This window comes from Streptomyces sp. NPDC088766, from assembly GCF_044750845.1.
GTDB lineage: Bacteria > Actinomycetota > Actinomycetes > Streptomycetales > Streptomycetaceae > Streptomyces.
On record NZ_JBIVKQ010000038.1, the window covers coordinates 1 to 52,275 of the forward strand.

The window sequence follows — 52,275 nt, forward strand, 5'->3', positions numbered from 1 at the left end:
AGTGGCGTCGTCTGCCCGAAGGGCAGGCCCGGCGGCGTCCGGTGCGTGCGATCGCAAGGCGGAGGGTCGCCCCGATACTGGTTGTACCGGGGTGATTCCGACAACGCGGCTGGGGGTGCCCCCTCCGGGGGAGTGCGTGCCAGGCGTCGCCGGGCTGGGGGCACCCCCTCCGGGGGAGGGACTTTCGAAACACGCCCTGGGACCGGCACCGGCGGAAGGGGACTCCACCCGCAGCGGCGGGGTCCCCTCCCTGTCCCACCCGCCCCCCGGCGCCCGCACCGGCCCCGTTCCCGTAGGACTGCCTCGCGCGCTCACCGCTCACATCCCCGGCTCCCGAACCCTCTCCCTTCGCCGCCGACCACCCGCTCGCCCGCAGCTCCCCTCCGCCTCCACCCCCTGCATCCCCGAAGGGCCCCGTGCCCCGAAGGGCCCTCACCCGCGTGGCCCCCGAGAAGGGGCCCTTGTGGGCGGGGGACCGCCAGGATGCGGCCATGGGTATACGCATGCTTCACCGCCGGAAGGCCTCCGCACGCGTTCACGCCACGGCCACCGCCGGGAAAAGGCGAGTCGGCCCCGACGCGACGCCCTCGGGGCGACCGTTTCCCGCCCTCGCGCCCGGCGCCGGGACGCCCCGCGTCCCCGGGACCCCTCTCAAGGCGCTGCGCGAGGCGGCCGTACGCCTGCGGCGCCGGGGCCTCGCCCTGCTCGTCCGCCCGGACGGCGCCTGGCGTCCCGGGACCGGGACGGTCCGCGGCTACCTGGCCCTCGGCCTCGCCGCCCTGCGCCGGCTCCCCGGGCCGCGCGCGGGCCGCCGTATCCCGGTCTTCGTCGTGAGTGCGGCACCCGGCGCCGACCGTTGCGGCGGGCGCTGATCCAGGCCGGCGAGTGTTCACCGCCGCTCACCCGACGCCCACCTCGTCCCTCTCCCGCTCCCGCGAAGGCCGCCCCGGTCCGCGCCGCGACCGCACCCCCGCGGCGTACAGCACGACCCCCAGCAGCAGCCCGGCCCCCGCCCCGAAGCACAGGGTCGGGATCAGCTCGTAGGGCTTGCTGTCCGGTCCCCACCGGTCCCACCAGCGCAGCGCCCGGCGGGCCGCCGCGGTCAGGGCGCAGCCGCCGATCACGGCCGCCGCCCACCAGCGGTCGCGCGCCGACAGCACCGGCACCCCGAGCGGCTCGGCCGCAGGGGTCCGGCGCAGCGCGCGCATGACGAACGCGGCGATCACGGCCGCCGCGACCGCCGAACCGCCGTACTGGAGATACCAGTACAACGGTGAGCCCGCGACCGTCTCGCCGAGGACCGGGAACACCCGCATGCCCCACCGGTCGAGGTGGGTGAAGGCGTCCCAGACGACGTGCGTCAGCGCGCCGAGGACCGCGGACACGTACCACCACGCCACCGTCGACGGCCTGACACGCGCGCGTGGCGCCCCGCAGCGCGTCAGGACGGCGGTACGGCCCTGGCGTGCCCGTGGCAGCAGCGCCACGAGCGGCTCGCGCACCAGCAGCCACAACCCCACCAGCGCCCAGGCCGTCAGCACGTCGACGGTGAGGACACCGGGGAAGGAATGCGTGACGTCCCCGAACTCCATCGCCCCGGACCGGACACTGGCCGCGTAGTAGGTCATGTCGGGAGCGAACGACCCCGCGACGAGGACGGCGGGCACCAGGCGCCCGCGGCCGGTCCCGTCGGCGCGCACGGCGGGCAGCACGGCCGCCGCATGACTCAGCGTGAACGGCAACCAGGCTCCCCGGCAAGGATGTTGCCGGGCCCACCGGCCCGGACGTCGACGACCCGACCAGTATGCGGGACGCCTCCGGCGCCCCACGGCACATGGCCGGGCGGTGAACACCGGGTTCGAACGGGTGCCGGTCGCAAAGAAGTTGTCGTAGGGTCGCCTGGGCCGCCGCCGTGCGAATGGCGGTCGGACAACCGAACAGATCAGCGCAAACCGCCCGTGACCGCAACCTTCGCGGCCGACGGGTCGTCCCCCGAGGGACGAGTGAGGCAAGGCGTCCCACGGGACGGGCGAGACGGACGAGGACGGGCGCTCGAGTGTCCACGGGAGGGGTTCACTTCATGTCGGCGCATTTCGGCAGCAGGCTGCGCAAGGGCGCGGTCAACACCACCGTGGCCGCGTTGGCGGTCGCGGCTCTGGCCGCCTCCCAGGCACCCGACGTCACGGCCGGCGGTGCGGGCGGACGGACCGCCGCGAACACCCCGTCCGCCGACGGCGGCCCGGCCACCGGGACCGACGAGAGCGCCACCGGCAACTCGCCGTACTACACGGACCTGCCGCCGCTGAAGAGCCCCGCCCCGGCGCCCGGCCAGAGCACCGGCACCACCCCGGTCGGCACCGGGGAGGCGGAGGCCGGCATCCCCGCGACCGTCCTGGACGCCTACAAGAAGGCCGCGTCGGCCCTCGCCGAGTCCAAGCCCGGCTGCAACATGCCCTGGGAACTCCTCGCCGCCATCGGCAAGGTGGAGTCCGGCCACGCCCGCGGCGGCAGCGTCGACGCCGACGGCACCACCCGCTCGGCCATCCTCGGCCCGGTCCTCGACGGCAACGGCTTCGCCAATATCAGCGACACCGACAACGGCGCCTTCGACCGCGACACCACGCACGACCGCGCCGTCGGCCCCATGCAGTTCATCCCCTCCACCTGGGAGTGGGCCGGCCGCGACGGCAACGGCGACGGCCGCAAGGACCCCAACAACGTCTACGACGCCGCGCTCGCCGCCGGTCACTACCTGTGCCGCTACAGCTGGGACATGTCCACCGACGCCGGCCTGCGCAGCGCGATCCTGAGCTACAACAACTCGACGGACTACTACAACACCGTCGTGTCGTGGCTGGAGTACTACCGCAAGGGCACGCACGAGGTTCCGGACGGCACCGGCACCCTGCCGGACAACCGCAGCGACGCGAACAGCGGCGGCGGCACGACCACCTCGCCGTCCCCGTCCCCCACGCCGCCCAGGACGACCCCGCCCCCCACCGAGCCCCCTGCGGCCACGCCCCCCGCCACCGAGCCCCCGGCGACCACGCCGCCGGCCACCACGCCCCCCGCGCCGACGACACCGACCGACACGGTGCACCACCTGGAGGACGCGGGCACGGCGCGGCTCACCGCCATGGCGGGCGACGCGTTCGGCGACCGGATCAGCACCCGCACCGAGACCAAGGCCGGTACGGCCGTCGCCAAGGTCCGGGTCCGCTTCACGATCGTCGGCGACACCGACACCACCTTCGCGGGGGGCGAGAGCGTCGCCACGGTCATCACCGACAGCCGGGGCATCGCCACGGCGCCCGCCCTCCAGGCGGGGGAGGAGACCGGCACCTTCACGGTCCGCGCCGTCGTCGTGGGCCGCACGGTCGCGGCCATGAGCTACTCGGCCACGGTCACCGCGCGGGCCGCCGACACCCTGGCCCGCACCGGCTCGACCGCCCTGACCTGCGTCGCGGGCGGCGAGTTCGCCGACCGGGTCGAGGTGAAGGCCACCTACAAGGGCGCCCCGGCGGACAAGGTCGCGGCCACCGCCACGCTCGTGAAGGCGGCCGACGACCCGACCGCGAACGACAAGGGCCCCTACTTCAAGGACGCGGCCGGCAACCCCGTCCGCACCCTGACGGACCTCCGCACGGACGCGAACGGCCTGCTGACGCTCCCCAAGCTGTACGCGGACGACACCGCCGGCACCTACCTGCTGCGCGTCACCACCGAGGGCGGCGCCACCCTCACGGTCGAACTGACCGTCACGGCGGCACCGTCGTCCACGCCGGCCCCGTCGGACACCCCCTCGGAAACCCCTTCGGGCACCCCCTCCGAGAGCACCTCCCCGAGCCCCTCCGGGTCGACGACGGCCGGCTGAGGGCCCCCGCACCAGCGGCGGCGCCCCGCACCACGCGAGCGGGGCGCCGCCGGTGGTGCGCGACCCGTGCTCACCCCGCCCGCCCGCTGCCACGGTGCCCGGCCTGGCGAACCGTCGGCTCCGGTGCGCCCGGCGCCGCCCGCCGGTGCACCGCCGTCCGCAGATTCCGGGTCGCACCCGTCCGCGGCGCACCTGTCCGCGGCGCACCTGTCCGCGGCGAGGAGATCCAGCGGGAGGAACCGCCCGGCGGCCCCCTCCTCGGCGGCCGCGACTAGGTGACGGCGTTCGCCGGCCACGTGAAGACGCGCGAGGACCACATCGAGCACACCCGGCCCGGTCGCCGCCGACCGCACCCTGGTCCCGCTGACGACGTCCTGCCTGCCCGGGGGCTTCCCCGGGGGCCTCCTCGTCCTCGGCGTCCCGCTGCTCGTCCTGTCGCCGTACCCCGAGGCCCGCGGCCGGCGCCCCGCCGACCCGGAGCCGGTCCCCGTGGCCGGTCCCGAACCGGTCACCGCCCGAGCCGCGCGTTGGTGTGCCGGGTGGGCTCGGCACCGGCCGGGTCCTCCGGCCACGGATGCTTGGGATACCGGCCCCGCAGCTCCGCCCGCACGCCCCGGTATCCGTCCTTCCAGAAGGAGGCGAGGTCGGCGGTCACGGCCGCGGGCCGCCCGGCGGGGGAGAGCAGGTGCACCAGCAGCGGCACCCCCGCCACCCGCGGTGTCTCCTGGAGCCCGAACATCTCCTGGAGCTTCACCGCCAGCACCGGCTGTCCGGGGTCGGCGTAGTCGATCCGGATTCCCGACCCGCTCGGCACCGTGATCCGCTCCGGCGCCAGCTCGTCCAGCCGTGCCGCCTCCCCGGACGCCCAGGGCAGCAGCCGCGCGAGCGCCGCCCCGGCATCGATCCGCGCCAGATCACCCCGGCGCCGGGCCCGGCTCAGTTCGGGCTCCAGCCACTCGTCCACACGCGCGTGCAGCGCCGTGTCGGAGACGTCCGGCCACGGCTCCCCGAGATGCGTCCTGAGGAACGCCAGGCGCTGCCGCAGCCCCCGCGCCTGAGGCGACCACCGCAGCAGCCCCCACCCCTCCTGCCGCAGTCCTTCGAGCAGCACCTCCCGTACGAGCCCGGCGGCGGCCTCCCGCAGCGGCCGCGCCACCAGCTCCACGGCCCCGAGCCGCTCCACCCGCCGGGCCACGACGTCCCCCTCCGCCCAGTGGACCTCCTCGCGTACGTCGAGCAGGGCGCCCGCCGCGAACCGGGCGACCTCCTCGTCGACGACCGCCGCGAGCTGCACCCGTGCGTGCCCCTTGCCGACGGGCCGGTCGGCGACGGCGACCGCGATCCACGGCGCGCCGCGCAGCCCCGACCCGTCGCGGACCTCGGCCCGCGTCCCGGACACCATCAGGTACGAGCCGCCGTCCGCCCTGGCGACCCGCTCGGGAAAGGCGAGCGCGGCCACGACACCGACGCGGCCGTCCTCGCCGGCCGGCACCGACGGCCCCCCGGCGGCGCTCGCCGTCGCCACGGGCCCTCCCGCCGGGCCGGCCGGCTCCGTCGCCACGCGCCCCTGCGCCGGGCCGGCGAACCCCGTCGCCACGGCCCGCAGCCGCCGTACCTCCGCCCGCCAGCGCCCCGCGTACGCGTCACCCCCGCGCCGGGCCGCGCGCAGCGCACCCGCGAGATCGTCGCCGTACTCCCGCGGAGCCTCCTCGCTCAGCAGGGCGACCACCTCCGCGGCCCGCTCCGCCCCCACCAGTGCGGCCCCGTCGAGCAGCGCCCGCCCCAGCCGCGGGTGCAGCCCCGCCCGCGTCAGCCGTACCCCGCGCTCCGTGGCACGGCCCGCCGCGTCCACCGCCCCGACCGCCCGCAGCAGCCGGCCCGCCGCCGCCATCGCCCCAGCCGGCGGCGGATCCAGCAGCGCGAGCCCGGACGCCCCGGGATCACCCCAGCAGGCCGCCTGGAGCGCGAACGCCGTCAGATCGGCCACCTTGATCTCCGGTGCCGGGAAGCGCGGCAGACGGGCGTTCTCCGCCTCCGCCCAGCAGCGGTACACGACGCCCGGCGCCTCACGCCCGGCCCGCCCGGCCCGCTGCCGTCCCGCCGCGACGGACGCCCGCACCGTCGCCAGCGCGCTCAGCCCGCGCGCGTGGTCCACCCGCGGCTCGCGCGCCAGGCCCGAGTCCACCACCACCCGCACACCCGGCACCGTCAGCGACGACTCGGCGACGGACGTGGCCAGCACGACCCGGCGACGCTCCCCGGGAGCCAGCACCGCGTCCTGCACCGCCGCGGGCGCCCGCCCGTGCACCTGGAGCACGTCCACCCCGCCCAGGTCCGCGAGCCGTCCCGCGACCCGCGCGATCTCGCCGACCCCGGGCAGGAAACACAGCACGTCCCCCGGCCGCTCCGCCAGTGCCCGCCGCACCACCGACGCCACGTGCGCGAGCAGCGCGGGGTCCACCGACATGCCGTGCGGCGGCCGTACCGGCCGGGCCGGAGGCGCCCACACCACCTCGACGCCGTACGACGATCCGTGGGCCTCGACCACCGGCGCGCCCCCCAGCAGCCGGGACCAGCCCTCCGTGTCGGTCGTCGCCGACGCGGCGACCAGCCCCAGCTCGGGGCGGAGCGTCTCGCGCACGTCCCACAGGAAGGCGGCCGCCGTGTCCGCGTCCAGATGCCGCTCGTGGCACTCGTCCAGCACCACCACGTCGACCCCGGTCAGCTCCTGGTCGCGCTGCAGGCGCTGGAGCAGCACACCGGTGGTGACGACCTCCACGCGCGTGTGCCGCCCGACGACGCGCTCGCCGCGCACGGTGTACCCGACGCTCCCGCCGGTCCGCTCGCCGAGCAGCCACGCCATCCGGCGGGCCGCCGCGCGCGCCGCGATCCGCCGCGGCTCCGCCACCACCACCCGCCGGACCGGCCCCCCGCCCACCAGCCCGGCCAGCGCGAGCGGCACCAGCGTCGTCTTCCCGGTGCCGGGCGGCGCCGCCAGCACGGCGGTCCCCCGCCCGGCCAGGGCGTCGTGCAGGGCGGGCAGGGCGGCCCGCACGGGCAGCGCGTCCAGGGCGTCGTCACGGATCACGCCACCCAGTGTCGTACGCCCGGGGGAAGCGCCCCCGCACGCACGCACGCGCGTGCGGGCCGGCGCGAGGCATGCGGGCCAGGGCCTCCCGTTCGGATCATGCCGGGCTTGCGGGCCCTGGCACCGTTCGCCCGCTCTCGGCTTCGCCCGAGCGGGAGGTGCCTCCACCGCCGCGTTGTCGTCGGTTGCCGAGGCTCGGCCACGGCGCCCTCCTCCGCCCTGCGGTGCCCCCCACTGCCCGAAAGGCGTGGGAGGTGTCCCCGGCACCGGACCCCGCTCCCTGATCCGGCCTGATCCGGACGAAAGACCCTAGTCCCGCTCGCAGACGAAGATCGCCGTGCCCGGGATCAGACCGCCGCGCAGCGGGGACCAGCCGCCCCACTCCGCCGTGTTCCAGGCCGGCCACTCCGGCTCGACCAGGTCCACCAGCCGGAAGCCCCCCGCCACGACGTCACGGACCCGGTCGCCGATCGTCCGGTGGTGCTCGACGTACACCGCCCGGCCCTCGTCGTCCTGCTCGACGTAGGGCGTGCGGTCGAAGTACGACGAGGCGACGGACAGGCCCTCGGGGCCCGGCTCGTCGGGGAAGGCCCAGCGGATCGGATGGGTCACCGAGAAGACGAAGCGCCCGCCCGGCCGCAGCACCCGGCGCACCTCCTTCAGGACCAGCACCGGGTCGGCGACGAAGGGCAGCGCCCCGTACGCGGAGCAGGCCAGGTCGAAGGAGCCGTCCGCGAACGGCAGGACGGCCGCGTCGGCGCACACCAGCGGGAACGCCGCGCCGATCCGCAGTGCGTGCTGGAGCTGGCGGTGGGAGACGTCCAGGGCGACCGGACGGGCCCCCTGGGCGGCCAGCCAGCGCGCGCACTGGGCCGCGCCGGCGCCGATCTCCAGGACCGCCTTCCCCTTCAGGTCCTCCGGCGGGCCGAGCAGCTCGGCCTCCACCTCGTCCAGGCCCTCGGGACCCCACACGAAGCGGTCGTCGCCGAGGAACGTGCCGTGCTCGATCTGGTACTCGTCCGCGTTGCGGTCCCACCAGCCGCGATTGGCACGCGCGCTCTCCGCGACACCGGCCTCGCGGCGGGTGGCTTCCGGCTCGAACGCCGGCTCGGACGATACGGGCTCTTGGATGATCGGCTCCCTCGTCGTACTCTTCCGTCCAACCCGACTCGGGATGCGCCCCCGCGGTGTCACCGGGAGGGCTTCCTGCGGCCTGCGTGGCCTCGGAAGAGAGGTCGTGTGCCGGGATTGCGGCGATCCGCCCCGGGTGTGCGCCTTCGCGCATTGACCCTGCCCGGCTGCCCCCGTATGCTACAAGTTGCGCTGCGGGCCTGCGCACCTCAGACGTAGCAGGTCGTGCTCGCATCTGTATGTATGTCCCCTCGGTTGTCGAGGCGCCATAACCGTTTCGGTGGGCGCTTCCTTGGCTGTCCGGCCTTCTGCAGAGCGAAACGGGCTCCCGGCGTAAGCAGTACCTACGACTCTCTGTCCGTACCGGAGCCCTTTCCCACATGACGAGCAGCACCGAGACCACCGCCACCACCCCGCAGGTTGCGGTCAACGACATCGGTAACGAGGAAGCCTTCCTCGCCGCGATCGACGAGACGATCAAGTACTTCAACGACGGCGACATCGTCGACGGCGTCATCGTGAAGGTCGACCGGGACGAGGTCCTGCTCGACATCGGTTACAAGACCGAAGGTGTCATCCCGAGCCGCGAGCTCTCGATCAAGCACGACGTCGACCCGAACGACGTGGTCGCCGTCGGCGACGAGATCGAGGCCCTCGTCCTCCAGAAGGAGGACAAGGAAGGCCGCCTGATCCTCTCGAAGAAGCGCGCCCAGTACGAGCGCGCCTGGGGCACCATCGAGAAGATCAAGGAAGAGGACGGCATCGTCACCGGTACCGTCATCGAGGTCGTCAAGGGTGGTCTCATCCTCGACATCGGCCTCCGTGGCTTCCTGCCGGCTTCCCTCGTCGAGATGCGCCGTGTCCGCGACCTCCAGCCCTACGTGGGCAAGGAGCTCGAGGCCAAGATCATCGAGCTGGACAAGAACCGCAACAACGTGGTCCTGTCCCGCCGTGCCTGGCTGGAGCAGACCCAGTCCGAGGTTCGCCAGACGTTCCTCACCACCCTTCAGAAGGGTCAGGTCCGCTCCGGCGTCGTGTCCTCGATCGTCAACTTCGGTGCCTTCGTGGACCTGGGTGGCGTCGACGGTCTCGTGCACGTCTCCGAGCTCTCCTGGAAGCACATCGACCACCCCTCCGAGGTTGTCGAGGTCGGCCAGGAAGTCACCGTCGAGGTCCTCGACGTGGACATGGACCGCGAGCGTGTCTCCCTGTCGCTGAAGGCGACCCAGGAAGACCCGTGGCAGCAGTTCGCCCGCACCCACCAGATCGGCCAGGTCGTGCCCGGCAAGGTCACGAAGCTGGTTCCGTTCGGTGCGTTCGTCCGCGTGGACGAGGGCATCGAGGGTCTGGTCCACATCTCCGAGCTGGCCGAGCGCCACGTGGAGATCCCGGAGCAGGTCGTCCAGGTCAACGACGAGATCTTCGTCAAGGTCATCGACATCGACCTCGAGCGTCGCCGCATCAGCCTCTCGCTGAAGCAGGCCAACGAGGCCTTCGGCTCGGACCCGGCCTCGGTCGAGTTCGACCCGACGCTCTACGGCATGGCCGCGTCGTACGACGACCAGGGCAACTACATCTACCCCGAGGGCTTCGACCCCGAGACCAACGACTGGCTCGAGGGCTACGAGACCCAGCGCGAGGCGTGGGAGCACCAGTACGCCGAGGCGCAGACCCGCTTCGAGCAGCACCAGCAGCAGGTCATCAAGTCCCGCGAGGCCGACGCCGCGGCTGCCGCCGAGGGTGGCGAGGCCGCCGCTCCGGCCGCGTCCGGTGGCGGTGGCGGTTCGTACTCCTCCGAGGGTGCGGACACCTCCGGTGCCCTCGCTTCGGACGAGGCGCTCGCCGCGCTCCGCGAGAAGCTGGCCGGTGGGCAGAGCTGACGCCCGCTGAGCAGTAGCTCATGACCGAGGGCCCGCACCTTTCGAGGTGCGGGCCCTCGGTGCTGTTCCCGGGCGGCGGCCGGTGCGCCCTCCCGGCGAGGCACCCGCGAGGAAACGTACGGGACACCCGAGGAGCCGACGGGCCGTAACCCGGCGGTGCGACGCTCTTCCCGGGCATCGGACGGTGCCGCCGGCGGACGGTCGTGCCGGTCGCCGCCGCGAGGCCCGCGTCCCCACCCGTCCACCCCGTACGCCGTGCCGTGCCGTGACCGCCCGCCACGCGCGCGTGCCCGCTTCCCCGGCCCGACCGGCCCGACCTGCCCGGCCTGCCCGATCGGCCCGCGCGGGCCGCACGACGCCGACCGATCAAGGGCGTGGGCCGGGAATGCCCCTGCTCTCCGGGGCGTTGTGCAGTACGAACACGAGGAGGAGCGGTCCAAGTGCTTGATCCGCAGGGTTTGTACGCATGGGAGCCGAAGGGGCTGGCCGTCGTCGACATGGCGCTCGCCCAGGAGTCGGCCGGACTTGTCATGCTCTACCACTTCGACGGATACATCGACGCGGGTGAGACCGGCGACCAGATCGTCGACCGGCTTCTCGACTCGCTGCCCCACCAGGTCGTCGCCCGCTTCGACCACGACCGACTGGTGGACTACCGCGCCCGCCGCCCGCTGCTGACCTTCCAGCGCGACCGGTGGACGGACTACGAGGAACCCGGCATCGAGGTCAGGCTCGTCCAGGACGCCACCGGAGCGCCCTTCCTGCTGCTGTCCGGCCCCGAGCCGGACGTCGAGTGGGAGCGCTTCGCCGCGGCCGTGAAGCAGATCGTGGAGCGCCTCGGCGTCCGCCTGTCGGTGAACTTCCACGGCATCCCCATGGGCGTGCCGCACACCCGCCCGGTGGGCCTCACCCCGCACGGCAACCGCACCGACCTCGTCCCCGGCCAGCGCAGCCCCTTCGAAGAGGCCCAGGTCCCGGGCAGCGCCGAGGCCCTCGTCGAGTACCGCCTCATGGAGGCCGGACACGACATCCTGGGCGTCGCCGCGCACGTCCCGCACTACATCGCGCGCTCCGCCTACCCGGACGCCGCCCTGACCGTCCTGGAAGCCATCACCTCCGCCACCGGACTCGTCCTGCCGAGCATCGCGCACGCCCTTCGCACCGACGCGCACCGCACGCAGACCGAGATCGACCGCCAGATCCAGGAGGGCGACGAGGAGCTGACGGCCCTCGTCCAGGGCCTGGAGCACCAGTACGACGCCGCCGCGGGCGCCGAGACCCGCGGCAACATGCTCGCCGAGCCGGTCGACATCCCGTCCGCCGACGAGATCGGGCGGGAGTTCGAGAAGTTCCTGGCCGAGCGGGAGGGCGAGGGCTGAGAGCCCTCCCGGGGTCTGCCGCGCGCCCCGCCGGCGGCAGGCCCTAAGCTTCCCGTCATGCTGAAGGTGGGCCTGACCGGCGGGATCGGCGCCGGCAAGAGCGAGGTGTCCCGGCTGCTCGTCGAGTGCGGCGCCGTACTGATCGACGCGGACCGCATCGCGCGCGAGGTCGTCGCGCCGGGAACGCCCGGCCTCGCGAAGGTCGTCGAGACCTTCGGCGAGGGCGTCCTCGCCGCGGACGGCGCCCTCGACCGGCCCAGGCTCGGCTCGCTCGTCTTCGCCGACCCCGACAAGCTCGCCGCGCTCAACGCGATCGTGCACCCGCTGGTCGGCGCCCGGTCCCGCGACCTGGAGACCGCCGCCCCCCAGGACGCCGTCGTCGTCCACGACGTCCCCCTCCTCACCGAGAACGGGCTCGCCCCCCTCTACGACGTGGTCGTGGTCGTCGACGCCGACCCCGCCACCCAGCTCGACCGGCTCGTGCGGCTGCGCGGAATGACCGAGGACGACGCCCGCGCGCGGATGGCGGCGCAGGCGACCCGCGAGCAGCGGCGGGGGATCGCCGACATCGTCATCGACAACGACGTACCCCTGCCCGACCTGGAGCGACGCGTCAAGGACGTGTGGGCCGACCTGGTCCGCCGGGCGCGGACGGCGGAGCGGGACGGCGAAGGGCCCCGCGAGCGGTCCGGTGAGCGGCCCGAGGAATAGCGGCCCGCGCCGCGCGCGTTGAACGCCATGAGTGAGGGAAGGAATTTTCCGTGCCCGAAACCAGCGGTTCGACCGGACGTACTCCGGAGACGCACGTCATCGACTTCCGTGCCGCCGAGCAACTGCTCGCCGCACGGGATCCGCGGGGCGCGGTGAAACTGCTCGACGGTGTCATCGCCGCGTACCCCGAGAACACCGCCGCCCGGCTGCTGCGCGCGCGAGCCTTCTTCGCCGCCGCACAACTGCGACCCGCCGAACTGGAGTTCACGATCGTCCTGGAGCGCGAGCCGGACAACGCGTTCGCCCACTTCGCGCTCGCCCGCACCTACGAGCGGCAGGGCCGTGCCGACCAGGCGAAGAGGCACTTCCGCCTGGCCGCCGCACTGGACCCGAACCCGCAGTACCTGAAAGCGGCACGGTTCGAGTCCTAGTGTCCTGCCGCCCCCTTCCCCCTGCCCCGCGGGCGGACGCCGGGAAGGGGCCGACAGGGCCTGGCGGCGGCCGGCTCCCGGGAGGCCGCCGCCTCAGGGACGACGTTGCTCCGGCGGACGGTACGGCGGGATGTCCGGGCCCGGCTGGAAGTGGGATCCCTCGCGCAGATGCTTGGTGATCACCGACATGTCGACGATGATCACGAGCCACAGCACCCCGCAGGCGACCGCCCACCCGGGACGTCCCACGAGCGCGAACGCGACTGTCCCGAAGATCGCCCAGAGCAGCCCCCACGCACTCAGCCACAGCCGCATCCTCAGTGCACTGCGCGCTGTCACCGGCTCACTGCCCGTACGCATCGGATCATCGCTCCTTCCTGCAACGTACTCCCCGGGCCGGACGTTCTCCAGGGAGACCGGAGACCGGAGACCGGAGACCGAGAGCCGGTGCCGGGGGTCGGTCGTGGGGGCCTGAGGAGGCACGTCCACCGTCGGCCGGGCCTTCGTCGAAAAGACTTCCTTCACTCGAACGAATGAACCTGAGGAGTGGTGGAACGGCCCTGCGGAAACGGGTCGTTGGGAGGGCATGAGGCGTGAAATGCGAGAGGGGCACGAGGGGACGGGCCCCGGTGCCATCACCCCGGACGGCTGCGCGGTCGAGCTGTACAGCCGCCTCCCGGTGGGCGAGGAACCCGACGTCGTCACCGCCGCCGTAGCCGCGGGCGCGCGCATCCTGGAGCTGGGCTGCGGCGTCGGCCGCATGACCCACCCGCTCCTGAAGCGCGGGTTCACGATCACGGCGGTGGACGAGTCCGCCGAGATGCTCGACCGCGTCCGAGGGGCTCGCACCGTGTGCGGCCCCATCGAGGACCTGGACCTGCGCGAGACCTTCGACGTGGTGATGCTCGCGTCGTTCCTCGTCCACGCCGGGGACGAGGAGGTCCGGCGCGGCATGCTGCGCACCTGCGCACGGCACGTGACACAGGACGGGTGCGTGCTGATCCAGCGGGAGGGCGAGAGCTACCACACCGACCTGCCCAGGGAACGGGTCCATCCGAGCGGCTTCACCTTACGGATCCTGTCGTCGGAACCCGTCGGCGACGGCGTCAACTCGGTGCGCGCGGAGTACGTGTTCCCGGACGCGACATGGACCCAGACGTTCCGTGCCCGGCCCCTGAGCGAGGAAGAGTTCGAGGAGGCACTGGCCGAGGCGGGACTGAGGGTGGACCGGTACCTGACGGAGGACCGGGTCTGGGTGCGGGCGGTGAGGCGATGAAGTCCGGCCCAGAGCGTCCGGCGCAGAGCGATGAGTTCACGCCGGGGGAACGGTCTGTCCCTCCGACAGCACCACGGACCGCTTTCCCCAGGAGAAGACCTCCATGCCCGAGACCACGGAACCGCTCCCCTCCGCCGCTTCCACCCCCTCCGCCCCGTTCGAGTCGACGACCGCCGGGCGCAGGCGCGCCCGCATCGCACTGCGCGGGCTGGAGGTGCTGCTCGCTCTCTTCTACGGGATCGCCAGCGCACTGCCGAAGCTGATCGCCCATCCGTCGGCGGCCGAGGGCTTCGACAAGCTGGGCTGGGGCGACACCGGCATGTACGCCATCGGTGTCCTCGAACTGGCCGGCGCGATCGCCCTGCTGGTCCCGGCGCTCCGGTCGGTGGCCGCGGTCTGCCTGGGAGCGCTCATGGTGGGCGCGTTCATCGTGACGATCGTGGCCATGGACGGGCAGAACGCGGCGACACCCCTCATCCTGCTCGTCCCGCTGGCCCTGATCGCCTGGGCCCGACGCGACTCCGTGCAGGACCTGCTGCGGCTGGTGCGGCGCACGCGGTGACCGGACCGGGCCGTCCGGTCCGGTGGCCCCGGCGCCCCCGCCCTACCGTGGACCCATGGACCCCGACGAACCGCTGGACCCCGCCTCCCTCCCCGCCCTGGACCGGCGGGTCACTGGGTGCCGGGCCTGCCCCAGGCTCGTCGAGTGGCGGGAGGAGGTGGCTCGCACGAAGCGGGCTGCCTTCGCCGACCGGACCTACTGGGGGCGGCCGGTGCCGGGGTTCGGTCCGGCCGACGCGCGGTTGCTGATCGTGGGGCTGGCTCCGGCCGCACACGGAGGGAACCGTACGGGTCGGATGTTCACGGGCGACCGTTCCGGGGACGTGCTGTACCAGGCGCTGTACGACGTGGGGCTCGCCTCGCAGCCGGCCTCCGTGTCCGCCGACGACGGCCTCGCCCTGCACGGCGTGCGGATCACCTCCCCGGTGCACTGCGCGCCGCCCGCCAACAAGCCGACCCCGCGGGAGCGGGACACCTGCCGGCCGTGGCTCGTCCAGGAACTGCGGCTGCTGCGGCCGACGCTGCGGGCGGCCGTCGTGCTGGGGGCATTCGGCTGGCAGGCCGCGCTGCCCGCGTTCGCCGAGGCGGGATGGGCTGTTCCCCGGCCCCGGCCGGCCTTCGCGCACGGGGCCCGGGTACCGCTCGACGGCCTGGACCTCTTCGGCTGCTTCCACGTCAGCCAGCGCAACACCTTCACCGGGCGCCTCACTCCGGAGATGCTGCGGGAGGTACTGCACACGGCGGCGACGGCGGCGGGACTGAGCTGACCGGCCCGGTGCCGTCGGCCTGCTCCTGCCGACTTGCCACTGCCGGTCAGGCCCGATCGGCCTGCCGCCGCCGCCGCTGCCGGGCCGGGCCGGGCCGGGCCGGCAGGTCCAGCTCTGTCGGCCCGAACCTGCCTGCCGCTGCCGGTGGTCGGACCCGGTGGGTCTGCCCCTGCCGGTCTGCCCCTGCCAGGTCCTGCTGGCCTTGCCGCCCTGTCCGATCCTGCCGCCCTGCCGGACTGTGCCCGACCCTGCCGGGCCATGCCGCTCCTGCCGCCCTGCTGGACCGTGCCCCGTCCTGCCGATGCGGGTCGGGCGGGCGGGCCGCAGCTGTCGGCGCCCCCCGATGTCCTCGGGCCGCGGGCGGCGCCGGCCGCACGGAGGCCGGCTGTCCCGCTCGCGGCGGTCGGCCGTGCCCGGACGGCGGACGCCGAAGCGCTCGTCCTGCGCTGCGCCTCGGACGGCCCTCGCCCCTACCGGCGATCGCCCGCGCCGCCGATAACCGCTGGACGGCCGCGGGCCGCGGACGCCAGCCTTGCTCCCATGCGCACCAAAAACCTGGGCCGTTTCACGGCGGCGGACTTCTAGCGGGCCGCGCCGGAAGTCCCGGCAGGCCCGCGGAGGTCCGCCATGTCCCGCACCGTCCACCACATCCGCCTCCGGCACCGCAACCACCACCCGGCCCCTGGATCGGTCGGCTGGGCCGGGCTGCGCTCCGGGCACCGCCTCGTCCAACTCCGCATCACCTTTGAGGAGTCGGCCCGCGCGCGGCGCGAGGGCCGCCGCCCGCGTCCCGTTCCCGTCCACCGGGCCTTCACCGCCCACACCTGGCCGCGTTCCCTGAACGCGGGAGTCGACGGCCCGTACGAGTCGCGGGCCCGAGCCGCGCTGGCCGTCTTCCGCACGACCGCCCGCAACCGTCTGCGAGCCGCCCCGCCCGGCGCTCTCCTCGACGCCGCCGACGATCTGGACCACCCGCCGACCCGCCACCGCCACCGGAACATCTGGGACTTCTGATGGACGCCACCTTCCTCCGCGCCACCACCGACCGCCTGGCCGCACTCCCCGGGGTCCGCGCCGTCGCCCTCGGCGGCTCCCGTGCCGAGGGCACCCACCGCCCCGACAGCGACTGGGACCTCGCCGTCTACTACCGGGGCACCTTCGACCCGGCCGACCTGCGCGCCGTCGGCTGGGAGGGCGAGGTGTCGGAGATCGGCGGCTGGGGCGGCGGCGTCTTCAACGGCGGCGCCTGGCTCACCGTCGACGGGCGGCGCGTCGACGTCCACTACCGCGACCTGGACGCCGTCGCCCACGAACTGGCGGAGGCGGAACAGGGCCGGTTCCGGGTGGAACCCCTGCTGTTCCACCTGGCGGGCATCCCGAGCTATCTGGTCGTCGCCGAGCTGGCGATCAACCAGGTGCTGCACGGAGAGCTGCCGCGCCCGGCCGCGTACCCCGACAGGCTCCGCCGGATGGCGCGCGACCGCTGGTACGGCACCGCGAGCGCCACTCTCGCCTACGCGGCCGCCCACCATGCGGCGCAGGGCCGGCGCACGGAGGCCGCGGGTGCCCTGGCCGTCGCCGCCACGCAGGCCGGCCACGCGGTGCTCGCCGCGCGCGGGGAGTGGGTGACGAACGAGAAGCGGCTGCTGGAGCGGGCCGGGCTGAGAGACGTCGACGCGCTTGTCGCGCGGATCGCCCACGGCAGCGTCCCGGAGGCGCTCGAACGGGCCCGCACGCTGTTCGGGGAGACGGTGGCGGCGGCCGGGGCCACGCGCACGTGAGGAGTCGCGTCCGGCGAGGAGCCGGTCCCCGGCAGACGCACGAGCGGTTGCGTTCATGAAGAACCCGGGGTCCGGCCCAGGTGTCACCTTCCCGAAACGCAGCCGTCCCACCTTCTCCTCGATCGACGCGTACCGTGGAGACACAGCCCAGAGCACCAGCCCCGGCCACCGTCGCCCGAAGGCACACCCCGCCCTCGCCCGAACGGAGCCCTGTGTCCCCGCGTTCCGCCGTTGCCGTTCGCACACTCACCGCCCTGCCGCCCTGGCTCGCGCACGCCCTGCGCGCCCAGCGCGGGCCCGTCCCGTGGAATGCGGTCGTACGCGGCGCGCTCGCCGCCGGGCCGTTGCTGCTCACCGCCGTCCTCGCCGGGCACACCTCCCTCGGTGTCGTCGCCGCCATCGCCGCCATGCTCGCCGGGATCAACGACCGCCCCGGCAGCCGGCGCGCCGCCGTCCGGCGGCTCGGGGCGCCCGCGCTCGCCGGAGCGGCCGGGCTCCTCGTCGGGACGTATGCCGGCGACCACGCCGGCCCGGTCGTGCTGACGTTCCTCCTCACCGGCCTGGGTCTCCTGGCCGGCGGTGTGAGCGCCGTCGGACCCGTCGCCTCCGGGGGCGGCACCCAACTCCTCGTCGCCGCGGCGATCGGCGCCGGGATGCCGCTGCCCGACAGCGGCGGGGCACGGGCCCTCGCCTTCCTCGCCGGCGCGGGATGGCTGATCGTGCTGCGGCTCGCCCTGCCCACGCCGGGCGCGTTGGCCGGAGACTTCCGCTTCGACGGGGAGCGGGCGGCCGTGGCCGGTGTGTACGAGGCCGTCGCCGCTCTCCTCGACGCCGCCGGCACCGGGCAGGCCACCGCCCGCCGTGCCGCCCTCACCGCCGCTCTCGACCACGCCCAGGACGCCCTCGCCGGGCCCCGGCTGCGCCGCTACGCCAGTTCCGCGGCCGAACGCCGGCTGCACGCCCAGTACGCCGCCGCCCTGCCGCTCGCCGAGGCCGCCACCGCCCTCGCCTGGGCCGGCGCCCCCCTCACCGGCCGGGCCGCCGAGGGACCCCGGCGGCTCGCCGCCGCCGTACGGGAGAGCGCGGCCACCGGACCGTTGCCCGCGCCCGTCCGGTCCGGGCCCGCGCTGCGGGCTCTCGACGACGCCCTGCTCCGGGCCGCCGACGCCTTCGACCAGGGCGTCGGATCGGACCTGCACACGCGTCGGCGCGGCGCCCGGGACCTGCTGCGGACCGCGTTCGGGGCCGGCGGGCGGGAGTACGGGCTGCGGGTCGCCCTCTGCTTCGGCGCCAGTGCCGCCATCGCCCAGGCGCTGCACCACTCGCACTGGTACGGGCAGCACACGCACTGGTACTGGCTGCCCGCCACCGCCGTCTTCCTCGTCAAGCCCGACCTCGGGCCGCTGGTCTCCCGCGTACTGTGCCGAGCCGCCGGGACGGTTCTGGGGGCGCTGCTCTTCGCCGGGTTCGCCGCCGTGCTGCCGCGTCCGGAAGGGCTGATCGCCCTGGTCGCCGTGTGCGGGGCGCTGATACCCGTCGCCACGCGCCACTTCGCCGCCCAGACCGCCGTCGTCACCGTCCTCGTCCTGTCGCTCGTCATGGTCGGTGGGGAACCCCAGGCCTCCGTCGGGCGCATCGGTGAGACGCTGCTGGCCTGCGCGCTCGTACTCGTCGTCGGACACCTGCCGATGCCGGGGGAGCGCGGCGGGCACGTGCGCGCCCGGCTCGCGTCCGCCGCGGGCGCCGCGCACGCCTACCTCGTTCATGTACTGGACGGCCTGGACGGCCTGGACGGCCTGGACGGCTCCGACGACCGCGCCACCCGCTGGACCCTGCGCCGCGAGGCCTACCGGGCGCTCGCCGAGGCCCGCGCCGCCATCGCCCTCTCGGCCGCCGAGCTGCCCGCGCTCGCCCGGCACACCGAGGGCACCGACGAGGTCGCCGCCCTCCTCGAACGCCTCGTCGACACGACCACCGCCGCCGCCGTCCACCTCGACGACACCGGACGGCTCGACCGCCGCCACAGCGACCGGCTCACCGAACTCCTCGCAGAACTGGCCGCACACCAGGAACGGGTGGGGCTGCCGGCCCGCGTCACGAACCTGGCCGCCGCGGTGTGACCGCGGTTCCGGACGGGCTGTCGTGGCCCGGCGCGGCGGTCCGGGACACGGGGCCGCCCCGCGGCTCGACCCCGCGGCGGCCCGGAGCGCGCACGGAGAAGTGATGGGCGACGCCACGACGCGTACGAGTTCTGACGCGCAGGGTAGCCGACGTGTTCAGAAGGTGACCTGTTCCTCACACTCCGCGTTGAACTTGTGTCAACTGCGTCTCAGTAACGTCACTGACCGAGGCGTTCCCTCTCCGAAGAGCGTTAACTCCTACAGGTACAACGCTTATCGGAGGTGTGCGAGATGGTGAACGGGCGAACAGTGCTCGAACGCTTTCCCGCGGGCGGGCCGCGCGGATCGTGGCCCGCGGAGGAGTTCGCGCAGGCGCGGCGCATGGAGGGCCTGGCCGCCGAGGTTGTCATGGACCTCGCGACCGACACGTTCCTGGTGGTCGTGCGGGGCGGCGAGGCCACCGACTGACGCCGCGGTCAGCCCGCTTTCGCGGCGGGCACCGGGCCCGTCGGCGGGCCGGTGAACGGCCCCGCCCGCAGCGCGTACAGCTCCACGTACCTCCCGCCCCCGGCCGGCGGCTCGTCCGGGGTACCGGTCTCCACGAGCCCGCCCCGGCCCAGGACGCGCACCAGGTCCGGATGCCGGACCGACGCCGGCCGGTGCGTGATCGGTACGACCGTCCGGCCGCCGTCGGCCGGCACGCGGATCTTCTCGAAGACCTCCGGCTCGGCCCGTGGGCCGATCAGGGCCGCGCGCCGGGCACCCGGACGCGCGTCACGCGCTGATCGGCCGCGACCAGGTGGGTGGTGTGTCCGTGAGGCGGCACAGCGTCAGATAGAGGGGGATGGGCGGGGTGTACGGCAGCGTGCCGTCCGGCCGGTGGATGAGGCCGGGGGCCTGCCGGGAGTCCGGTACGACCGCGCCCGTGGCGTACCGCGCGGGGGCGGGCCACTCCAGGGCGTAGTCGGAGTCCGAAGGGACCAGCCACCACCAGTGCGCCTCGTCGGCGTACACGCAGCCCACACGCGGGAGGCGGGGCATGACCAGCGGGCCCAGCCGGGCCGGGACGGCTACGGCGTCGCAGCCCAGCGGGGCCGTCATCCCCTCGGGAACCGCGATCCGGTGCGGGGCCCGCGGGATGTCGCCGCCGGGGCCACGCCCCAGGCGGACGAGCGTGTCCAGGTTGAGCACCCCGATCCGGCCGGGGACCGCGCTCACGCCGTGTCCCGGCCGCGCGGAGGGAGGCCCGCAGAACCCGCGCCGGGGTGCGGGCGCCGGGCGGGCGCCCCGCCCGGCGTGTCGAGCGCGTGGTCGGTGCGGTCGGCCGGCCTGGGCGGCTCGCCGGTCCCCGGGCCGCGGTGCCACTGCGGCGCGATGCGGGGCGGAGGACCGTCGGACGGGTGCGGGAGCCTGCCGAGAGGACCGCCCGACCAGGGGGCGGCCCGGCCGTCGGTGGCGGGGGTGTGATGGGGCCGGTGCGTGTGTCCGAGGGCGCGGCCTTCCGCCGGGTGCGTCCTGTGCGCCTGTTCGGCGGACTCGGGGTCACCGTGCACATCGTGTCCGTGCCGGACGTCGCCGTGCACCAGGGGTCCGTGCCGGACGTCTGCGTGCCGGGCGTCTCCGTACCGGAGGTCGCCGTGCCGCGCGTCTGCGTGCCGCGTGTCCGCGTGCCGCGCGTCTGCGTGCCGCGTGTCCGCGTGCCGCGCGTCGCCGTGATCACTGTGCTCGGTGGGGGCCTCGCCCTCGTCGTCCGAGCCGCCTGCCGGGTCCGGCTTCGGGCGGGCGCCCCAGCCGAGGTCGGCGCGCGGCGCGGGGACCGGGTCGGTGTCGGAGACGTCGCAGGCGTCATGGGCGGCGAGGTCGTCACGCCGCTCGGCGGAGTGCTCGGGGCAGCCGGAGTGCTCGCGGCGCGCGGCGTTCCCGGAATGCCCGGTGTGCTCGGGGGAAACGGGTTCTGCGGACTCCTCGGGGGCGGCCCCTCGGGGCAGGTCCGCCCAGACCAGCAGTCCGGGACCGTGTTCCTGGGCGCCCCAGGAGCGACAGAGGGCGTCGACGAGGAACAGGCCCCGCCCGTGTTCCTCCTCGGGACGCTGCGGCGAGGGATGCGGCTCGCCCGGCGCGCAGCCCTCGTCGCGCACGGCTATGCGCACGAGGTCGTCACCGTCGTACAACTCGCAGACGACCACCCCGCTCGCGGTGTGCACGATGGCGTTGGTGACCAGCTCGGATATGACCAGGGCGGCCGTGTCGCAGGTGTCCTCGCACACCGACCAGCCCGTCAGCCGGGCCCGCACCAGTCGTCTGGCCTGCGCCGGGGAACCCGGATGCGCGGCCAGTTCGAATCGGAACCGGCGTTCGGCAGCGGCCTGGTCGAGGCCCGCTTCCTTCCCCACTCTCGTATGCGCTCGACCGGGGGAACCCGCATCGGCACCGAGACCCTGGGGGTGGCCTGCGGCGGCGTCTGTTCCTAAGGGCGCGGACGGAATCACGCTTGCCACTATCGCCCCGCCGTGAACACTTGGCAAGTGTCACTCTGAAAAATGCAGAGTGCTGTGTGACGCGGTGAAGGGCCGTGGCACACTGCTCGCAACAGCATGTCGAGCGGCGCCAGTTGGGATCACGGAGATCCGTACTTATTCGTATGTGTCTTCGAATGAGGTCTTCACGTGGCGCCGCAGGGCTGTTGGGAAGTTTTCGACCGCCCGGCCGGGCCAGGTGAGCCGTCGGCCGGGCTCTTCGTGGAGGTGGAGCGTGAGCGAACCGCGGTCCGCGCCGACGGTGGGGCAGGTCGTCCTCGGCCGGCGCCTGCTGGACCTGCGGGAACGCGCAGGACTCAAGCGCGAGGAGGCCGCCCGCATCCTCCGCGTCGCACCCGCCACCGTCCGCCGTATGGAGATGGCGGAGGTCTCCCTCAAGATCCCCTACCTCCAGTTGCTGCTGAAGGCGTACGGCGTCACCGACGCGGAGGCCGAGGGCTTCGTCCAGCTCGCCGAGGAGGCCAACAGGCCCGGCTGGTGGCAGCGTTTCCACGACGTGCTGCCCGGCTGGTTCTCGATGCACGTCAGCCTCGAGGGCGCGGCCGCCCTGATCCGCCAGTACGAACCGCACTTCGTCCCCGGCCTGCTGCAGACCGAGGACTACGCGCGCGGAGTGCTGAAGTCCGGAGCCATCGGCCAGACCCGGCCGGAGGACATCGAGCGCCACGTCGACCTGCGCATGCAACGCCAGGGACTGCTCACCCGTGAGGACGCGCCCCGGCTGTGGGTGATCATGGACGAGACCGTGCTGCGCCGCCCGGTGGGCGGCCCGGAGGTGATGCGCGCGCAGATCGACAAACTGCTCGACGCCACGAAGCTGCCCAACGTGACGCTGCAGATCGCCCCGTTCTCCTCGGGGCCGCATCCCGGCACGTACGGGCCCTTCGTGCTGTTCCGATTCGCCATGCCCGAACTTCCGGACATGGTCTACAGCGAGTACCTGACCGGCGCCGTCTACCTGGACGCGCGCACCGAGGTGGCGACCCACCTCGAGGTCATGGACCGCATGGCGGCACAGGCCGCTACGGCACATCGCACGAAGGAGATCCTCCGGGATCTCCGCAAGGAGCTGTGAATGGAACGCATCAAGTCCCCCACCAGGCCGCGTGGCCGCGCTCAGCGGATCTACAACGGCATGCCCGCGAGGGAACTGGGCAGCGAGGGCTGGCACAAGCCGTGGAGCGGCGGCAACGGAGGCAACTGTCTCGAGGCCATGAAGCTCGCCGACGGCCGGATCGCCGTCCGCCAGTCCACCGACCCCGACGGTCCGGCGCTGATCTACACCTCCGACGAGATGACGGCCTTCATCCAGGGGGCGAAGGCGGGAGAGGCGGACTTCCTGCTGTCCTGAACCGACCCGACCGTTCCTTCTTCCTGCGCACCCTTTGTTCAACTTCCTTATCTTGGTACTGACTTGATCATTATTCGTGTCACATGCTTATGGAGTTCCTCATGACCGGGCAGGACCCCACCGGCGCCGTCGAGATCGACACCAGCAAGCCGCACCCCGCGCGGATGTACGACTGGTACCTCGGCGGCAAGGACAACTACCCCGTGGACGAGGAGATGGGCCGGCAGATGCTGGCGCTCGATCCCCGCGTCCCGGTGATGGCCCGGGTCAACCGGGCGTTCATGCACCGTGCCACGCGCTGGCTCGCGGGCCACGGCGTCCGGCAGTTCCTGGACATCGGCACGGGCATCCCGACCGAGCCGAACCTCCACCAGGTCGCCCAGCAGGTCGCGCCCGACGCCGCCGTCGTCTACTGCGACAACGACCCGATCGTCCTGGCCCACGCGGCCGCCCTGCTGCGCAGCACCCCCGAGGGCGTCACCGAGTACCTCCAGGCGGACGTCCGGGACCCGGCCACCATCATCGAAGGCGCCCGGAAGATCCTGGACTTCGAGCGGCCCGTGGCGCTGTCGCTCATCGCCCTGCTGCACTTCGTCTCCGACGAGGACGGGGCCCACGAGCTGGTCGACCGGCTGCTCGCCGAAGTCCCCTCGGGCAGCTACCTGATGATGACCCACGCCACCGCCGACTTCACCCCGGAGGAGTCAGCGGCGGCCACGGCGAAGCTGAAGGCGGCCGGCGTCACGCTGGCACTGCGCTCGCGCGACGAGTTCGGCCGCTTCTTCGACGGACTGGAACTGGTCGAACCCGGTGTCGCGGTGGTGCCCGAGTGGCACCCCGAACTCGGCGAGCCGGTGCCGGGCCAGGACGACGGCGTCATTCCCGGCTACGGCGCGGTGGCGCGCAAGCCGTAGGCGTCCGGTACGCCGGGGCGTCGTGACGGAATTCCGTGGGGCGGCGGTCGGCGTCCGGGTCTGGCCACGTCGGGCGGCGTCGGCGTCCGGGTCTGGCCACGCAGGGCGGCGTCGGCGTCCGGGTCCGACCACGCAGGGCGGCGTCGACGTCCGGGGCCAGGTCCTCGAGACGAAGTCCGTCGCCCGTCCGCCGGTGCCGAGTCTCCGGCGGCGGGACTCCGCCCCTCCCCCCGGCCCCGGGGAGGAGGCGGCGTCCGGCACCTCCTCGGAGGCAGGACGCGGGAGCCGGGGTATGAGAGCCGGTGTATGAGAGCCGGTGTACGAGAGGGCGGCCTGGGGAGCGGAGGCTCAGGGCAGCACACCGAGCAGTGCGTCCAGCGCCGCCCCGTAGGCGTGCTCGGAGGGCGTGGCGTATCCCACGACCAGTCCGTCGTGCGCCGCCATGTCCGTCTCCGGGTGCCGGAAGTCGGCCAGGCCGTCCAGCACGACGCCCCGCCGGGCGGCCGCCTCGACCGTGGCCCGCTCGGTGCCCGGCGGCAGCCGCAGCACCGCGTGCAGTCCGGCCGCGACCCCGGTGACGCCGACCCGCGGCGCGTGCTCGGCGAGCGCCGCCACCAGACGGTCCCGGCGGCCCCGGTACCGCTGTCGCATACGCCGCACCTGGCGGTCGTAGGCCCCGGAGACGATGAGGTCGGCCAGGCCCAGCTGGTCCGGCACGCTCGCCCATGCCTCCCGGTCGCCCTTGGCCGCGAGGACGTCGCCGACGTACCGCTCCGGCAGCACCATCCAGCCCAGCCGCAGGGCCGGTGACAGGCTCTTGCTGACCGAGCCGAGGTGGATCACGCGCTCGGGGTCCAGGCCCTGGAGCGCGCCGACGGGCTTGCGGTCGTAGCGGAACTCGCCGTCGTAGTCGTCCTCCAGCACCACGGTGCCCCGCGCGCGTGCCCAGTCGATCACGGCGGCCCGGCGGCTCGCGTGCAGCGGACCGCCGGTCGGGAACTGGTGGGCGGGCGTGAGCAGCACACCCCGCTCGCGCCCCAGCAGGTCGACGCGCGCCCCGTCCTCGTCGAGCGGGAGCGGCACCGTCCGCACGCCCGCCGCGGCCAGCAACTCCCGGTGGAACCGCAGCCCGTACGCCTCCACCGCCAGCGGGCCGCGCAGTGCCCCGTCCCCGCCCTGACCGAACAGCAGCCGCAGCGCGTGCGCGAAGCCGGAGCAGATCACGATGCGGTCGGGCTCGGTGCGCACGCCACGTGCGCGTGCCAGGTACTCCGTGAGCGCCTCGCGCAACTCGCGGCGCCCGGCGGGGTCACCGGGCCCGAACACCTCGTTGGGCGCCCGCTGGAGCGCCCGCCGGTAGGACGCCAGCCAGGCCGCACGCGGGAACGCCGACGCGTCCGGGGTGCCCTGGCGCAGGTCGTGCCGCGGACCACGCGCGCGTGGAGGTGCCTCGACAGGCCTTCGCACGGCGTGTCGCAAGGGCTCCGTGCGGTCGGCGACCCGCGTACCGGATCCCTGCCTGGCCGTCAGCCAGCCCTCCGCCACCAGTTCGGCGTAGGCGTCGGCCACCGTGTTGCGTGCGACCCCGAGATCGGCGGCGAGGGAACGGTAGGGCGGCAGCCGGGTGCCCGGAGCGAGCCGTCCGCCGCGCACGGCCTCGCGCAGCGCCCGGATCAGCGCGGCCCGCCGTCCGCCCGGACCGGACAGCTCCAGATGCAGGTCGGCACCGATCCGCTCAGCCGAATTGACCCACGATTCCTCCATGGAAATGCACCCTACAGAGGGTCTTTCCGACTCATAGATTGATCTGCATGACGACGACCACGACGACCACGACGACCACGGCGAACGCGATGAGCACGGCGGACGCAACGAGTGGGGCGGAAGCGACGAATGGGGCGGAAGTGACGAGTGCGAGCCGACTGGACTTCGCCAAGTCCGCCCGCAAGACGTTCCGCGCACTCGTCGGCTTCGACGCCGCCGCCCGCGAGGGACTCGATCCCGCCCTCGTCGAACTGATCCAGATCCGTGCCTCCCACCTCAACCACTGCGCGTACTGCCTGCACATGCACACGAACGACGCCCGCAAGGCCGGCGAGAGCGAGGACCGGCTGCACCTGGTCGCCGTCTGGCGCGAGGCCCGGCACTTCTACACCGAGAAGGAGCAGGCCGCCCTGGCCCTGACCGAAGCGGTCACCCTGGTGGCCGACAAAGGCGTCCCGGACGACGTCTACGCACAGGCCGCGGCCTGGTTCGACGATGCGGAACTCGCCCGGGTGCTGGCACTCATCTGCACGATCAACACCTGGAACCGGGTCGCCCTGGCCACCGCCAAGGCGGCGGGCACCGACGAGCGCTGAAGCGACCGCCCGCGGGCCGGCGGCACCGCACGGTCACCGGCTGCGCACCTCACCGGCCGCTGGTTCCTGCACGCTCATCGGTCGTGCGTGCGCATCCCCTGCACGCTCATCGGCCGGTCGTACGGCCCGATCGGTGCCGGCAGTCGTGAGCTTCCCGTCAGACGGCGGTCGACGGCCGCGGCGACCGCCCGGCCCTCCGCGATCGCCCACACGATCAGCGACTGCCCGCGGGCGGCGTCCCCGGCGGCGAACACCCCGGGCACGTTCGTCGCGAAACCCGCGTCCCGCGCGATCGTGCCGCGCGGCTCCAGCGCCAGCCCCAGCTGTTCGGTGAGCCCGTCGTCCCGGTCGGGACCGGAGAAGCCGAGGGCGAGCAGGACGAGGTCGGCGGGGAGCGCCCGCGCGGTGCCCTCCACCGGCCGCCGCTTCGCGTCGACCTCGACGAGGTGCAGCGCCCGGACGTGCCCGTTCTCGTCGCCGGTGAAGCGGAGCGTGGACGCCGCGAACAGACGCGCGTCCGCTTCCGCCGCCGGCGCGACGCCGAGGTCGCGCGCCTCCTCGTGCGCGGCGGACAGCCGGTAGATCTTCGGGTACGTCGGCCAGGGGTCGGTGTCCTCGTCGCGCTCCGCGCCCGGCTGGGCGTAGATGTCCAGCTGGGTCACGGAAGCGGCGCCCTCCCGGATCGCCGTGCCCAGGCAGTCGGCGCCCGTGTCGCCGCCGCCGACGATGACGACGTGCTTGCCGGAGGCGGACATCGGGGACCGCTCCAGGTCGCCCTCGCACACCCGGTTGGCCAGCGGCAGATACTCCATCGCCTGCTGGATGCCGGTCAACTCCCGCCCTGGCACATGCAGTTCCCGCCACTCGGTCGCTCCGGTGGCGATCACCACGGCGTCGTAACGCGTCCGTAGATCGTCGGCCATGACATCCCGCCCGACCGTGGTCGACGTACGGAACTTCGTGCCCTCCGCCCGCATCTGCTCGATCCGGCGGTCCAGCTGCCGCTTCTCCATCTTGAACTCGGGGATGCCGTACCGCATCAGCCCGCCGATGCGGTCGTCCTTCTCGTAGACGGCGACCGTGTGCCCGGCCCGCGTCAGCTGCTGGGCGGCGGCCAGCCCGGTCGGCCCGGAGCCGATCACCGCCACCGTCCGCCCGGACAGCCGGTCCGGTGGCCTGGGCGGGGCGAGCCCGTCCGCCCAGGCCCGGTCCGCGATGGCGGCCTCGACGTTCTTGATGGTGACGGCCGGCTGGTTGATGGCGAGCACGCACCCCGCCTCGCACGGAGCGGGACACAACCGCCCGGTGAACTCGGGGAAGTTGTTCGTCGCGTGCAGCCGGTCGCTCGCCGCCCGCCAGTCCTCGCGGGAGACCAGGTCGTTCCACTCGGGGATCAGATTGCCGAGCGGGCAGGCGTCGTGGCAGAACGGGACGCCGCAGTCCATGCAGCGGTCGGCCTGTGCGCTGATGAGGGGGAGCAGCGCCCCGGGGACGTACACCTCGTCCCAGTCGCGGATCCGCTCTCCGACAGGCCTGCGCGGCCAGTCCTGGCGGGGTGTGGTCAGGAATCCCTTGGGATCGGCCATGGCCGTCTTCCTTGCGTGCGCTTGCCACGGGGCCGTGTGTCATCGGGCGGCACTCTTGCGGCCACGATACGTCCGCTCCACGCCCCGCGCAGGGCGCGGGGCGACGCCTGCCGCGAGCTGGGCCCACCGTCAGGGCGACGCCTGCCGCGGGCGGCCCGGCCGGCGGGTCGGCGCCGGCACGTGGGCGAGCGCGACGGAGGCCGGGGCGACCGCGTGAACGTGGTTCCGGGCCGTCCGCCCACCCGCGTACGCCGGCCGGGAGGAGGCCGCCTCCGCCATGCCCTCTCCGCGTGGCCGGCCTGTGCGGCGGCATGGTCGTCCCGGACCGGTATCTGTCGCATCATGGGCCGTGTGCGACTCGAAGCGATCACGTGGGAACGCCTCGGCGACCTCCTCGCCGACCGCCTGCTCGACCTGAAGCCGGAGGACGGCAGCCCCTGGCCGCGCATCGCCTTCGACGGCGCCCCGGCGGCCCGGCCAGGAGACCTCGCCGAACGCGTCGCCGAAGCGCTGCGGATACGCGGACGCCCCTCCCGCGTCATCGGCACCCAGGGCTTCCTGCGACCGGCCTCCGTCCGCCTGGAGTACGGCCACCGCGACGTCGAGGCCTACTACGACGGCTGGTTCGACACCGGTGCCCTGTGGCGTGAGGTGTTCGGCCCCCTCGAGCCCGGCGGCGACGGACGCATCCTGCCCGACCTGTGGGACCCGGTCACCGACCGCGCCACCCGCAGCCCCTACGTCCCACTCCCGCAGGGCGGAGTCCTGTTGCTGCACGGCCCCCTCCTGCTGCGTCACTGGTTCCCCTTCGACCTGACCGTCCATGTCCTCCTCTCCCCGCCCGCCCTGCGCCGCCGTACCGCCGAGGCCGACCGGTGGACGCTGCCCGCCTTCGAGCGCTACGACCAGGAGACCGACCCGGCGGCCACGGCGGACGTCCTGGTCCGCGCGGACGACCCGCGACGCCCGGCGTGGAGCGGGTGACCTGCCGACGACCGCTGACCGCTGCCGGCTGCCCGCCGCCCGCTGTCTCCCGCCGGACATGCGGTCGGTGAAGGACCCGGAGAGAATGGGACGCCGGGACACGAGAGTGCAGGGCACCGGGACAGTGGCGCGCACCGCGTCGCGCCGGCCGTCCCGCACCGGGAGGTACACCATGACCACCGCCGGACAGATCATGCACCGCGGCGCCCAGTGGATCCCCGCCCATGAGACCCTCGACCGCGCCGCCCAGCTAATGCGCGACCTCAACGTCGGAGCCCTCCCCATCAGCGACGAGAACGAGCGGCTCTGCGGCATCCTCACCGACCGTGACATCGTCGTCGGCTGTGTGGCCATGGGGCACGACCCCGCCAAGGTCACCGCCGGTCAGATGGCCAAGGGAACCCCGCGCTGGGTCGATGCCGACGCCGATGTCGGTGAGGTGCTCCAGGAGATGCAGGGGCACCAGATCAAGCGGCTGCCGGTGATCGAGAACAAGCGTCTGGTGGGCATGATCAGTGAGGCCGATCTCGCCCGGCACCTGACCGATGATCAGATGGCGTCCTGGGCCGAGAGCGTCTACGCCAGGACCGGCACCGCCCCCTCCTGACTCCGGCCGCCGTGAGCCGCTCCCTCAGAGCCAGCCATTGCGGCGAAAGCCGCGGTACAACGCCAGACAGGCGGCGGTTATCAGTCCGAGGGCCATGCCGTAGCCGTACTTCCAGTGCAGCTCCGGCATGCGGTCGAAGTTCATGCCGTAGACCCCGCAGATCATGGTCGGCACGGCGACGATCGCGGCCCAGGCGGTGATCTTCCGCATGTCCTCGTTCTGCGCGACGGTGACCTGGGCGAGGTGTGCCTGGAGGATCGAGTTGAGCAGTTCGTCGAAGGCCGCGATCTGTTCCGTGGCGCGCAGCAGGTGGTCGGAGACGTCCCGGAAGTAGGCCTGTATCTCGGGGTCGACCACCCGCATCGGCCGGGCCGCCAGATCCTGGAGCGGCCGGCTCAGCGGCACCACCGCCCGCTTCAGCTCCAGCAGTTCCCGCTTGAGCTGGTAGATGCGCCCGGGGTCGGCCCGCGCCCCGTTCTCCGCGAAGACGTCCGTCTCGACCTGGTCGATGTCCATCTGTGCGGCGTCGATGACGTTGAGGTATTCGTCGACCACGTGGTCCGCGACCGCGTGCAGCACCGCTGACGGTCCCTTGGCGAGCTGGCCGGGATCGGACTCCAGCCCCTCGCGCAGCGGGCCCAGCGAGCCGTGCCGCCCGTGGCGCACGGTGACGACGAAGTCCTGGCCGACGAACACCATGATCTCGCCGGTGTCGACCACCTCGCTCGTCGCCGTGAGCTGCTCGTGCTCGACGTAGCAGACCGTCTTGAACACTGCGAACAGCGTCTCGCCGTACCGCTCCACCTTCGGGCGCTGATGGGCTTCGACCGCGTCCTCGACCGCCAGCGGGTGGAGGTCGAAGAGGTCGGCGATGCCCGCGAACTCCGCGTTCGTCGGCTCGTGGAGGCCGAGCCAGACGAATCCGTGTCCGCTCTTGCGCACCCGCTCCACGGTGTCGACCAGGTCGTCGCCGGCCGGGACGCGTACGCCCTCGCGGTAGGTCACGCAGTTCACCACCGAGGAACCCAGCGGCGACCGCGCGGGATGGCTCAGATCGACCCGAGCCCGCCGCCGGGCCAGGCGCGCCACCCTGCGCAGACCGCCCACCCCGCCCAGGCCAGTGACCTTCCGCAGATTCCCCGCCATGGTCATCCCGACCTCCTTCTCGGATCCCCCCCCCGCGTGATCTCACGCCGTGGCGCGCCAGTCTGCCAGGCCCGCGCAGACCCTGGGCAAGCCTGTGGAAAGGGGACGTTCCGCTTGGTTCCCGCCTGTGGACAACCTGAAGTGGGTCTGCCCCGGAGAAGGCTTCCCATCCCCTTCCGCCCCTTGTCAGGGCTGCCTCCGGCTCCCGCCGTCCCGGTCGCGTCGCCCGCAGCGGCCCGCCCCGACCGACGGTGCCCGACGTCGACGGCGTCGCCGAGGCCCCTTTCTCGTCGCACGCGGCGGCTCCACGCCCTCACCGAGCGTCGGCCGACTCCACCGCCCCGGTGGACCGTCCCGGTCTGCCGCCCACCCGCTCCACCGCCAGCGCGCCCGCCCCGCACCCCTCGACCGCGGCCTTCGCGGGCTCCGCGCCCCCGAGCAGGGCGGCGAGGAACGCGCCGGTGAAGGCGTCGCCCGCGCCCGTCGTGTCGCGCGGTGTCGCCGGGACGGCGCGAACACGGGCGACGACGGTGCCGCCCCGGGCCACCACGGCTCCCTCCGCCCCCTGCTTGACCACCACCAGCGGCACACGTCGGCTGAGTTCGGCGGCCGCGTCCGCCCCGTCGGCCGATCCGGTCAGCAGACAGGCCTCGTCCCGGCTGGGCAGCAGCACGTCCACGCCCCGGACCAGGGCCAGGAACCGGTCGGCGCCCAGTTCCGTCAGGAATCCCGCCGACGCCGGATCCAGGCTCACCGGCACCCCACGCGCGTGTGCCGACGCCAGCGCCGTCCGCACCAGCGCCCGCCCCGACGCGGAGAACAGCAGGTAGCCCGACAGATGCAGTCGGGCGACCCCGTCGAGCAGCGCGTCCGACCAGTCGTCCGGTTCGAGCCGCAGGGAGGCGCCGCTGTCGGTGAGGAACGTCCGCTCGGCCGCGGCCCCGGTGTCGACGAGGCAGACCACCGTCCCCGTCGGTGCCTCGGGATCGACGACGAGCAAGGGCCGTACCCCGCACGCGACCAGTTCACGTTCGTGCCAGGCCGCCGCCTCCGCACCCACCCGGCCGAGCAGCCGTACGTCCGCACAGCCCCGGTGCGCCGCCCAGCACGCCACGTTGGCGCCCGCGCCGCCCGGCAGCGTCCGGACCACCGCGGCCGTGTCCGTCCCCGAGGCCAGTGGCCCCCGGTGGCGCGCGACGACGTCCGTGACGACGTCCCCGACCACCAGCAGCGCCCCGCCCCCTCGCCGGCCGCGCGCGGGAGCGGCGTCGGAACCCGGCCCGTCGGAGCCGCGATCCGCCCCGCCGGAACTCGGCCCCGGGCCGTCGGAGCCGCGATCCGCCCCGCCCGGACCGCCGGTCACGCCCCGGCCCACGCCGAGGCGATCTGCCCCGCCAGCCGTACGTTGCCGCGCACCGCGGCCAGGTTGGCGCGCAGAGAGGCGCCGTCGGTGTGGCGGACCAGGTGGTCGAGCAGGAACGGCGTGACGGCCTGGCCCGTGACCCCCTCCGCCGCACACGCCTCCAGCGCCTCCGCGAGCACACGCGCGTGCAGCGCGGGATCCAGCTGTTCCTCCTCCGGTACCGGGTTCGCGACGATCAGCGCCGACTCCGGTAGGCCGAGCGCGATCTGAGCCCGCATCACGTCCGCCACCTGGCCGGGACTCTCCAGCCTCCAGTCCACCGGATGCCCCGAGTCGGACAGGTAGAAGCCGGGAAAGCGGTCGGTGCCGTACCCGGCGACGGCCACCCCCAGCGTCTCCAGCCGTTGGAGCGTCGCCGGCACGTCCAGGATCGACTTCACCCCCGCGCACACCACCGTGATCCGGGTACGCGCCAGCAGGCCCAGATCGGCCGACTCGTCCTGGGTGACCGTCCACTCCCGGTGCACCCCGCCGAGCCCGCCCGTCGCGAACACCCGCACTCCGGCCAGCGCCGCGAGCAGCGCGGTCGCCGACACCGTGGTCGCCCCACTCGCCCCTGAGGCGACCGCGAGCGGCAGGTCGCGGTGGCCCAGTTTGCGGATGCCGTCCTCGTTGGCGACCCGCTCCAACTGCTCCTTGTCGAGGCCGACATGGGGCCGCCCGTCCAGCACGGCGATCGTCGCCGGTACGGCTCCCTCCGCGCGCACCACCGCCTCCAGCTCCCGCGCCACCTGAAGGTTGCGCGGACGTGGCAGCCCGTGGGCGATGATCGTGGACTCCAGCGCCACCACGGGGCGACGCGCGTCGACCGCCTCCCGCACCTCTTCCGACACCACCAGCACCACGTGCCCGCCTCCTGTCCGTCGGTCCTCCCTCATCTCTGGCGGGCGGCGCGCCCGGCCAAACCCTTGCGGCCTGTGGGGGACGACACCAGCCTGGAAGGCATGACCGACACCTCGCCCCGCCTCGACCACGTCGTCCTGTGGGTGCGCGACCCGCTCGCCGCGGCCGACTTCTACGAGAACGTCGTCGGCCTGACACCGGTCCGGCTCGCCGCGTTCGCCGCCGGTGAGGAGCCCTTCCCCTCCGTCCGGGTCGACGACGGGAGCCTCCTCGACCTGATGCCGCTGACCATGGTGAAGGGCATGACGATGCTCCCCGGGGCGGCCGACAGCGCCGGCCACCCCGTGAACCACATCTGCCTCGCCCTGTCCCGCACCGCCTTCGACGCCCTCCGCACCCGCCTGGCCGAGCACGCCGTCCCCGTCTCGGACGTCTCGCACGGCTCGTTCGGTGCCCGGGGCGCGGCCACTCGCAGCCTCTACTTCCGCGACCCGGACGGCAACGTCGTCGAGATCCGGCACTACGACTGACGCGGGCGCCGGTACACACCCGCGCCGCCCCGCCCGGACGCCGTCACCCGTACCCGTCGTGGCCCTTCCCCGTGTGAGGAGGACCGCCGCCGGGGACAGACGCGGGCACGCCCCGCCGGCGCCCGCCGAGGTGTTCATCGTGAGGTCGGACAGGCCCTGCGCGACGGCCCGCGCGGACTGCGGCACGGCGTCCGTGAGCAGGGCAGAACCGACACCGTCCCCGCCGAGGCCCCGTACGAAGAGCGCGGCTGCGGTCCGCGGCCGGCTGCCGCCCGCCGTCCCCGCCGGCAACAGCCCGCACGCCGGCAGTTCCGTCGCCGGCCCCGTCACGGACCGGCCGTCCCATCCGGTCCGCTCCTGCGCCGACGCCCGCTCGGCCGCTCAGAACAGCGGCTCGGGCAGAACCCCCTCCAGGGCGAGCAGCCTGCGCTTGGCCTCCAGACCGCCGCCGAAACCGCCGATCCCACCGTCGCTCTCCACCACCCGGTGGCAGGGCACCACGACCGGCAGCGGATTGGCGCCCATCGCCATCCCCACCGCCTGCGCCGCGCCGGGCTGGCCCACGCGCTTGGCCAGATCGCCGTAGCCGACGACCGCGCCGTACGGGACGCCGGAGGCCAGCTCGCGCAGGACCTGCCGGTTGAAGCCGGAGATCAGCGACCAGTCCAGGGGGAGTTCGAAGCCGCGCCGCTCCCCCGCGAAATAGGCTTCGACCTGGCGTATCGCCTCGGACAGCAGCGGCGATCCGGGCGACTCGACCGGCTCCGCGCCCAGCCGGTCCGCGAGGCGGCGCAGCGCTTTCCCGCGCACCGGCTCATCGGCGTGGAACACGACATTGACCAGACCCTCGCGAGTCGCGGCCAGCAGCAGCGGACCGATGCCGGTGTCGACGACGGTCCACACGACCTGCTGCTCGTACTGCCCGTGGCTGTCCATGCGCCCACCGTACGACCTGCCACCGACAACGCCGCGGCCCGACGGCGGGCACGGCGCCGGACCGGTCGCGGGGTCACTCCCCGTACAGGGCCCGCGCCACCACATCCGGCTTGTCGGTGATGATGCCGTCGACGCCGTACCCGGCCACCGTCCGGGCCGCCGCGGCGTCGTCCACGGTCCAGACGAAGATCCTCAACGGGCTGCCGTGCGGTCCCTCGACCGCGTGCACGGCGGAGACGTACTCCGCTGAGAGAGACACGTACGAGGGATTGACCAGGTCGGTGAAGGCCGCGCAGCCGGGCAGGTCCCGCACCGGTGGCCTGCCCAGCAGACCGGTCGTCACCGACGGCGCCAGGTCGTGGACGGCCCGCAGACTGCCGGCGTCGAAGCTCTGCACGACCAGCCGGCCGAGATGCTCCCGGTCCAGCCACCCCTCGTCGGCGAGCACCTTCAGGGTGTCCTGTTCGAGCCCCGGGTACAGCGCGGGGTTCTTCAGCTCCAGCAGCAGTTTCTGGCCGTGATGCTCGACACGGCGGACGTACTCCCGGAGCGTGGGCACGCGCGCGCCCGCGTACGCGGGGCCGAACCAGCTGCCCGCGTCGAGCCGTGCGACCTCGGCCGCGGTGAAGTCCCGCACCTTCCACGGGGACCGCCCGGGAAAGACCTCCTCGGCGTCGGTGGTCCGCTCGAGGCTGTCGTCGTGGATCACCACCAGTTCGCCGTCCTTGGTGCGCTGGACGTCGTTCTCCACCCAGCGGACGCCCAGGCCGGCGGCCGCGTCGACGGCCGCCAGCGTGTTCTCGGGAGCCTGGGCGGAAGCGCCCCGGTGGGCGATCACCGCGGGCCGCCCGACGATCCCCGCCCGGGCGTCGTCAACAGGGAACAGGAGGGCGACGAAACCCACCAGTGCGGTGGTCGCCGCGGCGACTGCGCGCGCGTACATGCGTACTCCTCGCATCGGCCGATCACATACGGCACAACTCTGACAGCAGGGAGTCCGCGACGGATGCGCGCGAGAAGGCCGAAGGACGAAGGTTGACGGCCGGGACCGCACACCGGTGCCGCACATTGCGGCAAGGCCGTGTTTCTTTGCCGGAAAATCGTTCGACCATTCCGGTGGCAGTCATACTGCTCTGCGTCAACCCTGATCGCTCGCGCGGTTATGGGTACACGGCGCGCTCCAGGCATTCCAGCAACAGGGCGGAAGGGCAACCGCGCATGCACGGCACGGCCGACGGATTCAGCTACGGACTCGTGACACCGCTGGTGGCCTACTTCATGGCCTGCCTCGGCGGTGCCCTCGGCCTGCGCTGCACGACCAGAGCCATGCGCGTCGCCCACTCCTGGCGCCCCGGATGGCTCGCCCTCGGCGCGGCCGCGATCGGCTCCGGCATATGGACCATGCACTTCGTCGCCATGACGGGCTTCACGGTCGCCGGCGCCCCGATCCACTACGACAAGCCCATGACCTACGCCAGCCTCGGCGTCGCCGTCGTCATGGTCGGCGTCGGGATCTTCATCGTCGGCTACCGGGGCGCGGCCGGCACCGCCCTGTTCACCGGAGGCACCGTCACGGGCCTCGGGATCGCCTCGATGCACTACCTGGGCATGGCCGGTATGCGGTTCGACGGCAAGTTCGAGTACAACACCCTCACCGTGGGTGTCTCCGTGGCCGTCGCGATGGCCGCCGCCACCGCCGCGCTGTGGGCCGCCGGGCAGGTCAGGGGCTTCCTGTGGAGCGTCGGCGCGAGCCTCGTCATGGGCCTCGCCGTGACCGGCATGCACTACACGGGCATGGCCGCCCTCAGTGTCCATCTGCACACCACGGGATCGCCGTCCGCGGGCGACCCGCCGGCCGGTCTCCTCGCGCCGATGCTGATCGGCCCGCTCGCCTTCCTCTGCCTCGCCGGCGTGGTGGTGCTGTTCGACCCCCTCATGATGACGGGCAGGCCCGACCGGAGCCCGGCCGAGCACAGGCCCGGCGTCCCGGCCCACCCGCACTCCGTCGCCCGGCTCCGCACCCGCCGCAAGACCGCCCTCCACGAGCGCCGGACCCCGCAGAACCGCTGATCGGACCGCATTGTCAGTGGTGGGCCGTACGGTGGATGGCATGCGGCCCGTTTCCAGCATCGAACGCACGGTGGCGCCTTTCGAGGTCGTCAGCCCCTACCAGCCCAGCGGTGACCAGCCGGCGGCCATCGCCGAGCTGGCCAAGCGCATCGAGGCCGGTGAGAAGGACGTCGTCCTCCTGGGCGCGACCGGCACCGGCAAGTCCGCGACCACCGCGTGGATGATCGAGAAGCTCCAGCGCCCCACGCTCGTGATGGCGCCGAACAAGACGCTGGCCGCCCAGCTGGCCAACGAGTTCCGCGAGCTGCTGCCGAACAACGCGGTGGAGTACTTCGTCTCGTACTACGACTACTACCAGCCCGAGGCGTACGTCCCGCAGTCGGACACCTACATCGAGAAGGACTCCTCGATCAACGAGGAGGTCGAGCGGCTGCGCCACTCCGCGACCAACTCGCTGCTCACCCGCCGGGACGTCGTCGTGGTCGCCTCGGTCTCCTGCATCTACGGCCTCGGCACCCCCCAGGAGTACGTGGACCGCATGGTCCCGCTGAAGGTCGGCGCCGAGATCGACCGCGACCAGCTGCTGCGCCGCTTCGTCGACATCCAGTACACGCGCAACGACACGGCCTTCACCCGCGGCACCTTCCGGGTCCGCGGCGACACCATCGAGATCTTCCCGGTCTACGAGGAACTGGCCGTCCGCATCGAGATGTTCGGCGACGAGATCGAGGCGCTGTCGACCCTCCACCCGCTCACCGGCGAGATCATCAGCGACGACGAGCAGCTGTACGTCTTCCCCGCCACTCACTACGTGGCCGGCCCGGAGCGCCTGGAGCGCGCCGTCAACGACATCGAGAAAGAGCTGGGCGGGCGTCTCGCCGAACTCGAGAAGCAGGGCAAGCTCCTCGAGGCCCAGCGCCTGCGCATGCGCACCACGTACGACATCGAGATGCTCCGCCAGATCGGCAGCTGCTCGGGCGTGGAGAACTACTCGATGCACTTCGACGGGCGCCTGCCCGGCTCCCCGCCGAACACCCTGCTCGACTACTTCCCCGACGACTTCCTCCTCGTCATCGACGAGTCCCATGTCACCGTCCCGCAGATCGGCGCCATGTACGAGGGCGACGCCTCCCGCAAGCGCACCCTCGTCGACCACGGCTTCCGCCTTCCCTCCGCCCTCGACAACCGCCCGCTGAAGTGGGAGGAGTTCCAGGAGCGCGTCGGGCAGACCGTCTACCTGTCGGCGACGCCCGGCAAGTACGAACTCTCGCGCGGGGACGGTGTCGTCGAGCAGATCATCCGCCCCACCGGCCTCGTCGACCCCGAGATCGTCGTCAAGCCCACCGATGGCCAGATCGACGACCTGGTGCACGAGATCCGCACGCGCGTCGAGAAGGACGAGCGGGTCCTGGTCACCACCCTCACCAAGAAGATGGCCGAGGACCTCACCGACTACTTCCTGGAACTCGGCATCCAGGTCCGCTACCTGCACAGCGACGTCGACACCCTGCGCCGCATCGAGCTGCTGCGCGAACTGCGGTCCGGTGAGTTCGACGTGCTGGTCGGCATCAACCTCCTGCGGGAGGGCCTCGACCTGCCCGAGGTGTCCCTGGTGGCCATCCTCGACGCCGACAAGGAGGGCTTCCTGCGCTCCGGCACCTCGCTGATCCAGACCATCGGCCGCGCCGCGCGCAACGTCTCCGGCCAGGTCCACATGTACGCCGACAAGATCACCCCGGGCATGGAGCGGGCCATCGAGGAGACCAACCGCCGCCGGGAGAAGCAGATCGCCTACAACACGGCGCGCGGAATCGATCCGCAGCCGCTGCGCAAGAAGATCAACGACATCGTCGCGCAGATCGCGCGCGAGGAGGTCGACACCGAGCAGCTCCTGGGCTCCGGCTACCGTGCGAAGAAGGACGGCGGCGGCACCAAGGCGCCGGTGCCCTCCCTCGGCGGCAAGGCGGCCAAGGGCGCGACGTCCGCCAGGTCCGCGAAGGGCAAGGCCAAGGAGACGGTTCCCACCGACCGCCCCGCCGCCGAACTCGCCGACCAGATCGAGGAGATGACGGCGCGGATGCGGGCGGCCGCCGCGGATCTCCAGTTCGAGGTCGCGGCCCGGCTGCGCGACGAGGTCTCCGAGATGAAGAAGGAACTGCGCCAGATGAAGGAGGCGGGTATCGCCTGACGTACTTACGCGGGGCCCCGCCGCCGTACGTGCTGTGTTGCAAGAACGACACAAAGTGCGGTCCTGGGTACGGCACTGTCAGTGCCCTTGCGTAGGGTTTTCGTCAACCGCGGAGACCGCGGCAACAGGGGACAGTCCGAGAGAGGAATCAGCGCGTGACCGTCAACATGACCAAGGGTCAGGCCATCAGTCTGCAGAAGACCGACGGAGGCAGCCTGACCGCGGTGCGCATGGGTCTCGGCTGGCAGGCTGCCCCCCGGCGCGGCCTGTTCGGCTCCCGCACCCGGGAGATCGACCTCGACGCCTCCGCGGTCCTCTTCGCGGACAAGCAGCCGGTCGACGTCGTCTTCTTCCGCCACCTGGTGAGCGACGACGGCTCCGTCCGGCACACCGGCGACAACCTCGTCGGCGGCGTCGGCCAGGGCGGCGACGACGAGGCGATCCTCGTCGACCTCTCCCGCGTCCCGGTCCACATCGACCAGATCGTCTTCACGGTGAACTCCTTCACCGGCCAGACCTTCCAGGAGGTGCAGAACGCGTTCTGCCGCCTGGTCGACGAGACCAACGGCCAGGAGCTGGCGCGCTACACGCTCGCGGGCGGCGGTGCCTACACCGCCCAGATCATGGCCAAGGTGCACCGGGTGGGCGCGGGCTGGAACATGACCGCCCTCGGCACCCCGGCCAACGGCCGCACCTTCCAGGACCTGATGCCGGCCATCGTGCCCGCGCTGTAACCGGGCCGGGCGGCACACGACAACACGACACGCGACGCAGGGGGACACAGGCGATGACGGCCGAGCTGGTGCGGGGCCAGAACCACCCGCTCTTGGAAGTCCGCCTGGAGATCCGGGTCTCGGCCGGTGCCCCGGTCGTGGCGGCGGCCACGCTCTGCGACGAGAGCGGCAGGATCCACGGCGTGGAGTGGGTCGCCCACCCGGGCGCACCCACTCTGCCCGGTCTCGAGGTCTCCCGGCAGGCGGCCACCGACCACCGCCTCGCGGTTGATCTGGACGCCGTCGCGGAGAGCGTGCACCGCGTCAGCGTTCTGCTCGCCCTGCCCACCGGGGTGGGCGGACCGGTCGCCTTCGGCTCCCTCGCCGCCCCCGTCGTCGCCGTCACGGGCCTCGACGGTTCCGAAGTGGCCTGCTTCACCCTCACCGGCCTCGGCCCCGAGTCGGCCGTCGTCGCCCTGGAGCTGTACCGGCGTCAGGGCGCCTGGAAGGTCCGGGCGGTCGGCCAGGGGTACGCGGGCGGCCTCGCCGCTCTCCTCGCCGACCAGGGCCTGGCGCAGGCCCAGCAGCTCGCGTCCGGCATCAACGAGGCCGTGGCCCAGGGGCTGGCCCGCTCGGTGCCGGCCCCACCGCCGCGCCCGGTCGACGTCGACCGCTCCCGACAGGCGGCCGCCTCCGCCCTCGGCCCCGACCAGGGCGGATCCCCCTACGGCGGACAGAGCACCCAGGGCCCCGCGGGCCCGTACCCGGGTCCCCAGCCGTCGCAGGGCGCAGCGGATGCCGTGGCGGGACACCCGACGGGGCCCGCGGACCCCGCGGCCACCGCCCAGCCGGGCACCCCCGCGACGTCCGGCACCGGCGGCCCCATCGACTACAGCCACCCGCGGCGTCGGAACACCGCCCCGCCGCCCCCGCCCGCCGCACCCCCGGCCGAGCCGGGCAGGCCCGCGAGGCCGGTCGCCGGCGACGCCACCGGTTGGTCCATGGAAGAGCGGCTGTACAACCAGGTCTGGGGCATGTTCGAGGACCTGGCCCGCACCACGGCCGCGTACCGCAGCGCCGTCGACTTCGCCGACACGCGCAGGGAAAGGGAACTCGACGAGGCCCTCTCCGACCCGCGCAGCCGGATCGGCGGCCAGGGCGACGCCGCCCGCGAGACCGCTCGCGCCAAGCACGCCCAGCTCGTCGACCAGGCCCGGCAGGTGCTGGACCGCGATCTCGCCCAGCTCGTGGCCGAGGCCGAGGTCGTCGAGCCGGCACTGCCGCCGGCCTTCGCGCGCTGGGACAACCCCGTCTGGCACGCCTATCGCGTCCCGATGGAAATGCCCATGGCGCTGTGCCTGGGCGACCTCCACCTTCCCGAGAGCGACCGGCTGCGCATCCCCATGCTCATCCGCCTCCCGCTGGAGCGCGGCCTGTGGGTCGACAGCGGGCGGACGGGCTCGCCCGACGGCTCGTTCCTCGACTCCCACGAGCTGCGCCGTCTCGCGCTGGACTCGGCCGTGGCGCACACGGCCCGGCTGCTGGCGGTCCATCCGGCCCACGAGTTCACGGTGCACGTCGTCGACCCGGCCGGTTCGGGCGCGTCGGCGCTCGCCCCGCTGGTGCGGAGCGGAGTACTGGCGGCGCCGCCCGCCGTGGGCTCGGCCGGTGTGACGGACGTGCTCACCCGGCTCACGCAGCACGTCGACCTGGTGCAGATGGCGGTGCGCGGCGGCGCGGCCGACTCGCTCCCGCCCGGTTTCGACACCGCCCAGCAGCTCCTGCTCGTCAACGACTTCCCGCACGGCTTCGACGATCGTGCCGTGACCCAGCTCCGCTACCTCGCGGACGAGGGCCCGTCCGTCGGCGTCCACCTGATGATGGTCGCCGACCGCGAGGACGCCGCCGGTTACGGTCCGTTGCTGGACCCGCTGTGGCGCGGGCTGATGCGGCTGACCCCGGTGCCCGACGACCACCTCGCCGATCCCTGGGTCGGTCACGCCTGGACGTACGAGCCGGCTCTTGTGCCGCCGGGCAGCCAGGTTCTCCAGGAGGTCCTGGCACAGGTGGCCGCGGCCCGCCGGGAGCGGCGGGGCTGATCGCTTCCACCACTTCACCAAGTGACCGTAAAGCGGCCCTGAACAGCGGATTTGGTCTTTGTTTTGCCAATCCCTTTACCTTTCCTTGGTGATTGGGTACTGTCTTTCGTACGGAGGGGAGTACTCCCTGCCAACTGCGGCGTACCCGTCAATACGGATCAGAGCTGATCCCGGGGCGTCGGCCCGTGCGGCCCCGTGCGCATGCCCTGCGCCGGGACCCGGGGTGGAAGAGACCTCCGGCAGCGCGACGACGCTGATCACCTGCCGTTACGTACTGCCGGAGGCGCAGTGGATGTTTCCGTGACCCTGTGGGTCCTGACTGTCGTGGGCCTGGGCGCCCTCATCGCGATCGACTTCTTCATCGGCCGCAAGCCGCATGACGTGTCGATCAAGGAAGCCGGTATCTGGACCGTCGTCTGGATCGCCCTGGCCGCCCTGTTCGGGCTCGGCCTGTTCATCTTCGGCGGGGGACAGCCCGCCGGAGAGTTCTTCGCGGGCTTCATCACCGAGAAGTCGCTCAGCGTCGACAACCTCTTCGTCTTCGTCCTGATCATGGCGAAGTTCGCCGTCCCCTCGCAGTACCAGCAGCGGGTCCTGCTCGTCGGCGTGCTCATCGCCCTGGTCCTGCGGGCGATCTTCATCGCCGCGGGCGCCGCGATCCTCGCCAGCTTCTCCTGGGTGTTCTACCTCTTCGGCGCCTTCCTGATCTGGACCGCCTGGAAGCTCATCCAGGAAGCCCGCGCGGACGAGGAGGACGAGGAGTTCGAGGAGAACAAACTGCTCAAGGCCGCCGAGCGCAGGTTCGGCGTCGCCGACCGCTACCACGGCACCAAGCTGTGGATCGAGCAGAACGGCAAGCGGGTCATGACCCCGATGCTGGTCGTGATGCTCGCGATCGGCACCACCGACGTGCTGTTCGCCCTCGACTCGATCCCCGCGATCTTCGGCCTGACGCAGGACCCGTACATCGTGTTCACGGCCAACGCGTTCGCGCTCATGGGCCTGCGGCAGCTGTACTTCCTCATCGGCGGCCTGCTGAGGAAGCTCGTCCACCTCAGCTACGGCCTGTCGATCATCCTCGGCTTCATCGGCGTCAAGCTGGTACTGCACGCGCTGCACGAGTCCGGGGTCCACGTCCCCGAGATCAGCATCCCGGTCTCGCTCGGCGTCATCTGCTCCGTCCTGATCGTCACCACGATCACCAGCCTGCGGGCCTCCAAGAAGCAGGCGGCGGCCGAGAAGACGCAGACCGGGAGCGAAGACGCCCCGAAGGACAGCATCGACGTCTGACCACGGACGACGCGGGAACCATCTCCGGGAGCGGTGCGCGGCGATTCGCCGGGCGCCGCTCCCGGTGCTTCTGAGCGCGCTCCTGCGGGTGCTTCCCGGACGGAATGCGGAGCCCGTACCGCTCTGCGACGATCGCTGCATGATCGCTCGGCTCAGGTCGCTCACGACCCGCTGGACATCCCTCGTGCCGGCGCTCGCCGTCGTCCTGCTGGCCCTGACCTGGGGCCGTGACCTCGCCCCCGCGGTCGTCGCCCTGATCACCGTCGTCCTCGCCGGAGCGGTCCTGGCGGCCGTGCACCACGCCGAGGTCGTCGCGCACCGCGTCGGTGAACCGTTCGGCTCCCTGGTGCTCGCGGTCGCCGTGACGATCATCGAGGTCGCGCTCATCGTCACGCTGATGGCGGACGGCGGCGACAAGAGCTCGACCCTCGCGAGGGACACGGTCTTCGCGGCCGTGATGATCACCTGCAACGGCATCGTCGGCCTGTGCCTCCTCGTCGCCTCCCTCCGCCACGGCACGGCGGTCTTCAACCCCGAGGGCACCGGTGCGGCCCTGGCGACCGTCGCCACCCTGGCCACCCTCAGCCTGGTCCTGCCGACCTTCACCACCAGCAAGCCCGGCCCGGAGTTCTCCAGCGTCCAGCTCACCTTCGCCGCCCTGTCCTCACTGACCCTGTACGGCCTGTTCGTGGCGACCCAGACCGTCCGGCACCGTGACTACTTCCTCCCGGTCACCCGGCAGGGCGACGTGATCACCGGGGACGACCACGCCGCCGCGCCTTCGTCGCGGACCGCGCTGATCAGCCTGAGCCTGCTCGGCCTGGCCCTCATCGGCGTGGTCGGACTGGCCAAAGGGGTCTCGCCCACGATCGAGGACGGCGTGGAGGCCGCCGGGCTTCATCACGCCGTCGTCGGTGTGGTCATCGCGCTGCTCGTACTGCTTCCCGAGACCATCGCCGCACTGCGCTCCGCCCGCCGCGACCGGGTGCAGACCAGCCTCAACCTCGCGCTCGGCTCCGCGATGGCCAGCATCGGCCTGACGATCCCGGCGGTCGCCCTGGCCTCGGTCTGGCTCTCCGGTCCGCTCGTCCTCGGCCTCGGCCCCACCCACATGGTGCTGCTCGCACTGACCGTCGTCGTCAGCTCCCTGACGGTCGTTCCGGGAAGGGCCACGCCGCTGCAGGGCGGCGTGCATCTGGTGCTGTTCGCGGCCTATCTGGAACTGGCGGTCAATCCCTGAAGTCTTTCGGCCGGGCCGGCGCCGGCCGGGTCTCCGGCAGCAGGGCGAAGCAGCCGAGGCTGAGCAGGGCGATGCCCGTCAGATACGCGCCCACCCCCCACGGGACGCGCCCCGAGTGCTCCGCGAGTGCCGTGGCCGCCAGGGGCGTGAGTGCGCCGCCGAGAACTCCACCGAGGTTGTAGCCGACCGCCGCGCCCGTGCAGCGGATCCGCGGCTCGTACAGCTCCGGCAGATAGGCGGCGACGACGGCGAACATGGTGACGAACGCGAGCATGGCGCCGAGGAAGCCCAGGAACATCGCAAGCGGCTCGCCCGTGCCGAGCAGCGCGACCAGAGGGAACATCCACAGCGCGGCGGCGGCGCAGCCGACCAGGCACAGCGGCCGCCGCCCGTAACGATCGCCGAGCAGAGCGGCCACGGGCGTCAGCGCCCCCTGCACCACCACCGCCGCCATGACGCAGGTCAACATGACCGTACGGCTCACCCCGAGCCGTTGCGTCGCGTAGGCCAGCGACCAGGTCGTCACGGTGTAGAAGATCGCGTACCCGACGGCGAGTCCGCCGGCGGTCAGCAGGACGAGCCGCCAGCGGGAGCGCACCACCTCGGCGAGAGGCACGCGCGCGCGTGCCTCGATCTCCAGGAACCGGGGGCTCTCGGGCAGCGACGACCTCAGCCACAGCCCGAGCACCGCCAGTACCCCCGCCGCCCAGAAGGGCACCCGCCAGCCCCACCGCGCGAACTGCTCCCCGGTCAGCGTCGCGGACAGCGCCAGCACCACCCCGTTGGCGAGCACGAAGCCCACCGCGGGCCCGACCTGGGGAAAACTCGACCACAGCCCGCGCCGCCCGACGGGCGCGTGCTCCGCCGTCAGCAGCACCGCCCCGCCCCACTCCCCGCCGAGCCCGAGCCCCTGCAGGAACCGCAGCACCAGCAGCAGCACGGGTGCCGCCACCCCGATCGAGCCGTACGTCGGAACGCATCCGACCGCGACCGTCGAGGCGCCCGTCAGCAGCAGGGAGACGACCAGGACCGGCCGGCGTCCGCGCCGGTCGCCGACATGCCCGAAGAGAACCGACCCCAGCGGCCGCGCCACGAACCCCACACCGAACGTCGCGAAAGCGGCCAGCGTTCCCGCCGGTGAGGAGAACGTCGGAAAGAAGAGCGGCCCCAGGACGAGCGCCGCGGCGGTCCCGTAGACGAAGAAGTCGTAGAACTCGATGGCCGTCCCGGCGAGCGAGGCGGCCGCGAGCCGCGGCATGGAGGGCGCCCTCGCGGTGTTCGCGGTGCTTGCGGTGTTCACGGTGCGTACGTCGTGCATGCCCCGTCAACCACCCGCCGTGACCGAGGGTTACGGGGCGCACGGTGTCGCGACCGCGTCGCGCGGGGCTCAGTAGGTGACGGTGATGCGTTGTCCGGGGCCGTCGACGCGGATCGTCCCTCCGTAGGGGAGGACGAGCTGCGGGTCCGTGTGGCCGAAGTCCACGTCGAAGACGGCGAGGGTGCCGGGCGCATACGTCTCCAGCGCGCTCAGTACCGCTTCGCGCTGCTCCGCGGCGTAGCGGGCGGCCTCCTCGGGGCCGTTGGGGCGCTCGAAGGACCAGGTCTTGGCGCGGCCCATCAGGAATGCGGGGAACCGCTGGAGGAGGCCGCGCTCGCCCATGCTGCGCAGGATCCGGAAGACCTCCGTGGCGCTGGGGAGTTCCTCGGAGGTCTCCAGGAACAGCACGCCGCCGTCGTAGACCGACAGGTCGTGGGAGATCTCGCGGTCGGCCATCAGGAGCCAGGAGAGGATCTCCAGGTTGCCGCCCCAGCCGCGGCCCTCGACCACGCGGTCGGCGTTGCGCCAGATCCAGCCGGTGCCCGGCCGGGTCTCCGGCTGCGACGTGAAGGTCGCCGGGTCGGCCCAGTCGCGGTTGACGTCGTTCCAGCGCTCGGCGGGCCGCAGTTCGTAGGCGCCCGAGGTGAACAGGGCCGCCCGCAGGGAGTCCGCGGTCAGCGCGTCCATGGCCACCGGCCGCCCGAGCTGCACCATCACGCTCGCGCCGTGGTAGCCGACGATCCCGGTGTTGTACAGGAAGGCGAGCAGGTTGGTGTTGTCGCTCGTGCCGAAGAACGGCTTCGGGTTGGCCCGGATCAACTCGCGGTCCAGCAGCGGCAGAACGGTGATCTGGTCGTCGCCGCCGATCGAGGCGATGACCGCCTTGATGCCGGGATCGGCGAAAGCGGCGTGGATGTCGTCGGCCCGTTCGCGCGGTGTGGCGCCCATCGTGCGGGTCGTCGGATATTCGACCGGCTCGAGGCCGAACTCCTCGCGCAGCCTTTCCAGTCCCAGTTCGAAGGGAGCCGGGAAGAGTCCGGGCAGGCCGGCGGCCGGCGAGAGAACGGCGATGCGGTCACCGGGGGAGGGCTTCGGGGGATACGAGGGTGGGGTCATGCTCGTGAGGCTAGGGCTTCCCGCCCCGCTGTTTCACCGTGATAAACCGGGTCCGAGCGGCGGTCCGACGGGCCGCCCCACGCCGAACGGACCGGAGGAACCGTGCCCCGCACCCTGGCCAACGCCCCCATCATGATTCTCAACGGCCCCAACCTGAACCTCCTGGGGCAGCGTCAGCCCGAGATCTACGGCTCCGACACGCTCGCCGACGTCGAGGCGCTGTGCGCGAAGGCCGCGGCGGCGCACGGCGGCACGGTGGACTTCCGGCAGTCCAACCACGAGGGCGAACTGGTGGACTGGATCCACGAGGCGCGGCGGAACCACTGCGGCGTCGTGATCAACCCCGGTGCCTACTCGCACACGTCGATCGCGATCCTCGACGCGCTCAACACCTGTGACGGACTGCCGGTGTTGGAGGTCCACATCTCCAACATCCACCGGCGGGAGTCCTTCCGGCACCACTCGTACGTCTCGCTGCGCGCCGACGGAGTCATCGCGGGCTGCGGAGTGCAGGGCTACGTGTTCGCCGTGGAGTGCGTCGCGGCACTGGCGGGAGCGGGGCAGGCTAGCACGTGAGCCCAGGCCGCGCATGAGCACCGGCCTCCTGACGGGCGCCCCTTACCGGCTTCCCGCTTACACGGAGGCAAGGCGCCTCACAAGGTGGTCGCGTCCGTCTCTCGACGCCGACTGGTGGCAAGTTGCATGACCCGTATGGGGCATTAGTGTTGAAATCAGTTCCCCCGCAACCTATGCACCCAAGGGGCAGTTATGACCGCTAGGCATTGGAAGCGTTCCGTCATCGCCTGCTCGGTCCTCATCCTCGGCTTCGCACCGGTGGGCATACAGCAGGCTTCAGCGGCCACGCCGGCCGAGACCCACGCCAGTGCGCCTGCAGCCGTCAACAGCCCACGCGACTACCGGCAGGGATTCAGGGCCGGCTTCCGGGACGGCTACCAGGACGCCAGGGACGACTGTCGAATGGGCGGGGCGTACCGCAGCTTCAGCGACAGCGACTACACCCGTGGTTACGCCGACGGCTACAGCGCCGGTTTCGCGCGGGCCGAGCGGCGGTACTGCTGAGTCGCACCGGCTCGGCGAGCGATCCTGCCGTGGAGTCAGGGAGGCCGTCTCCCGGGGCACTTCGAAGCCTCCGGAGGCGGCCTCCCCGTCTCGCTGAGGCGGCGGCCCGGGCTCCGGTACGGGCACTGCCCGGCTGCCGGGCTCGGCGGTACGGGCACTGCCCGGTCGTCGGGCTCGGCGGTCACCTCGACCGGCACCGGGCGTGCCACGAGAAGCCGTATCCGTACCCTGGCGGGCACCGCCTCGGGACGGGAACGGTGTGAGGCGGGCCCGTTGCCGGTCGCCCCGTGCGGACCGGCGGATCACCAGCCCCGGGCTCTCCACTCCGCCAGCCGCGGCCTCTCGGAGCCGAGCGTCGTGTCGTTCCCGTGGCCCGGATAGATCCACGTTTCGTCGGGCAGCGGGCCGAAGACCTTCTCCTCCAAGCCGTCCATCAGACTCGTGAAGTCCACCGGATTCGTCGTCCTGCCAGGGCCGCCCGGAAAGAGGCAGTCGCCCGTGAACACGTGCGGGTGCCCGTGCGGGTCGTCGTACACGAGGGCGATCGAGCCCGGCGTGTGTCCGACCAGATGGCGCGCGGTGAGGTGCACGTCGCCCACCCGGACGACGTCGCCGTCGTCGAGCAGGACGTCGGTGGGCACCGGGATGCCCTCGGCGTCCTCCCGGCCGGCGTACGTACGCGCGCGCGTGGCCGCGACGACCTCGGCGAGCGCCTGCCAGTGATCTCCGTGACGGTGTGTGGTGACGACGGAGGCGATGCCGTCGTCACCGATCATGCCGAGCAGTGTCCGGGCGTCGTCGGCCGCGTCGATCAGCAGCTGCTCGTCCGTGGCCCGGCAACGCAGCAGATAGGCGTTGTTGTCCATCGGGCCGACCGCGATCTTGGTGATCATCAGGTCCTTCAGCTCGTGCACGTCCGCCGAGCCGCCGACCCGCACCTCTCCGCTGTACGTCATGACCGCCAGCCTATAGCGGGGGGAGGGCCGGGAGCGGGCCGCCGTCGACCGTGAGCGCGGAGCCGTCGCGGCGTCCCGAGAGCCAGCCGAGCAGGTCCGCGGCCGGGCCCCTGACGCCGACGGGCCCGCCGGGTGCGCCGCCGCCCGTGGTCCAGGTCCCGCCGCCGTCGCCGCTCAGGCGCGTCGACGGTACGTCCCCGTGGCCGCGGAAGCGTTCCACGAGGAAGTCGATCTCCCGCGCGACGAATTCCTCCGGCAGGTCCTCCAGCTCGTAGCCGATCCCGAGGTCCACGTGGTGCAGTTCCACCTCCGCCCAGCGCCGGAAGGGGACCCGCGCCGCCGAGTCGGTGACGCCGTTGCGCAGCTCGACCGTGCGCGACCAGTCCGCGGGGACGGCGGCGGCCTCCTGGAAGCGGGCTGCGCTCTCCCGGACGTCCGCGAGCTGGACGTCCAGGGGGCGCGGGGCGTCCCGCTCGATGTCGGCGTCCCGCACGGTGGCGTCGACGTACATGGGGCGGCCCCGGAAGACGTTCACCAGGGCGTCGGCGTTGCGGGCGAGGTGGGCGAGGACGTGGCCGCGGCTCCAGCCGGGCAGGCGTGACGACTGCGTCACGGACGCGTTGTCCAGCTTGGCGACTGCGGTGAGCAGCCGGTCCGTCGCGTCACGTACGGACGCCAGGTCATGAGCGTGATCAATCATGGTGCTGACCCTAGCTTCGCCACTCCTTCGGGTGAAGGTGGTCGGGAGCGGCCCGCAAATCGAATGTGCGTGCTATAAGGTCGTGGGCGGCGTCGGGCATGCTGGATGGCAGGGGATTGTTGTCAACCCGTGAATCCGACCGGCGTTGTCAGTGGCTCCCCCTAGTCTGAGAAGGACGGGGGCCCCGCCCCTGTCACTTCTCTCAAGAAAGGTGCGGACCGGCGTGGCCGACCGTCTCATCGTCCGTGGCGCGCGCGAGCACAACCTCAAGAATGTCTCGCTCGACCTGCCGCGCGACTCGCTCATCGTCTTCACGGGCCTGTCGGGGTCGGGCAAGTCCTCGCTGGCCTTCGACACGATCTTCGCGGAGGGGCAGCGGCGCTACGTCGAGTCCCTCTCCTCCTATGCCCGGCAGTTCCTCGGCCAGATGGACAAGCCGGACGTCGACTTCATCGAGGGCCTCTCCCCGGCCGTCTCGATCGACCAGAAGTCGACCTCGCGCAACCCGCGCTCCACGGTCGGCACCATCACCGAGGTCTACGACTACCTGCGTCTGCTCTTCGCGCGCATCGGCAAGCCGCACTGTCCCGAGTGCGGCCGCCCCATCTCGCGCCAGTCGCCGCAGGCCATCGTCGACAAGGTGCTCGAGCTGCCCGAGGGCAGCCGCTTCCAGGTGCTGTCGCCGCTGGTCCGCGAGCGCAAGGGCGAGTTCGTCGACCTGTTCGCCGACCTCCAGACCAAGGGATACAGCCGCGCGCGGGTGGACGGCGAGACCGTCCAGCTCTCCAACCCGCCCACGCTGAAGAAGCAGGAGAAGCACACCATCGAGGTGGTCATCGACCGCCTCACGGTGAAGGAGTCCGCCAAGCGCCGCCTCACCGACTCCGTCGAGACCGCCCTCGGCCTGGCCGGCGGCATGGTCGTGCTGGACTTCGTCGACCTGCCCGAGGACGACCCCGAGCGCGAGCGCATGTACTCCGAGCACCTGTACTGCGCGTACGACGACCTGTCCTTCGAGGAACTGGAGCCCCGCTCCTTCTCCTTCAACTCGCCCTTCGGCGCCTGCCCCGACTGCTCCGGCATCGGCACGCGCATGGAGGTCGACCCCGAGCTGATCGTCCCCGACGAGGACAAGTCCCTCGACGAGGGCGCCATCCACCCCTGGTCCCACGGGCACACCAAGGACTACTTCGGCCGCCTGATCGGCGCCCTCGCGGACGCCCTGGGATTCCGGACCGACATCCCCTTCGCCGGCCTGCCGCAGCGCGCCAGGAAGGCCCTCCTCCACGGCCACAAGACGCAGATCGAGGTCCGCTACCGCAACCGGTACGGCCGCGAGCGCGTGTACACGACGCCGTTCGAAGGCGCCGTTCCGTTCGTGAAGCGCCGGCACAGCGAGGCCGAGAGCGACGCCAGCCGCGAGCGCTTCGAGGGCTACATGCGCGAGGTGCCCTGCCCCACCTGCGAGGGCACCCGCCTCAAGCCGATCGTCCTCGCGGTCACGGTCATGGGGAAGTCCATCGCCGAGGTCTCCGCCATGTCGATCAGCGACTGCGCGGACTTCCTGGGCGAGCTGAAGCTCGACGCACGCGACAAGAAGATCGCCGAGCGCGTCCTGAAGGAGGTCAACGAGCGCCTGCGGTTCCTGGTCGACGTCGGCCTGGACTACCTCTCGCTCAACCGCGCCGCCGGCACGCTCTCCGGCGGCGAGGCCCAGCGCATCCGCCTGGCCACCCAGATCGGCTCCGGCCTCGTCGGCGTGCTGTACGTCCTCGACGAGCCGTCCATCGGCCTGCACCAGCGCGACAACCACCGGCTGATCGAGACCCTCGTGCGGCTGCGCGACATGGGCAACACGCTCATCGTCGTCGAGCACGACGAGGACACCATCAAGGTCGCCGACTGGATCGTCGACATCGGTCCCGGCGCCGGCGAGCACGGCGGCAAGGTCGTGCACAGCGGCTCCCTGAAGGAGCTGCTCGCCAACGAGGAGTCGCAGACCGGTCAGTACCTGTCGGGCAGGAAGGCCATCCCGCTGCCCGACCTCCGGCGCCCGCGCGACCCGTCCCGGCAGCTCACGGTGCGCGGGGCCCGCGAGAACAACCTGCGGGACATCGACGTCTCCTTCCCGCTGGGCGTCTTCACCGCGGTCACGGGCGTCTCCGGCTCCGGCAAGTCGACCCTGGTCAACGACATCCTGTACACGCACCTGGCCCGCGAACTGAACGGCGCGAGGAACGTGCCGGGGCGCCACACGCGCGTGGACGGCGACGACCTCGTCGACAAGGTCGTCCACGTCGACCAGTCGCCCATCGGCCGCACCCCGCGGTCCAACCCGGCGACCTACACCGGCGTCTTCGACCACGTCCGCAAGCTGTTCGCCGAGACCACCGAGGCCAAGGTCCGCGGCTACCTGCCCGGCCGCTTCTCCTTCAACGTCAAGGGCGGCCGCTGCGAGAACTGCGCGGGCGACGGCACGATCAAGATCGAGATGAACTTCCTCCCGGACGTCTACGTCCCGTGCGAGGTCTGCCACGGCGCCCGCTACAACCGGGAGACCCTGGAGGTCCACTACAAGGGCAAGTCCATCGCCGAGGTCCTGAACATGCCGATCGAGGAGGCGACCGAGTTCTTCGAGGCCGTCCCCGCGATCGCCCGCCACCTCAACACCCTCAAGGACGTCGGTCTCGGCTACGTCCGCCTCGGCCAGTCCGCGACCACCCTGTCCGGCGGTGAGGCGCAGCGCGTCAAGCTCGCCAGCGAGCTCCAGCGCCGCTCCACCGGCCGCACGGTCTACGTCCTGGACGAACCGACCACGGGGCTGCACTTCGAGGACATCAGCAAGCTCCTGAAGGTCCTCTCCGGCCTCGTGGAGAAGGGCAACACGGTCATCGTCATCGAGCACAACCTCGATGTGATCAAGACCGCCGACTGGGTCGTCGACATGGGCCCCGAGGGCGGCGCGGGCGGCGGCGTCGTCGTCGCCGAGGGCACGCCGGAGGAAGTGGCCGGGGTCCCGGCCAGCCACACCGGCAAGTTCCTGCGCGAGGTCCTCGGCGACCGTGTCAGCGACGCGCAGCCGGTCAGGGCCCCGCGCGGGGCTGCGGCGAAGAAGACGGTCGCGGCCAAGGCGGCGCCGAGGAAGACCGCGACCGCCAAGGCCACCGTCAACAGCACGGCGGCCAAGAAGGCCGCCGGTGCCGCGAAGAAGGCGCCGGCCACGAAGAAGGCGACGAAGAAGTAGGAGCAGCGGCGGCGGCGCCCCGCGGGGACCCTCCCGCGGGGCGCC

General features: G+C 72.8%; 45 protein-coding genes and 2 pseudogenes. 29 read left to right on the top strand and 18 right to left on the bottom strand.

Going from position 1 to position 52,275, the window contains the following annotated elements:
• Positions 1-491: 491 nt before the first annotated feature.
• On the top strand, positions 492-872 hold the full coding sequence (locus ACIP5W_RS33630) for a hypothetical protein (RefSeq protein ID WP_401481513.1): 381 nt from the start codon (positions 492-494) through the stop codon (positions 870-872).
• Between the two features lie 27 nt (positions 873-899).
• Here the strand turns inward: ACIP5W_RS33630 and ACIP5W_RS33635 are convergent, their stop codons facing one another.
• Positions 900-1,742, bottom strand: a complete 843-nt coding sequence (locus ACIP5W_RS33635; protein WP_401481515.1) for a DUF4184 family protein — start codon at positions 1,740-1,742, stop codon at positions 900-902.
• Between the two features lie 338 nt (positions 1,743-2,080).
• On the opposite strand from ACIP5W_RS33635, the gene ACIP5W_RS33640 reads away from it, so the two are divergent.
• Positions 2,081-3,874 carry a lytic murein transglycosylase gene (locus ACIP5W_RS33640; protein WP_401481517.1) on the top strand — a complete coding sequence of 598 codons (1,794 nt, stop codon included), beginning with the start codon at positions 2,081-2,083 and terminating at the stop codon, positions 3,872-3,874.
• A 508-nt stretch (positions 3,875-4,382) separates the two neighbouring features.
• On the opposite strand, the gene hrpB is transcribed toward ACIP5W_RS33640, so the two are convergent.
• Both hrpB and ACIP5W_RS33650 read right to left on the bottom strand, forming a co-directional pair.
• Complete coding sequence (hrpB, locus tag ACIP5W_RS33645; RefSeq protein WP_401481519.1) at positions 4,383-6,962, bottom strand: ATP-dependent helicase HrpB; 2,580 nt, start codon at positions 6,960-6,962, stop codon at positions 4,383-4,385.
• 309 nt (positions 6,963-7,271) lie between these two features.
• Complete coding sequence (locus ACIP5W_RS33650) at positions 7,272-8,156, bottom strand: class I SAM-dependent methyltransferase (protein WP_401481521.1); 885 nt, start codon at positions 8,154-8,156, stop codon at positions 7,272-7,274.
• A gap of 317 nt (positions 8,157-8,473) precedes the next feature.
• Between ACIP5W_RS33650 and rpsA the strand changes: the two genes are divergently transcribed.
• From rpsA to ACIP5W_RS33670, 4 genes are all read left to right on the top strand, one after another.
• Positions 8,474-9,973, top strand: coding sequence for a 30S ribosomal protein S1 (rpsA, locus tag ACIP5W_RS33655; protein ID WP_401481523.1), 1,500 nt, complete (start codon positions 8,474-8,476; stop codon positions 9,971-9,973).
• 440 nt (positions 9,974-10,413) lie between these two features.
• Positions 10,414-11,352, top strand: a complete 939-nt coding sequence (locus tag ACIP5W_RS33660; RefSeq protein WP_366062343.1) for a PAC2 family protein — start codon at positions 10,414-10,416, stop codon at positions 11,350-11,352.
• Between the two features lie 57 nt (positions 11,353-11,409).
• Positions 11,410-12,063, top strand: coding sequence for a dephospho-CoA kinase (gene coaE / locus ACIP5W_RS33665; RefSeq protein ID WP_401481525.1), 654 nt, complete (start codon positions 11,410-11,412; stop codon positions 12,061-12,063).
• Between the two features lie 50 nt (positions 12,064-12,113).
• Positions 12,114-12,494, top strand: a complete 381-nt coding sequence (locus ACIP5W_RS33670; RefSeq protein WP_363087312.1) for a tetratricopeptide repeat protein — start codon at positions 12,114-12,116, stop codon at positions 12,492-12,494.
• 93 nt (positions 12,495-12,587) lie between these two features.
• On the opposite strand, the gene ACIP5W_RS33675 is transcribed toward ACIP5W_RS33670, so the two are convergent.
• Positions 12,588-12,854: a DUF6343 family protein gene (locus tag ACIP5W_RS33675; RefSeq protein ID WP_401481528.1), complete on the bottom strand. Its 267-nt coding sequence runs from the start codon at positions 12,852-12,854 to the stop codon at positions 12,588-12,590.
• 238 nt (positions 12,855-13,092) lie between these two features.
• Between ACIP5W_RS33675 and ACIP5W_RS33680 the strand changes: the two genes are divergently transcribed.
• From ACIP5W_RS33680 to ACIP5W_RS33710, 7 genes are all read left to right on the top strand, one after another.
• Positions 13,093-13,770, top strand: coding sequence for a class I SAM-dependent methyltransferase (locus tag ACIP5W_RS33680; RefSeq protein WP_401481530.1), 678 nt, complete (start codon positions 13,093-13,095; stop codon positions 13,768-13,770).
• Between the two features lie 103 nt (positions 13,771-13,873).
• Entirely contained in the window at positions 13,874-14,332 is a 459-nt protein-coding gene (locus ACIP5W_RS33685) for a DoxX family protein (protein WP_401481532.1), read from the top strand.
• Between the two features lie 55 nt (positions 14,333-14,387).
• Positions 14,388-15,098, top strand: coding sequence for a uracil-DNA glycosylase (locus ACIP5W_RS33690; protein WP_401481534.1), 711 nt, complete (start codon positions 14,388-14,390; stop codon positions 15,096-15,098).
• A 627-nt stretch (positions 15,099-15,725) separates the two neighbouring features.
• A complete protein-coding gene (locus ACIP5W_RS33695; protein ID WP_401481536.1) occupies positions 15,726-16,112 on the top strand; it encodes a hypothetical protein in 387 nt (128 codons plus the stop codon).
• Positions 16,112-16,879, top strand: coding sequence for a nucleotidyltransferase family protein (locus ACIP5W_RS33700; RefSeq protein ID WP_401481538.1), 768 nt, complete (start codon positions 16,112-16,114; stop codon positions 16,877-16,879). Before ACIP5W_RS33695 ends, ACIP5W_RS33700 begins: the two co-directional genes overlap by 1 nt.
• 212 nt (positions 16,880-17,091) lie before the next feature.
• The gene (locus tag ACIP5W_RS33705; RefSeq protein ID WP_401481540.1) at positions 17,092-18,999 is read left to right on the top strand and encodes an FUSC family protein; all 1,908 of its coding nucleotides are present in this window, start codon (positions 17,092-17,094) and stop codon (positions 18,997-18,999) included.
• 291 nt (positions 19,000-19,290) lie between these two features.
• Positions 19,291-19,467 carry a hypothetical protein gene (locus ACIP5W_RS33710; RefSeq protein WP_392246092.1) on the top strand — a complete coding sequence of 59 codons (177 nt, stop codon included), beginning with the start codon at positions 19,291-19,293 and terminating at the stop codon, positions 19,465-19,467.
• Positions 19,468-19,475: 8 nt separating this feature from the next.
• Here ACIP5W_RS33710 and ACIP5W_RS33715 read toward each other — a convergent pair.
• The 3 genes and pseudogenes from ACIP5W_RS33715 to ACIP5W_RS33725 form a co-directional block, all read right to left on the bottom strand.
• Positions 19,476-19,748: pseudogene (locus ACIP5W_RS33715) on the bottom strand (ABC transporter ATP-binding protein); the annotation flags it as partial.
• Positions 19,749-19,773: 25 nt separating this feature from the next.
• Positions 19,774-20,217 (bottom strand): hypothetical protein, encoded by a 444-nt coding sequence (locus ACIP5W_RS33720; protein ID WP_401481542.1) that lies wholly within the window; start codon positions 20,215-20,217, stop codon positions 19,774-19,776.
• Between the two features lie 716 nt (positions 20,218-20,933).
• Positions 20,934-21,497 (bottom strand): annotated as a pseudogene (locus ACIP5W_RS33725) (ATP-binding protein); the annotation flags it as partial.
• 253 nt (positions 21,498-21,750) lie between these two features.
• Between ACIP5W_RS33725 and ACIP5W_RS33730 the strand changes: the two are divergent.
• The 3 genes from ACIP5W_RS33730 (at position 21,751) to ACIP5W_RS33740 (ending at position 23,801) form a co-directional block, all read left to right on the top strand.
• Entirely contained in the window at positions 21,751-22,611 is an 861-nt protein-coding gene (locus ACIP5W_RS33730; RefSeq protein ID WP_401481544.1) for a helix-turn-helix transcriptional regulator, read from the top strand.
• Complete coding sequence (locus ACIP5W_RS33735; RefSeq protein ID WP_363087323.1) at positions 22,612-22,887, top strand: DUF397 domain-containing protein; 276 nt, start codon at positions 22,612-22,614, stop codon at positions 22,885-22,887.
• A gap of 101 nt (positions 22,888-22,988) precedes the next feature.
• On the top strand, positions 22,989-23,801 hold the full coding sequence (locus tag ACIP5W_RS33740) for an SAM-dependent methyltransferase (RefSeq protein WP_401481546.1): 813 nt from the start codon (positions 22,989-22,991) through the stop codon (positions 23,799-23,801).
• Between the two features lie 348 nt (positions 23,802-24,149).
• Here ACIP5W_RS33740 and ACIP5W_RS33745 read toward each other — a convergent pair whose 3' ends face one another.
• Entirely contained in the window at positions 24,150-25,565 is a 1,416-nt protein-coding gene (locus ACIP5W_RS33745) for a PLP-dependent aminotransferase family protein (RefSeq protein ID WP_401481548.1), read from the bottom strand.
• An 89-nt stretch (positions 25,566-25,654) separates the two neighbouring features.
• On the opposite strand from ACIP5W_RS33745, the gene ACIP5W_RS33750 reads away from it, so the two are divergent.
• Positions 25,655-26,161: a carboxymuconolactone decarboxylase family protein gene (locus tag ACIP5W_RS33750; RefSeq protein ID WP_401481608.1), complete on the top strand. Its 507-nt coding sequence runs from the start codon at positions 25,655-25,657 to the stop codon at positions 26,159-26,161.
• A gap of 74 nt (positions 26,162-26,235) precedes the next feature.
• Here the strand turns inward: ACIP5W_RS33750 and ACIP5W_RS33755 are convergent, their stop codons facing one another.
• Positions 26,236-27,747, bottom strand: coding sequence for a glutamate synthase subunit beta (locus tag ACIP5W_RS33755; protein WP_401481550.1), 1,512 nt, complete (start codon positions 27,745-27,747; stop codon positions 26,236-26,238).
• Between the two features lie 342 nt (positions 27,748-28,089).
• Here ACIP5W_RS33755 and ACIP5W_RS33760 point away from each other — a divergent pair, with 342 nt between their 5' ends.
• Complete coding sequence (locus tag ACIP5W_RS33760; RefSeq protein ID WP_401481552.1) at positions 28,090-28,731, top strand: uridine kinase; 642 nt, start codon at positions 28,090-28,092, stop codon at positions 28,729-28,731.
• A gap of 172 nt (positions 28,732-28,903) precedes the next feature.
• Positions 28,904-29,338: a CBS domain-containing protein gene (locus ACIP5W_RS33765; RefSeq protein ID WP_401481554.1), complete on the top strand. Its 435-nt coding sequence runs from the start codon at positions 28,904-28,906 to the stop codon at positions 29,336-29,338.
• Between the two features lie 24 nt (positions 29,339-29,362).
• Here the strand turns inward: ACIP5W_RS33765 and ACIP5W_RS33770 are convergent, their stop codons facing one another.
• The 3 genes from ACIP5W_RS33770 to ACIP5W_RS33780 form a co-directional block, all read right to left on the bottom strand.
• Positions 29,363-30,490, bottom strand: coding sequence for a magnesium and cobalt transport protein CorA (locus ACIP5W_RS33770; protein ID WP_401481556.1), 1,128 nt, complete (start codon positions 30,488-30,490; stop codon positions 29,363-29,365).
• A gap of 307 nt (positions 30,491-30,797) precedes the next feature.
• Positions 30,798-31,709 carry a carbohydrate kinase family protein gene (locus ACIP5W_RS33775; RefSeq protein ID WP_401481558.1) on the bottom strand — a complete coding sequence of 304 codons (912 nt, stop codon included), beginning with the start codon at positions 31,707-31,709 and terminating at the stop codon, positions 30,798-30,800.
• A gap of 134 nt (positions 31,710-31,843) precedes the next feature.
• A complete protein-coding gene (locus tag ACIP5W_RS33780; protein WP_401481610.1) occupies positions 31,844-32,749 on the bottom strand; it encodes a pseudouridine-5'-phosphate glycosidase in 906 nt (301 codons plus the stop codon).
• 102 nt (positions 32,750-32,851) lie between these two features.
• Here ACIP5W_RS33780 and ACIP5W_RS33785 point away from each other — a divergent pair, with 102 nt between their 5' ends.
• Positions 32,852-33,280 carry a VOC family protein gene (locus tag ACIP5W_RS33785; protein WP_401481560.1) on the top strand — a complete coding sequence of 143 codons (429 nt, stop codon included), beginning with the start codon at positions 32,852-32,854 and terminating at the stop codon, positions 33,278-33,280.
• 381 nt (positions 33,281-33,661) lie between these two features.
• Here ACIP5W_RS33785 and ACIP5W_RS33790 read toward each other — a convergent pair whose 3' ends face one another.
• Positions 33,662-34,216 (bottom strand): methylated-DNA--[protein]-cysteine S-methyltransferase, encoded by a 555-nt coding sequence (locus ACIP5W_RS33790; RefSeq protein ID WP_401481562.1) that lies wholly within the window; start codon positions 34,214-34,216, stop codon positions 33,662-33,664.
• A 73-nt stretch (positions 34,217-34,289) separates the two neighbouring features.
• Positions 34,290-35,159 carry a glycerophosphodiester phosphodiesterase gene (locus ACIP5W_RS33795; protein ID WP_401481564.1) on the bottom strand — a complete coding sequence of 290 codons (870 nt, stop codon included), beginning with the start codon at positions 35,157-35,159 and terminating at the stop codon, positions 34,290-34,292.
• A 275-nt stretch (positions 35,160-35,434) separates the two neighbouring features.
• Here ACIP5W_RS33795 and ACIP5W_RS33800 point away from each other — a divergent pair, with 275 nt between their 5' ends.
• The 6 genes from ACIP5W_RS33800 (at position 35,435) to ACIP5W_RS33825 (ending at position 43,816) form a co-directional block, all read left to right on the top strand.
• The gene (locus tag ACIP5W_RS33800; RefSeq protein ID WP_401481566.1) at positions 35,435-36,286 is read left to right on the top strand and encodes an MHYT domain-containing protein; all 852 of its coding nucleotides are present in this window, start codon (positions 35,435-35,437) and stop codon (positions 36,284-36,286) included.
• 40 nt (positions 36,287-36,326) lie between these two features.
• Positions 36,327-38,474, top strand: a complete 2,148-nt coding sequence (gene uvrB, locus ACIP5W_RS33805; protein ID WP_401481568.1) for an excinuclease ABC subunit UvrB — start codon at positions 36,327-36,329, stop codon at positions 38,472-38,474.
• Positions 38,475-38,629: 155 nt separating this feature from the next.
• Complete coding sequence (locus tag ACIP5W_RS33810; RefSeq protein ID WP_401481570.1) at positions 38,630-39,208, top strand: TerD family protein; 579 nt, start codon at positions 38,630-38,632, stop codon at positions 39,206-39,208.
• Positions 39,209-39,261: 53 nt separating this feature from the next.
• Positions 39,262-41,286 carry a TerD family protein gene (locus tag ACIP5W_RS33815; RefSeq protein ID WP_401481572.1) on the top strand — a complete coding sequence of 675 codons (2,025 nt, stop codon included), beginning with the start codon at positions 39,262-39,264 and terminating at the stop codon, positions 41,284-41,286.
• Positions 41,287-41,574: 288 nt separating this feature from the next.
• Complete coding sequence (locus ACIP5W_RS33820; RefSeq protein ID WP_401481574.1) at positions 41,575-42,576, top strand: TerC/Alx family metal homeostasis membrane protein; 1,002 nt, start codon at positions 41,575-41,577, stop codon at positions 42,574-42,576.
• Positions 42,577-42,715: 139 nt separating this feature from the next.
• Entirely contained in the window at positions 42,716-43,816 is a 1,101-nt protein-coding gene (locus ACIP5W_RS33825; protein WP_401481576.1) for a calcium:proton antiporter, read from the top strand.
• On the opposite strand, the gene ACIP5W_RS33830 is transcribed toward ACIP5W_RS33825, so the two are convergent.
• Together ACIP5W_RS33830 and ACIP5W_RS33835 are read right to left on the bottom strand one after the other, a co-directional pair.
• Complete coding sequence (locus ACIP5W_RS33830; protein ID WP_401481578.1) at positions 43,806-45,134, bottom strand: MFS transporter; 1,329 nt, start codon at positions 45,132-45,134, stop codon at positions 43,806-43,808. The two genes, ACIP5W_RS33825 and ACIP5W_RS33830, sit on opposite strands and share 11 nt — an antisense overlap.
• Before the next feature lie 69 nt (positions 45,135-45,203).
• Positions 45,204-46,250, bottom strand: coding sequence for a S66 peptidase family protein (locus ACIP5W_RS33835; protein WP_401481580.1), 1,047 nt, complete (start codon positions 46,248-46,250; stop codon positions 45,204-45,206).
• Between the two features lie 102 nt (positions 46,251-46,352).
• Between ACIP5W_RS33835 and aroQ the strand changes: the two genes are divergently transcribed.
• Both aroQ and ACIP5W_RS33845 read left to right on the top strand, forming a co-directional pair.
• Positions 46,353-46,826 carry a type II 3-dehydroquinate dehydratase gene (aroQ, locus tag ACIP5W_RS33840; protein ID WP_401481582.1) on the top strand — a complete coding sequence of 158 codons (474 nt, stop codon included), beginning with the start codon at positions 46,353-46,355 and terminating at the stop codon, positions 46,824-46,826.
• Between the two features lie 192 nt (positions 46,827-47,018).
• Positions 47,019-47,330: a hypothetical protein gene (locus tag ACIP5W_RS33845; protein ID WP_401481584.1), complete on the top strand. Its 312-nt coding sequence runs from the start codon at positions 47,019-47,021 to the stop codon at positions 47,328-47,330.
• A gap of 302 nt (positions 47,331-47,632) precedes the next feature.
• On the opposite strand, the gene ACIP5W_RS33850 is transcribed toward ACIP5W_RS33845, so the two are convergent.
• Together ACIP5W_RS33850 and ACIP5W_RS33855 are read right to left on the bottom strand one after the other, a co-directional pair.
• On the bottom strand, positions 47,633-48,286 hold the full coding sequence (locus ACIP5W_RS33850; RefSeq protein WP_401481586.1) for an MBL fold metallo-hydrolase: 654 nt from the start codon (positions 48,284-48,286) through the stop codon (positions 47,633-47,635).
• A gap of 10 nt (positions 48,287-48,296) precedes the next feature.
• Positions 48,297-48,986, bottom strand: coding sequence for a maleylpyruvate isomerase family mycothiol-dependent enzyme (locus ACIP5W_RS33855; RefSeq protein ID WP_401481588.1), 690 nt, complete (start codon positions 48,984-48,986; stop codon positions 48,297-48,299).
• A gap of 223 nt (positions 48,987-49,209) precedes the next feature.
• Between ACIP5W_RS33855 and uvrA the strand changes: the two genes are divergently transcribed.
• The gene (gene uvrA, locus ACIP5W_RS33860) at positions 49,210-52,230 is read left to right on the top strand and encodes an excinuclease ABC subunit UvrA (RefSeq protein ID WP_401481590.1); all 3,021 of its coding nucleotides are present in this window, start codon (positions 49,210-49,212) and stop codon (positions 52,228-52,230) included.
• Positions 52,231-52,275 lie beyond the last annotated feature (45 nt).

Coding starts and splice junctions, on each gene's coding strand:
- ACIP5W_RS33630 (WP_401481513.1), top strand. CDS start 492: ATGGGTATACGCATGCTTCACCGCCGGAAGGCCTCCGCACGCGTTCAC.
- ACIP5W_RS33640 (WP_401481517.1), top strand. CDS start 2,081: ATGTCGGCGCATTTCGGCAGCAGGCTGCGCAAGGGCGCGGTCAACACC.
- rpsA (WP_401481523.1), top strand. CDS start 8,474: ATGACGAGCAGCACCGAGACCACCGCCACCACCCCGCAGGTTGCGGTC.
- coaE (WP_401481525.1), top strand. CDS start 11,410: ATGCTGAAGGTGGGCCTGACCGGCGGGATCGGCGCCGGCAAGAGCGAG.
- ACIP5W_RS33675 (WP_401481528.1), bottom strand. CDS start 12,854: ATGCGTACGGGCAGTGAGCCGGTGACAGCGCGCAGTGCACTGAGGATG.
- ACIP5W_RS33680 (WP_401481530.1), top strand. CDS start 13,093: ATGCGAGAGGGGCACGAGGGGACGGGCCCCGGTGCCATCACCCCGGAC.
- ACIP5W_RS33685 (WP_401481532.1), top strand. CDS start 13,874: ATGCCCGAGACCACGGAACCGCTCCCCTCCGCCGCTTCCACCCCCTCC.
- ACIP5W_RS33690 (WP_401481534.1), top strand. CDS start 14,388: ATGGACCCCGACGAACCGCTGGACCCCGCCTCCCTCCCCGCCCTGGAC.
- ACIP5W_RS33695 (WP_401481536.1), top strand. CDS start 15,726: ATGTCCCGCACCGTCCACCACATCCGCCTCCGGCACCGCAACCACCAC.
- ACIP5W_RS33700 (WP_401481538.1), top strand. CDS start 16,112: ATGGACGCCACCTTCCTCCGCGCCACCACCGACCGCCTGGCCGCACTC.
- ACIP5W_RS33710 (WP_392246092.1), top strand. CDS start 19,291: ATGGTGAACGGGCGAACAGTGCTCGAACGCTTTCCCGCGGGCGGGCCG.
- ACIP5W_RS33735 (WP_363087323.1), top strand. CDS start 22,612: ATGGAACGCATCAAGTCCCCCACCAGGCCGCGTGGCCGCGCTCAGCGG.
- ACIP5W_RS33740 (WP_401481546.1), top strand. CDS start 22,989: ATGACCGGGCAGGACCCCACCGGCGCCGTCGAGATCGACACCAGCAAG.
- ACIP5W_RS33745 (WP_401481548.1), bottom strand. CDS start 25,565: ATGGAGGAATCGTGGGTCAATTCGGCTGAGCGGATCGGTGCCGACCTG.
- ACIP5W_RS33750 (WP_401481608.1), top strand. CDS start 25,655: ATGAGCACGGCGGACGCAACGAGTGGGGCGGAAGCGACGAATGGGGCG.
- ACIP5W_RS33755 (WP_401481550.1), bottom strand. CDS start 27,747: ATGGCCGATCCCAAGGGATTCCTGACCACACCCCGCCAGGACTGGCCG.
- ACIP5W_RS33760 (WP_401481552.1), top strand. CDS start 28,090: ATGGGCCGTGTGCGACTCGAAGCGATCACGTGGGAACGCCTCGGCGAC.
- ACIP5W_RS33765 (WP_401481554.1), top strand. CDS start 28,904: ATGACCACCGCCGGACAGATCATGCACCGCGGCGCCCAGTGGATCCCC.
- ACIP5W_RS33770 (WP_401481556.1), bottom strand. CDS start 30,490: ATGACCATGGCGGGGAATCTGCGGAAGGTCACTGGCCTGGGCGGGGTG.
- ACIP5W_RS33785 (WP_401481560.1), top strand. CDS start 32,852: ATGACCGACACCTCGCCCCGCCTCGACCACGTCGTCCTGTGGGTGCGC.
- ACIP5W_RS33790 (WP_401481562.1), bottom strand. CDS start 34,216: ATGGACAGCCACGGGCAGTACGAGCAGCAGGTCGTGTGGACCGTCGTC.
- ACIP5W_RS33795 (WP_401481564.1), bottom strand. CDS start 35,159: ATGTACGCGCGCGCAGTCGCCGCGGCGACCACCGCACTGGTGGGTTTC.
- ACIP5W_RS33800 (WP_401481566.1), top strand. CDS start 35,435: ATGCACGGCACGGCCGACGGATTCAGCTACGGACTCGTGACACCGCTG.
- uvrB (WP_401481568.1), top strand. CDS start 36,327: ATGCGGCCCGTTTCCAGCATCGAACGCACGGTGGCGCCTTTCGAGGTC.
- ACIP5W_RS33815 (WP_401481572.1), top strand. CDS start 39,262: ATGACGGCCGAGCTGGTGCGGGGCCAGAACCACCCGCTCTTGGAAGTC.
- ACIP5W_RS33825 (WP_401481576.1), top strand. CDS start 42,716: ATGATCGCTCGGCTCAGGTCGCTCACGACCCGCTGGACATCCCTCGTG.
- ACIP5W_RS33830 (WP_401481578.1), bottom strand. CDS start 45,134: ATGCACGACGTACGCACCGTGAACACCGCAAGCACCGCGAACACCGCG.
- ACIP5W_RS33835 (WP_401481580.1), bottom strand. CDS start 46,250: ATGACCCCACCCTCGTATCCCCCGAAGCCCTCCCCCGGTGACCGCATC.
- ACIP5W_RS33845 (WP_401481584.1), top strand. CDS start 47,019: ATGACCGCTAGGCATTGGAAGCGTTCCGTCATCGCCTGCTCGGTCCTC.
- ACIP5W_RS33850 (WP_401481586.1), bottom strand. CDS start 48,286: ATGACGTACAGCGGAGAGGTGCGGGTCGGCGGCTCGGCGGACGTGCAC.
- ACIP5W_RS33855 (WP_401481588.1), bottom strand. CDS start 48,986: ATGATTGATCACGCTCATGACCTGGCGTCCGTACGTGACGCGACGGAC.